We start from the raw sequence: 57,671 nt of genomic DNA on the forward strand, positions 1-57,671 counted from the left end.
AAGAACAGGTCTCGATCAGCAACTGTTAAGCACGATTTTAAAAATCAAACCGAAAAAACTTGTATATGTTTCGTGTAACCCATCTACTTTGGCAAAAGATATTGATGTTCTGGCTAAAAAGTACAAGCTTGAATATATACAGCCTGTTGATATGTTCCCGCATACAAGCAATGTGGAGTGCTGTTCTTTACTAATATTGAAATAATAAATGTAAGCATGTGTCTAATATAAGGGGTTCATTAATTTAAGCTGTGTTAAACAATCATCATTAACACAGCTTAAATTAAAAGAATATCGTAAAAGAAGGAGATTGAATCGTTTGAAAAATACAGAAGCAAAAAGTGTGTTACCGGAAAACTATGAAGAGTTAAAAAAACAGGCTAATCGAACGTCTAGTTGGAGAGACCGTTTAGATGCAGTCGAAGAGTTAGGACAGTGGAAGAACCCACAAGTAATCGATATCCTCATGCGAATCATGAATAATGATGCGGTGTATAAAGTTCAAGAAGCTGCATTCCGTCAACTGAAAAAGTTTGGTGAAGATGTTCAATCACCGTCAAGGAAAAAAGGTGACTTGATTAAAGGTGTTACGAAGATCTTGTTAAGAGTGAAGAAGAGCTTGCCAGAAGACCATAGCTATAAAGAATTCAAAGAGAAGTTAAAGAAGATGCGGCTTGATGTGTATGATGCATACGAAGGTGATAAGGGCACTGATTTTGATAAGTGGCTTGAAAATATGTGGGTCTCGGTATCGAAAAGGTAAATTTAAACTATAAAAGATAGAGAGTGGAAGCCGTTAATCTATAAAGGTTTCCACTCTTTTTTATGGAACAGATTGTTGGTGCATTTTTAGGATTCAAAATTAAATCCGCTTTTGCAGTTCAACCTTTTCTACCTTCCTAGTATACGATAGTAAATATTAAAAAGGATACGTTGGACTTCGGCTGAGCGATAGAAATAAAATCATTCAACTTTTAAATTAATTTTTGAAACGGCATTATATCCATAGCCTTTCCGATTCCAAAACGCAGTTAGTGGTTGAATTCGACCATTTGAATCCTTTGCTCTTGAATAGATCGTATATTCTCCTGCTTTCTCCACTTTCCAGTTAAAAGACCAATTCGACCAAGCGTATGATTCATAAGGTAACTTTTCCAATTTTGCATTTTTCCATGTTTGACCTTTATCAAAGCTTAATTGGACTTCTGTTATACTTCCTTGACCGGTCCAAGCAATGCCTTCAATTTTGTGAATTCCTGTACTAAGAATCGATAAATTTAATGGTTGCTGAATCGTAGAATTCACATTTACTACTGTGACAGGCGTTTTATCCTCATCATCATGTTTATTTGGATAGTATATATAATCCACTGTTTGGAAGGGTCCTTGGAAGTTGTGTTCAATGATTTTAATTTTACGTAGCCATTTGACAGAAGCCATACCATACCAGTTTGGAACGATTAATCTTAAAGGATACCCGTGCTTAAAGCTCAGTGGTTTATCGTTATATTGATAAGCAATGATGGTATCTGGATGCAAGGCTTTATCTAATGGCAGACTTCTTTCAAAATGCACAAGATCCTCCATATCTGTTCTTTTTCCAAAATCTGCTCCTTCAAAAATGATTTCTTGAGTATTTTTAGAAATTCCTACTTTTTCTAGAAGATAACCCAATGGAACTCCTGTCCATTTTCCTTGACTGATGGCTCCTTCCTCCCACTGCTCTCCATATACCTTTGGTGTGAAATTTGCTCTTTTATTGCCAGCACATTCAATTGGAACGAAAAGGAATTGAGCAGGCATGGATAATAACTCTAAATAATGGAAAAAACTTGGTTGGTCTACATGACCAGTAATCTGTAACCAATAGTTAGAGTGGGTTAGGAATGGATAAGAAAAATGGTTTCTACGATAAAAATATTGAGTTGGAATTTTCCATTTAGTTAGAAAGTGAATAGGTGATTCTTGATTCTCAGGATTTAAACTTTTCGTTATTAAATAAGGGGTTATTCTTTTCTTCTCCATTAAGGCACCTCCTTTATACTATCTATGATATTGCTAATCGAGCCCTATAGAACAGTTAGAAGGATTTCAGTAAAATGAAGGGAAAATACTTGGAAATAATAGAGGGTGAATATGTCTTTAAGGGGTTTATCCAAAATATAGTGTATTTTAAGAATCTCAATAGATTGGTAAATGTCTTTCTGTTGTTTAGACGTTAATTCAATTGAAGAAACTAGTAAGAAAGGAATCATCTGCTTAGGGAAAAGCAGATGATCCTTTAATGAGGGATACATTTGGGAAAATATCTTATTGAGTTTATGAACATCAAAAGCATAATTGGATAGTGCCTGGTACTTGGTATCGTTGAAACTAATATAAAAAGTTTAGTGCCTAATGCGTGACAGTTTTCAAAGATGTATTTAATTTGTTAGCTTTTTCAATTTCATGAAAGTCACATTCTTTTTGATATGTACATTCTGAACAATTATTATGACCATTTTTTTTGAAATAACGATCTAGCTTTTCAATGTGGGTTTTCACAAATTTAAGGTACATGAATCCTTTTGCAACATCATGTTCAGCTGGATAAATCAAATGGCGTTTGCCATCAATTACGGATAACAATTCAATTTTATCAGGTAGTACACCGAAAGCTTTTTGTGAAAAAATGATGATTAAATACTTGTATAATTTAATCAGGCTTTCATCCGCATCAAGCAAATATTTCTTTACACTAAAAGTATTTTTGGACCATTCCCCCACATCTATTGTTAGGGAAATTTTTGTACCGATTTCATCAACGGAAGTTTGGATCCTTTCGTATAGAAACAGAGGTGGTTGATCCGACTTTTCAGATGTTAAAAATAAAAGCAAATGATCCGTCACTTTGGCTAAAATCATATAATAGTGAATTTTGTTTTCAAATAAGCTAGGATGGATCGATTCCCAATATTGATCAATAAGTTTTAATAAATTCAATTTATTTTGTTCATTTAATGGTAATCGATAATAGTCACTTATGATTTTGTTAACTGAGAACTGAACCATCTGTCTCCATTTAACCTCATCACTATTTTTCCTTAAAATATATTGATGGTAAAATTTATAAGGGCATCTTATAAAGGATTCTAAATGGTAATCAGTTAGGGTTTTGATAGAGATCAGATGGTTCTTTGTTTTCATCGAAGGTCCTCCTATTTATTTAAATGTCTAGCAAACTCTTTTCCGAATTCTTTACAATTTTCAATATCATCTGGAGATGGGCTTGTATCAACCTTTAATCCTTCAAGGACGATTTCTGCTCCTCGTTCTTTTAATTTTTCGATTAAAATATCAACCGCACCGGCATACTGATCGTAAGCAGTATCACCAGAACCAAATACGACAGCCTTTTTTCCTGATAAATTAATTTCATCCATTTCTTCATATAAATCTAAAAATTCATCAGGTAGATCTCCCTCTCCCCATGTATAGGAACCTAGTAAAATTCCATCAAACTTTTCGAGCCTAGAGGCTGATGGACTCTCAATAATATCATTAATTTCTAAATCATTTCCAGTTTGTCGTATTCCTTCCGCAATCGCATTGGCCATTTCCTCGGTATTTCCAGTCATTGATGCAAAAACCATAATCATTTCAGACATTATTTTTTCCCCCTTAAGTAAGTGAGTAAACTCTCTTCTGTAAATTTTACAAACAGTGATGTATATGGTTCTATTTTAATAACTGATAACAATTATCAGTTATTAATAATAATGATAATCATTATCAGTTAAAAAAGCAACAATAAATTGAAAATTTTATAATATTAAATATAAAAAAGACGTTGGATATGAAACTCCACGTCCTTATTTTCCTTCTTTTTCACTTAATCTAAAATTCTTGTAAAGTAAAAACATCGAAAAAATGGATATATTCTTATGAGCTTAGAATTAAATCACCTTCTTTTGGGCATATTACATATTAGATAAAAAGGAGGTGTTTAATATGGCGAAAGATGTAAAATGCGAAGTGAATAGCTGTAATTATTGGGCAGCAGGAAACCAATGTAATGCAACTTCTATTTATGTTGTAAATCGTACAAAAGCGCATGCTTCTACTTCTGAAGAAACAGATTGCAAAACTTTTGAACCTAAGATTTAATTCACCTGAAGGCAACTTCTTTGGTTGCCTTCTCTTTTATCAGTATAACCAATAATGAGAATTATTATCAAGGAGTTTGAAAAAATAAGAGAAGTTAATGGATTAACTGATATTAATACCATAATTCAGAATGAACGGGTGCTTATCGACAATGAAAGAAATATAATTGATCTTCTACAATCTGGAGCGTGCGAAAAGTTCTGTTATAAACGCTTTGTAGCGTGAAAGACAGGAGATAAGGAGGATAGGAACGATGCAACCATGTTTCTTGAAACTATCCTGTCAATACTCCTGCATGTGTTATGATTGACAGGTGATGGGGTGCGAAGCACAGGTAGATTTGGCAGAACGAAGGCTGAAGACATACTTATCGAAATGGTATGCCGACGGATATGCCGCACGGCTGAAAAACTAGATATGGTGAGAATAGTTCCGTTTTCATCGCATCCTTTGAAAACGGAATATTCCAAATATTAAGAACTATTTTCTATTAAAACATATCTTTTCATGCTAAAATAGGTTTAACGACTCCAATAAATGGATATAAATTGAGTAGTCAATAATTAAGGGGGAGGGATATGTGTGGAAGTGACTTTTACGGAAATGGATTCCATTTTTAACCGAACGAAAAATGCATTAGTGGAGTTTATGGGGATCATTACACCCATCATTGAAAATGCGAAAGATGACCATGAGCGACTTTATTGGCATCATATTTATGAAGAAGAAGAGCATCGTTCCGATCGTTTGGATATTTTGCTGCCAAAGATTCAAGCATTGCTTAAAAGTGGAGCGGACATCTCTAGTAATCAGCTTGAGTTTGTACACCTTTTACAAGACATCAGCTTAGAGAAGTTTGGCTTACATAACTTTTTAGAACATTTAGATTTGTCCCTTTTCCAATTCAAAGAAACAGAATTCGAAGAGGAAATTCAAACATTAAGAGATGTTACCTATAAGGATTATCAACAAATGAAAGTGGTTTTGGAAAAATTAAATCAAGAATTTCAAGGTGGCATTGAATTTAATACGTCCATTCCAACCGATGAAAAAGAAGGAAACGGCTCGAATGTAAAAGTGGATGCTTATTCACATGATCATTTACCTGAGCCATCTCCATCAAAACAAAGCCTGAGAAAAACGTTAACAGTCGGCAGTCTGAAACAAAGATAAAGGGAGAAGTGATAGGTATGGATAAATCGACTCAATTTCCTGAGTCTTCTTTAACAAGAGGAGAATGGCAGGAACTTGAACAAACCGTGTTTGAAAGTGTTAAAAAGCAGTTAGTTGGAAGAAGAGTGATTGATATTTATGGACCTCTTGGGGAGGGTGTTCAATCGGTAACAAATGATATTTATGAAACGGCCGAACGAGGAGCGATCAGTTTTCATGGCGAGGACTCGGGGCTATCTGTTCCATCTAGGAGGATTACCCTTACCATTCCCTTATTATATAAAGACTTCATTTTATATTGGCGGGATATTCAGCAGGCCAAAACGATTGGAAGCCCAATTGATTTCTCTGCTTCAGCCAACGCTGCACAGCAGTGTGCACTACTTGAAGATGACCTGATTTTTAATGGGTCAAAGGAATTTGATATCCAGGGAATTATGAATGTGAAAGGGAAATTATCTCACATTCGCAGTGATTGGATGGAATCTGGAAATGCTTTTAGTGATGTTGTTGAAGCTAGAAATAAATTGCTAAGAATGGGCCATACAGGACCATATGCTCTCATTCTCTCTCCTGAATTGTATGCACTCGTACACCGTGTTCATCAAGGAACGCATGTACTGGAGATTGAGCACATTCGGGAATTGATGCCAGCAGGAGTTTTTCAATCTCCAATGGTGAAAAGCGGTACAGGAGTTGTTCTGGATGCAGGCAAACAAAACATTGACTTAGCCGTAGCCAGTGACTTTGACACGGTGTTTTTAGATCAAGAGAATATGAATTATTATTTTCGTGTATACGAAGCCATTGTTCCGAGAATTAAGCGCCCGACAGCTATATGCACATTAGAAGATTTCTCTGAATGATTTGTTGCTGAATTGAAACAGCAGAATGATATCATCCTGCTGTTTCAATCTAGGCAATAGAATAAACTTTATTTTCTGAATAAATGATACTAGTGTTTATTTCTTTTTTAACGGCAGGCAGTCCGATATCTTCAATTATCATTCTTGCTTCTTCAAGGAAAATAGGATTCAGGCTGTCTTTATTGATTTCAAATAATCTCTTTAAGTATTTTATTTTTTCTTTTGTTTTGGTTGTTTTGTATGCTTGATTATTTAATTCAACTATTTTTTTATGTTTAGGTTCTTGCAGCAAACTAAGTTCAGTGATATTAACAATGATGTTTTGATGATCTTCCGTCATAAACCCAATTGAATAGATGGCAGATCCGAGTAAATCGATATGGGTGATTACGGCGTGCGGATAGACTTCACCAGTCCGAAGTCGAAGCGTGTTTACTTCAATCACACCGCCAATTTTTCTTTCATTGATTAACAATTTATGAATATCTTTCAGACCGTTAATTTGGTAGACCATGTTGTCATCTCCTTTTTTATTTAGAAGGAAATATATTCATTGATAATAATTATCATTATCATCATTATATAAAAAAACTAGTAAACGGTCAATAGAATATTTGATGAAAGATTTGTAAAATTAAAATACTTTTTTGAAAGGGGATACAATGGGTGAAAAAATTAACAATAGGCTCCTTGAGGTATGATCGCATGAACAGCAACGTTTCGATTGATCAACCTGTTTATATGGAGAAGCCGAATGTCAACGAAACAAATAGGGTAATGGAACTGGAACAAAACCAACGTTATTTTCAAGTAGAAGTAAAAAAAGACCAATCTATTTTGGATGCAGCCCTTGAGCAAAATTTATCTCTAGATTATCATTGTAAAAAGGGTACTTGCGGTAAATGTAAAGTGAAGTTATTGAATGGGAGCACTGATCTCCAACCGGCAAATAGCCTTGAGGAGAAGAAATTACACGATTTAATTCAAAGTGGTTTCCGTCTTGCTTGCCAGGCAAAAGCTAGGTGACGATGTGTTGTTCTATCCTAGTTGGCAGGGATTCGGGCTTCATGCGAATCAGACGATAAAAAGGCAAGGAATAAAACAATTTAAAATCGGCCTCTTTTTTACAGAAAGAACATGAATCACCTATACGATGATGTATCCTCTTTACATGAGGTACATCCATTTTTTTTAATCCGTTGGTTACATGCAACTTACAAGTGAATAGCATAAATGATCTCCCCCAAAGTCAATATTTCTTTACATATTATTTATGGAAAGAGAAAAACATGTCAATTATTACTAAGTCAATATTCGTCCATTTGTTTTCTTCCTAAACTCCTTGTAGTCATCACTAGTAATAATGGAATAGCTTATTGTGTATAATCATTAAAATGTGCCAATGTTAGTTTTAAACATCGCAATATAGGTGACTTTATTCCCATTTTTAGACCTGCAATCTATTACACGGGTAGTGTTTTTTTTTGCTGCTGTTTGCGGCTATTGGGATATATGCAATAGATCCAGTTACTAGAGAAGGGCTAACCCGGATAAAGCTCACTTTAGCTTGAGCTGCGATGTCGCCTCTATGAAAAATATCGCAGAAAAATCCTACAGGTTACTCTCTTCAGCTATGATACTATTCGTGATGAACCCGACAATTTTTCTATGAGTATTCCTTTATTGAAGCTGCTAGATTTTTACTATTTGACCGTTCAACTAAAAAATAAAACTGGCGAAACTATATAGTTTCGCCAGTTTTATTTGCATCTTTTAAAATTTCAATTTTCTTAACTCTTTTGTTAAGAGCAAAGATAAGGTTTTCTAACTCTTTTGTACTCATTTAACTTCAAATTCTAGACCACATCAATTAAGGTGTTTCTTTGAAAAGTGTAAAAATAGGTTGGTGTATGAATGATTTGTATAAAGTGGTTATGAATTGATGGAATAGGCATAATTTCATATTTTTCAGAATTATCATTGACAATGATAATCATTATCGCTTATGATTCTAACTGTTAATGAAAATCATTATCAATTAAAAGCTTTTATAGGAGGAATGATATGTCTACTTTAATCAAACAATCTATTTCCAATGAAACATTGCTTTCCATGCAAAATATTCGTGAGTCAAATGCAAGGTCTTATCCGAGACGTTTACCAATAGCGATTAAAAAAGCAGAAGGTGTCGTCATAACGGATATGGACGGAAAAGAATATATTGATTGTTTAGCAGGAGCAGGTACGTTAGCTCTTGGTCATAATCATGCTGTTGTTCATGAGGCGATTCAAGAAGTGCTAGCGAATTCCACTCCTTTACATACATTAGATTTTACGACGCCTGTAAAAGAAGCATTTGTCGATGAAGTATTTTCGATTTTACCAGAGTCATTTGCACGGAAAGCCAAAATTCAATTTTGTGGACCAACAGGTGGAGATGCAATTGAAGCTGCACTTAAACTTGTAAAAACAGCGACAGGTAATCGAACAATTTTATCCTTTCAAGGAGGTTATCATGGCTCTACACACGGCACGTTAAGTATTAGCGGAACAACGAGTCCGAAAAAGCATATTCATGCACTCGTGCCAGATACGCATTTTTTTCCTTATCCATATGAATATCGCTGCCCGTTTGGAATTGGTGAAAAAGGACACGAGTTTATTAGTACCTATCTTGAGAACACTTTAGATGATCCTGAAAGTGGAATCGTCACACCAGCAGGAATTGTCGTTGAAATTGTTCAAGGTGAAGGTGGATCTGTACCGGCTCCGATTGAATGGTTAAAACAATTGCGACGCATTACAAAAGAAAGAAACATTCCCCTTATTATCGATGAAGTACAAACAGGCATCGGTCGTACAGGAAAGATGTTTGCATTTGAACATGCTGATATTGAGCCAGACGTGCTCGTATTATCAAAAGCAATTGGCGGAAGTCTACCCCTATCTGTTGTTATTTACGATAAACGTCTGGATCAATGGGAAGCAGGAGCTCATATCGGAACATTCCGAGGCAATCAACTAGCAATGGCAACAGGGAGAGCAACGCTACAATTTATCAAAGAACATCATTTACCCGAACAGGCTCATAAGCTTGGGCAATATATGCAAACACAATTAAAGAACCTTCAGCAACGAGTAAAGTCGATTGGTCATGTACGCGGTCGTGGTCTTATGCTTGGTGTTGAAATAGTCGATAAGACAAAGACCCCTAATTCAATTGGAAGTTACCCAGCGGACGGAGAACTGGCAAAAGCTATTCAAAAAGAATGCTTTGATCGCGGTGTTATTTTAGAAGTAGGTGGACGGCACGGGGCAGTTATTCGCTTATTGCCGCCGTTAATTGTGACAAAGCAACAAATAGACGAAGCTCTTGCTCGTTTTGAAGACGCGATAAAAGCTGCTGAAAAGAAACGGGTGAAATAAACCATGAACTCGTTTGATAAATGGTTTTTATCACCGGATTCAAATGGATTAGAGAATTATCATCAGTTTATGACAGAAGTAGTAAAAATAGTTGAGACTCACTATCAAAGTCTTGAAAAACCATATGAACATATTGGTACTGAAGATATCGAAAAGAATATTGAGAGGTATGTAAAATTTGAATACGAAGGGAAATCATCGGATGCTGTTTTAACATCGTTGCAGCATCTGGTGATGGATCATTCACTGCATATTTCGCATCCGGCCGCAATGGCTCACTTACATTGCCCACCTATGATACCGGCACTTGCTGCTGAAGTAATCATTTCTGCTTTAAATCAATCGATGGACTCATGGGATCAAAGTCCAGTAGCTACGTATATAGAAGACGGTGTCATTCAAGAGATGATGAAAGAAATCAATTATCCTCATTCTGCTTCAGGTGTGTTTACAAGTGGTGGAACGCAATCAAACTATATGGCGTTGTTGTTAGCACGAAATGAATATTGCGCCAAGCATTTTTCTATAAATGTAAGCAAACAAGGATTACCAATAGAAGCTAAAAAACTACGAATCTTTTGTTCAGAAAAAGCTCATTTTACGGTACAGCAATCAGCCGCTCAATTAGGGCTTGGTATGGATTCTGTTATAAGTATAAAAACGAACGAACGCTATGAAATATGCACAGATGCTTTATATGAAGAAATTACAAAAGTGAAACAGCAAGGAAATCTCCCTTTTGCAGTGGTAGCAACGATTGGAACGACTGATTTTGGGAGTATAGATCCACTTGGTGAAATCTGTAAATTAACTGATAGGGAGAATATATGGTTACATGCAGATGCTGCGTACGGAGGAGCTTTACTATTTTCAAATCAATATAGTCATCTATTATCTCATCTGAAAAAAGCAGATTCAATTACGATGGATTTTCATAAGTGGTTTTATCAGCCGGTTAGCTGTGGCGCATTTTTTGTGAAAAACTCTTCTATGTTTGAACACATCCAGTTGCACGCTGACTATTTAAATCCAGAAGAAGATACACATCTTCATTTAGTTGATCGCAGCATTCAAACGACGAAGCGATTCGATGCATTAAAAGTATGGTTAACGTTTCAAGCAGTTGGTAAACATGAGTTTGGTGACATGATTGATCATACGATAAAAACGGCTAAACAAACGGCCAATTATTTACAGAAAAGAACGGATATTGAAGCACTGAATAACCCTGTTATGAACGCGATTGTATTTCGCTATCAACCGAAGGTTATTTACATGGATGATCAAAAACAACGATTATATGAAAATAACATAAATCAGTATATTCAACAGTTGCTCTATGAGCAAGGGAAGTTGATTATGGCGAAAACAAAGTTTGAAGGAAAGTCCTATTTGAAACTAACGATGTTAAATCCGCTGATTACATTTGATGAAACTGTCAAACGATTAGATGAAGTAATCAATCTTGGAAAAGAACTAGAAAAAAAGGAGGAGCGATTACGTGAACGATCAGTTATCGGCTAATTTTATTACGATGCAAAATATGATCAATTGCTATATTCGTGAAACAGGACAAGGCGTATGGCAAACGGTAAAAGAGAAAACTAATGAAGAAGTGTTAGTGATTGAATTGAAAAAGCAACCAGTCACACTATATTTTCCCGTAAAATATCGCTCAGTAACAGGGCGTCACTTATTTAAGCGAGAGTTAAGTTATCAAATTCATTATCATGAGATGCAAATGCTTGATATTGTGACCCTGTTATCATTGTTAATGAAAGAAATAACAGATGATTTATTACAAGTAAATGATTTAATTGTACGTGTTCTTTTAAGTTATGAAAATATGAATCTATTTATTGAAAGAAGAAAGCAAGAGTTAGAAGAGTGCTACAAGTGGGATAAAACATTTTTACAGTCAGAGCAATCTTTATTAATCGGTCATCAGCTTCATCCAACGCCAAAAAGTCGTCAAGGAATTTTGCCTGAAGAAGAATCCGTATTTGCACCTGAATTAAAGGGAGAATTTCAGCTTCATTACTTTAGAGCACATCGTTCGCTCGTTAGGGAACAATCGGCTTACAATCAGTCTGCTACAAATAAAATTAAGATGCAATTAAAGCAAGATGATACGGTACCAAAAGAGTTTATCGTGCAATATTGTCAAAATGATGAGTATACGCTTATTCCGATGCATCCACTGCAAGCGCGTTTTTTACTAGGAAAAGAAGAGGTGGGCAATTGGTTTCAAAAAGGACACCTCTCATACTTAGGTCCGCAAGGTGAACTTTTTTATCCAACATCATCTGTTCGTACGGTTTATAGTCCTCGTGCTGATGTCATGTATAAGTTCTCGATTCCCGTTAAAATCACAAACTCTTTACGAGTAAATAAAATGAAAGAATTGAAACGCGGTGTGGAAGTAACGAGACTACTACAGGCAAGTATAGAAAGTGAGCTACATGCTCATCATCCTGCTTTTCAAATTATTAAAGACCCGGCATATGTTACGTTAGGTGATGAAGAGCTTGGGTTTGAAGTGATGATTCGTGATAATCCGTTTAAAGAAACAGATGGAAACAATACAACGCTTTTAGCAAGCTTATGTCAAGACCACGTATACGGTGAAGCATCGCAGCTAGCAAACATCATCAATAGGATTTCTAAAAGTGAAAATCTTACAACTGAACAAGTGAGTGAAATTTGGTTTAAGCGTTACATTGATATTACGTTAAAACCAATGATGTGGCTATATACGCAAAAAGGAATTGCATTAGAAGCTCATCAACAAAATTCAATCATTAAACTAGATCAAGAGGGATATCCATTAACTTTTTATTATCGTGATAATCAAGGCTACTATTTTATGAAATCAAAAGAGGCGGAGTTGCGTGAACTGTTGTCTACATTAAATGGAGAAAGTGATACCGTATGTGAAGATGCTTTAGCTGAAGAGCGGTTCCGTTATTATGTATTCTTTAATCATTTATTTGGGCTAGTTAATGCTTTTGGTGTGAGTGAACTTATAGATGAAAAGAAGCTTTTAACACTTTTAAGAGAAGAACTTGAACCGTATCTTTCTCAAGATCATACGAAGCTTGTTTCTTCGCTGCTTGGAAATCAAGAACTTCCATGCAAAGCGAATTTATTAACCCGTGTTCATGACATGGATGAATTAGTTGGGTCTTTAGAAACGCAATCGGTTTATGTGAATGTAGATAATCCATTGTATAAGGTAGTTGGTGTGAAACAATGACAGAAATGTTACAAACCAATTATCGATTTACAATAGAAGACGTTCAATTGAAACAGGACATTACGTTTCGTCCTGTTTCATTACAAGAAGATTTTGAACGATTATACACTTGGATGCATGAACCGCACGTAATTCCTTATTGGAAATTGAACATTGGTAGAGATGCCTATAAACAGCATCTGCAAACATTTTTAAATGATCCTCATCAACAATTATTAATTGGTGAAATCGAAGGGGTGCCGATGAGCTATTGGGAGTCTTATACGGTTGAAGGTGATGTGATTAGCGAGTACTACTCATACGATCAACACGATCAAGGGATTCATTTATTAATTGGAGAAACGGGATATCTAGGTAAGGGATATATTTATCCACTGTTGTTGACCATTCTAAAGCGGAAATTTGAAATAAAAGATACGAAAAGAGTAGTGGCAGAACCGGATATTCGAAATGAAAAAATGATTGCGGTCTTTAAGAAATGCGGTTTTCAGCCTATAAAAGAAGTGAATTTACCTGATAAAACAGGATTACTGCTTAGTTGTGAAAGAAATGTGTTTGAAAGAAGGTGGAGTGAATGGAACAACGGAACATTTTAGATGTTATTGGCGTAGGGATTGGTCCATTTAATTTAGGATTAGCAGCATTGCTTGAAAAAACAGATTGTACATATATTTGCTTTGAACAGAGGCCAAAGTTTGATTGGCATCCCGGTATGCTCCTTGAAGGGACGACCTTGCAAGTGCCGTTTATGGCGGATCTTGTCACAATGGTCGACCCCACGAGCCCCTATAGTTTTTTAAATTATTTGCATGAGCATGAACGGTTGTATCAATTTTACTTTTTTGAGAAATTTCAAATTCCTCGTAAAGAGTACAATCACTATTGTCAGTGGGTAGCTAACCGTTTAAGCGGTTTGCAGTTTAACAGTGAAGTGAAGAACATTACGCTTCGTACAGGGGAAGACACGTACTATGAAGTAACGGTTCAACAAGGAGATGTCGAAAACACTTATTATAGTCGCCATATTGTGATGGGAGTTGGAACGAAACCAGTTATCCCAAAAGACTTTCAATCGATGCAAAGCGAACAATTTTATCATTCTGCAGACTTTAAAATGAAGCGAGAGCAAACATTGCAAGCAAAAAGTATTACGGTTATCGGTTCGGGCCAAAGTGCAGCTGAGATTGTGTACGATTTATTGCAGCAGCAAAGTGAGCGGAAATATGAGTTGAACTGGTACACACGTTCCAAAGGTTTTTATCCGATGGAATATTCAAAACTTGGTTTAGAGCATTTTTCACCGGACTATACGCACTACTTTTATCATCTAGAACACGAGAAAAAACAGCATGTGTTAAAAAACCAATCCTTGCTGTATAAAGGCATTAGTTTTGAAACGATTAGTGATATTTATGAACTATTATATGAACGCACAATTGGTGGAAGAAACACACCCATCACGATGCAAGCACTAACTGAATTAACGAATATCGAACAAAAAGAAGACCGTCATGTCTTAACCTTGTACCAATATGAACAAGAGGCTTTTCAAAAAATAGAGAGTGATGTAGTGATTTTGGCAACCGGCTATCAGGAAAGGTTACCTTTCTTTTTGGGTGGTCTGAAAGATCATTTGCATGTTGATGATCATGGTCAGTTAGAAATTGATGAGCAATATAAAGTCAAGTCAAAGAGTGAAGAGGCTTCTTTGTTTATTCAAAATGGTGAACTTCATACGCATGGAGTAGGGGCACCTGATTTAGGACTGGGCGCTCGGCGAAATGCGGTTATTATTAACCAAATTGCCGGAGAAGAAGTTTATAAATTGTATCAGCGAACGGTTTTTCAGCGATTTGGGTTTTAACAAGACATGATCCGAACTCCATTTGTTTTTATATGTTTATTTCTAACAATGACGTCTGAAGTGTTATTATCCCCATTTTACCCACAGTATTTCTCAGAAGCATTCGGCATAGAAAGAATTGAGATGACTTCTGTTTTTATCATTTGCTGCAGGCTCGTTGTGATTGTCATGACTCCAGTTTGGGGAATTTTGTTAAAAAGATGGGCAATGAGGCGTGTCGTGGGATGTTCACTTTTGATGACCGCTATTTTAAAGGTGATTCTGAGTGAAAGTACAACCTTTTCAAGCTTTTTAACAACATCGCTTTTATTATTAGTGTTTCAAAGTAGTCTTTACCTACTGTATCCCTATTTAGTAGGAAGTATTGAAAAGCAAGAAGAGAAGGCAAGAAAAACGACTATATATATTATGGTTGTACATACGGCGATTATTGTTTCCAGTTTATTTGGAAGTGTTGTTATATCATGGGAAATGCCACTTAAAGTGTATCAGTTATTTGCTTTTATGGATCTTTGTTTATTAGCTGTTTTACTTTGGACAAAACAATCGTTTTCCGTTGGGCCTAAGAAAAATACCGAACCAACGCCTGTAAAGGCTGTAGCAGAGCCGATTTTCTTTTATATGGTAGCTATTTTCTTTTTTTATCTTGGTCATAATGCGATTCGCCCATATTTCACTCTGTTTGTGGATGGAAGATATGAGGTGAGTCATCAAGTGAATGCTCTATTCTATGTTATGCCAAGTGTTATGGCGATTGTATTAAAGTTATGCGTTCCAATCCGTGTATTTAGTGGTCAAGTTATTCCACTGTTTTATATGGTAACCATACTCAGTGCCTTTACTTTACTAATACAAGCGTCGATTGATAGCCTAGGTATCTTTATTATAAGTCGAATTTTATATGGAGCAGGTTTTTATCTCAGTATGGTTGTGTTAGATATCTATTTATTTCGCCAAAGTCAGGAAGCTGCTACTTATTATTACAGTTGGTTAATTGCTGTACAAAATGTGGCACTGCTGATTGCTCCATTAGTAGCGTTAACCTCGAGTAAAACTAATTTTTATGGACCTTTACTGAGCGGTGCTGTGTTATTAGCCGTATCAGTAGTTGCAATGACGATACGTAATAAACCATTAGAACTTTATAAACAAGTAAAGGAGAATGAAGGATGAATATTGTCAAAACTGATCTTTCTATGTTTACAAAACAGTCGTGGGAAAAAGCAAATCAACAGCTGCTTGCGAAAATGCTCCAAGAGTTTATGTATGAACAAATTATTGAACCAAAGGAAATAAAAAAACAATCGGATGTGACGACGTATCAATGGGAAGATCAAAAAGGAGTGACATACACGTATCAAGCAAAAGATAAGTTATTTGATAGCTTTTATGTTCTTTCTGACACGATACAAGTAACGTCTGAAGGTCAAGAGGTTGGACTTTCCAAAGCACTACAGCTATTGATTGGATTGTCAGAAGAAAAGGGAATGACCCATTCGACAGCAGGACATTTAGCTAAAGAGTATTTTCATACATTAGTTGCCGATTTACATTTGCAGAACAGAAAATCCGCAGATGAACTGGCTGAAATGGATTATGCCGAGTTGGAAGGGGAAATGACGGGGCATCCATGGATTACATATAATAAGGGAAGAATTGGTTTTGGCTATGGCGACTATGTTCGATTTGCTCCAGAACAGAAGAATCATATTCGACTGTCATGGATTGCTGTTGCCAAACAAGTAAGTTCATTTCAATCGTTAGCCACGTTATCATTTGAAAAAATGATCAGACAAGAACTAAGTGAAAATACACTGAAATCATTTGCTAATCAACTGAATGAACGTCAATTAACATTGAGTGATTACTATTATATACCTGTTCATGAATGGCAATGGATGAATGTCATCGTTCCACTTTATGCAGAGTATATTTCCAATGACCTCATTGTACCACTTGGAGAAAGTGAGGACAGTTATTTACCTCAACAGTCAATCCGAACATTTGTAAATACGACTCACCGGGAAAAATATCATGTGAAGCTGCCGATGAGTATTTTGAATACGCTTGTTTATCGCGGGTTGCCAAGTGAACGTACCGTTATTGCGCCTCAAGTAACGGAACACATTCAAGGAATTCGAGATCAAGATGCATTTTTAAAAGATACGTGCAAGATAGGATTGCTTGGTGAAGTAGCAACGTTAAATGTAAGTCATCCAACGTTTACAAAAATTCAAAATGCACCTTATCAATATTTAGAAATGCTGGGTGTTGTGTGGAGAGAAAGTGTCTATGAAGAGTTAGGAGAAGGAGAGCAGGCGATTACGTTAGCGGCTCTATTACATGTCGATCATTTAGGGAATGCGCTTGTGTCAACATACATTCAAAAATCTGGTTTGACACCAAAAGAGTGGATAGAAGCCTTGATGAATGCAGTATTGCCGCCACTGCTGCATTATTTATATCAATACGGTACTGTCTTTTCACCGCATGGCCAAAATACAGTGCTTGTGTTAAAGAATTTTAAACCAGTTCGGATTATTATGAAAGATTTTGTAGATGACGTGAATATTAGCGACCAGCCATTTGATGAGTTACGTTCTTTATCTGAAGAGTTGAAAGCTGTATTAAGAAGTGAGGAACCAGAAGGATTAACGCAGTTTATTTTAACGGGTCTATTTATTTGTCATTTTCGCTACTTAGCGACGATTTTAGAAGAGCATGAAGGCGTAACCGAACAAAAATTTTGGAGCAGTGTTCGGAACGAGATTTTACGCTATCAATCACAATTTCCACAGTTACACGCACGATTTGAGTTATTTGATTTACTTCGTCCTACAGTGACAAAATTAACACTGAACCGAAATCGAATGTTTGACTATGGGTACGAAGATGACGGAGATCGTCCTCATGCAAGTGAATACGGCAAGGTGCGTAATGCGTTACATGAAGTTAGTATATTGGTGAAATAATTTTAATGTTAAATTTCAAAAAGAGACTGTCCCAAAAGGTATTAAATTGGGACAGTCTTATTTGTTAGACCCATTATGTGGCTAGAAAAGTCCCCTTTTAACAGATCTTTACTTCATCTCCCACTTTGAACTTGATTTTTTTCCTCCTTGTTTAGCATTTGAAGATATTTTTTTAGAATCTCAATCTTCATTTCTTGCTCTCTTATCACATAGTCTTTATCCAATTGAGGATTACATTGGGCAACCAAGAATAAGAAACTACAGCATAATCTAATGAATGGAATTTAAGGTTTAACTTCATTCAGCAAATGCTTTTTGTACCGAAAGCTTGCGACAGGTACAGAAGTCCTCCACTTCTGTAAGTGGGGGATGAATGCAAAAAGCTCTCTGATTCAGTGGGGGTTCAAACCCCGGCTGAATGAAGTTAAGCCTCCGGCGGATGCCTCGGATTTTTTAAAGGTCATTTATCGAGCGAGCTCGATAAAAATCCGGGCGCAAATTCGGCGGGGCGAATTTGATAATCGGCCAATGAAGATTTCGAAAAAAACATGTGGCTGACTGAAGATGAATTTGCGGATTTGCTTTATATATTCTTTATAAATTAATGAAGAAACCCGTCAAAAGTCGAGAAAAAAATCCAAAAGAAGTTATCTATTCCGCAACTAAATTATGCAATTTAATGGGCAGAAAGGAATATTCGAGATTGGGAAAACAGAGAAGATGTTTCTGATCATGGCGGTTTAGTGAAAATAGCTGAATTTTTCAATGTGAGTCAGGAATACTGGCTGGGAACAGAAGGAGAGTCATTTGAAAAATTGTCGTTGTTCAAATGACTAGGGTGAATGAAAATAGCAGATAATAAAATGGATTAACTTCAAGGAGGGGTATTATGCCTGAAGGAAAAAATCCAAGAGATGTAAATACAAAGCCTAACGGTAAGACAGTTAAAAAACCTGTAGAGGTTACTGGTGATTTTTACAGTAAAGCTGAAAAGAAGAAGTAAAAAAGAGGCAGCCGATATTGGCTGCCTCTTTTTCGATGTCATATTTGACTTTGAGAAAGCAAAAGTATTTTATAATTTATTTTAGAAATGTATTTTCAATATCATCTAACATTAAGTTAGCAGCTTTTACACCACCAGCTGTATTCCAAATTACATCATCTACTTTGTGTACTTCACCTTTTTTCGCTACTTCAAGGTTTTGGAATAGTGGATCTTCAATCCATTCCTTTTCAAGCTCGGAAGCTGCATTATCCCCAGTTTCGTAAGTAAAGTAGAAGAGGATATCGCCATCCATTAGAGGCATTTGTTCTTTCGTAGCTCCTTTAATCGCAAAATCATCTACATCTTGACTTTCTGGTCTAGCAAATCCAAGTTGGTCTAAAATAACACCAGAGAAAGAGTTCTTTTGATAAATACGAACATCTCCAGCCATAAAGCGAACCATAGAGACTTTCATATCCAACTTGTCCCCAAGCTGTTCTTTTAGATTAGCAATACGAGTATCATACGCTTCAAGGACTTCTTTTCCTTTTTCCTCTTTATTAAGGGCTTTAGCATAAAGTTCAAAGTTCTTTTTCCAATTACCACGTAAGTCTTCTGCAAAAACAGTAGGAGCAATTTTACTTAGCTGCTCGTAAATACCTTCTTGGCGCATTTTATTTCCAATGATTAAGTCTGGTTGTAAAGCAGCAATCGCTTCTACATTTACTTCACTTTCTAATCCAACTACTTCAGCATCTTTCATTTCATCGGCGATATGATCATACCAAGGATCTCCTGTCCATGATTGAACAGCACCAACAGGTGTTACACCAAGATCTAAAAGGGCCTCAGTACCTTCATTTGTTAAAATAACGACTTTCTCAGGTGCTTTTTCTAATGTGGTTGATCCCATTGCATGCTCGACTGTATAGCTAGTATCTTCCGTTTTGGGGCTGTCATCTTTCTTTTCGGCATTGTTTTCTTCTTCGTTGCCGCTGCCGCAAGCAGCTAAGAAGAAGACCATCATGATCGAAAGGAAAGATAGAATAGATCGAATAGATTTCATTTCTTTGTTCCTCCTCTAAATATTAATGATAATCATTTTCATTTATAAGACTATATTAAAGCGTTTTCGTGTTTGTTGTCAATAGATAATTGAAAATGATTATCAAAGTCGTTGACAGAATAATAGTCTTTCAATAGACTTAATTTATGATTTATTTTTTAAAAAAATAATTTTGAAAGGTTAATAGATATGCTTTTAAAGAAAAATGAACAGAGGTTAATAGGACTTTTCATTGCAATTATTTTATTATTATTGTTAATGTGTGCCAGCATTGTGTATGGCTATACAGATACAACCTGGAAAATGGCTTGGGATGCTTTTCAAAGTCATAATGGATCAAATGAACATCTTGTCATTACAACTGTTCGATTGCCTAGAGCATTAATTGCTGCAGCGGTAGGTAGCAGTTTAGCCATCGCTGGTGTACTTTTGCAAACATTAACGAAAAATCCCCTTGCTTCGCCCGAAATATTTGGGATAAACTCAGGAGCTGGTTTTGCTGTCGTAATAGGGGTGACTCTATTCTCAATGGGAAACCTGCAAGCCTTTGCTTGGGTAGCGTTTTTAGGTGCAACAGTAGCGGTTGTTGGAATTTACTCGATTGGATCAATTGGTAGAGAGGGACTGACTCCAATAAAGCTCACATTAGCGGGAGCTGCATTGACGGCGATGTTTTCTTCCTTGACCCAGGGGTTTCTTGTTATAAATGAATCAGCTTTAGAGCAAGTTTTGTTTTGGTTAGCGGGGTCTGTTCAGGGAAGAAAGCTTGAAATATTAACTGCTCTATTACCTTATTTGTTAATTGGCTGGTTAGGATCCCTCTTCATTGCATCGAAAATGAATATATTATCAATGGGAGATGATGTTGCGAAAGGCCTAGGACTTAATACAGTTTTATTAAAAGTTGGAGCAGCTGTTATCATCATTCTATTGTCAGGTAGTTCGGTTGCCATTGCTGGACCGATTGCATTTATTGGAATTGTCACTCCCCATTTAACTCGTGCAATTGTAGGTATCGATCATCGCTGGGTGATTCCATTCTCAGGTCTACTCGGAGGTATTCTGTTGCTTGCCGCAGATATTTTGGCACGTTATGTAATGATGCCAGCGGAAGTTCCTGTTGGGGTTATGACGGCTATCATTGGAACGCCGTTCTTTATCTATATTGCAAGAAAGGGGTTTAACTCAAAATGAGTTCTTATAAAAGTGTTAGATGGTTTAAGGGAAAAATCTCCTTTCTTTTAGATAAACGAGCGGCAAAAGTTTTTACGATAATGGCTATTGCTACTTTGCTCACCTTTATTGTCAGTACGGGAATTGGCGAGATGAAAATTAACCCTCTCACAGTTATACAAGTGTTTTTTGGCGGGGGTACGGAGATGGAACAACTCGTTGTTACGTCTTTTCGTTTGCCAAGAATTATTGTAGCGCTTATGGTAGGGATTTCATTAGCGGTGGCTGGTGGAATCCTCCAAGGGATGGTTAGAAATCCATTAGCATCTCCAGATATGTTAGGAATTACAGGAGGAGCAGCTGTTGCGGTTGTAGGGTTTTTAGCCTTTTTTAGTGATGATAATAACGCTTTAACCGTAAGTATTAAGTGGATGCCTTTAGCTGCTTTTGTAGGGGCTGGAATTATAGCGATTACAATTTATAGACTAGCATGGAAAAATGGAATTTCACCGATTCGCCTTGTATTAATAGGAATTGGAATTTCAGCTCTTATGAAGGCTTTAACCACTTTAATGATGATATTAGGTCCTATTTATCGAGCTAGTCAAGCGAATATTTGGATTACGGGAACTGTAAACGGTTCGACTTGGGCTAATGTTCATATATTGGTTCCTTTGACTGTATTCCTTATTATAGTGGCATTGATGCTAGCACGAAACATGAATGTTCAAGAACTTGGTGATGAGATTGCGACTGGAGTAGGAAGTCATGTTCAACGGCAGCGTTTTTTTCTCATGATGATTAGTACGGCACTCATCGGAAGCTCTGTTGCTTTTGCCGGTGGAATCGGGTTCGTTGGATTAATGGCACCACATATGGCAAGAAGACTAGTTGGTTCTTCTTTTGGTGCATTATTACCTGTATCAGCACTAATTGGAGGGATTCTAGTCATGGTAGCGGATTTGATTGGAAGGACTTTATTTTCTCCATTAGAGATTCCAGCAGGTGTATTCACTGCGGGAATAGGAGCACCCTATTTTATATACTTGTTGTTTAAAACCCGGAATTCATAGAAAAACGGAAGCACCTCGAGCGGCTAGACGCTGAAGCTAGCTAAATAGAAAAGTACGATTATATAGGATATAAAAATAAAAGTTTGAAAATAAAAGTTGTAAAAGGAGCGGGCAAAATGGTGCAAGCAATTGAAACGAAGAATTTAACCCTTTCATATGGAGATACCATCATTATTGACGAGTTAGATCTTAACATTCCAAAAGGAGAGATTACCGTTTTTATTGGAGGGAATGGTTGTGGGAAGTCTACACTTCTTCGCTCAATAGCACGCTTATTAAAGCCGAAAACAGGAGTTGTTTTATTAGAAGGAGAAGCGATTGCAAAAATGTCAACAAAAGATGTAGCTAAGCAAATGGCGATCCTTCCACAATCACCTGTAGCTCCTGAAGGTCTAACTGTCTTACAGCTTGTTAAGCAAGGACGCTACCCATATCAAACATGGCTCAAGCAGTGGACTGAAGAAGATGAGGAGAAGGTGAACAACGCTTTAGCCGCTACAGGTATTGAAAATTTAAAAGACCGACTTGTAGATGCCTTATCTGGTGGACAACGTCAAAGAGCATGGATTGCGATGACCTTAGCTCAGGACACGGATATTATTCTTCTTGATGAACCAACTACTTATCTTGACATGACACATCAAATTGAGATTCTGGACCTTCTATTTGAACTGAATGAAAAGGAAAAAAGAACGATTGTCATGGTGTTGCATGACTTGAACTTAGCCTGTCGCTATGCTCATAATATTGTCGCGATAAATGAAGGGGGAATTTTTGCACAAGGGAAACCTGAATATGTGATAAATTCTAATTTGGTGAAAAAGGTGTTTGGAATGGAATGCGAAATTACAATTGATCCTCTATTTGGGACCCCATTGTGTATTCCTTACGGGAAGGGAAGAAATATTCTAAAGCAAGTAGGAATTTCTCATGCTTGATGTCCTTAATAAAGACGAAATAGAACAATTAAGACCGTTGCGTTTATCAACGGAGGAAAAGTTATCAGAGCTATCCATTCCATTAAATGCGTTAGTAGATGAAAATGTTTTGTTGTGGTATATGGAGAAAGTAGGTGCCCATATTGGGTCTCCTAATTTGCAGGTGACTGCTTCCATTTTCGTCAAAAGATACGCTTTTTTAGCGGTGATCTATTTATATGGAATCACCGCATGGAATAAAAAATTAAATGCTTCTTTAAATAATATAAGCATTCAAACAGAAGAAGCAGAAGATCTGTGGTTACCGAAATTTTATTTTCACAATATTAAAATAGAAATAGCTGAGGAAAACAGATATCAATGGAGGGAAGAAGCGCTAAAGGATTTTTTTTCTGAAAATGTTCATGTCCTTATTGATCAATTAGCAAAAGTGACAAAGCAGTCGAAGCTTATTCTTTGGGAGAATATTGCTATTTATCTATTCTGGTTATATGAATCAGTGTTGCAAAAATTAGATAATGAAGAATTACGAAATCGAGCAAAAGAAGATTTCCATTATCTCGTTTATGAAGCACCTGGAAGTCTCTTTGGAAACGATCATGAAAATCTGATTAAAAGATATTACCATAACAAAAGGTATAAAGCGCATTTGCAAGAAGAAGTTCGTGTGAGAACTACCTGTTGTTTTTCCTATCTACTAGAAGGAGCAACTAATCGTTGTAAAACATGTCCACAAACATGTAATGTGAAAAGAAGGAAGGAATAAATTGAATGATTCATTTCTCGAACAATTCGATGCGTTATTATAAAACACACTGAACTACTTATTAGAAAGGCAATTCCTGAGCCAACGGAAAAATAAAAATTTGGCTCTGTATACTTATATCAGTAAGTCTACGTCAACCCGGTCGAAACAATGGAATGGACTTTATCCCCTATAGAACTACTAAAAATTTAAAGGAGAATCACTTCTTATCTAGAAAGTAATTATGGAAGGATCAAAATAAGGTTTCATAATACATAGGGGGTTGCGGCATGGATTTGCAGTTATCTGGTAAAAAAGCGCTCATTACAGGAGGGAGTAAGGGAATTGGTAAAGCGATTGCTCGCCAATTGGCTTTAGAAGGTGTCGATTGTACAATATGTTCTAGAAATGAATTAGCGTTGAAGGAAACGGCGGCAGAATTAGCTGAGGAAACAGGTAGAAGTATCTATCCAATAGTGGCGGATACCGGTAACCCGGATTCTATAATAAATTTAGTGGAACAAGCGGCAGCTGTAATGGGTGGTATTGATATCTTGGTGAATAATGGGGCACGTGTAAGTGGAGGAGAGCCTGAAGATTTCAATCATGTAAAAGATGAGCTCATTTTAAAAGATTTTGAAGAAAAGTTTATGGGCTATTTTCGTTGTACAAGAGCCGTTGCTCCTCATATGATTAAGAATAATTGGGGACGTATTATTAATGTGAGTGGTATGGCTGCCAGGAATGCTGGAAGTATTAGTGCTGGTGCTCGTAATGTATCTGTTGTTCATTTAACTAAATCTTCTTCAGTCGAGTTAGGGAAACATGGGATTACTGTTAATGCTGTTTATCCAGGTATTACAGAAACAGAAACAACTAGAGAACGATTTCCGAATGAGGAAGATTTACGCAAAGTAGCTGAAATGAATTCAATTGGTCGCTTAGTTAAAGCTGAGGATATAGCGAACGTGATTACATTCTTAGCCTCGCCGTTGTCAGTTTCTATTACTGGTGACGTCATTTCCGTAACTGGAGGAACAGGCAGTGCTGTTCATTATTAAAACACCGATCCTTTTGAAGTAGAGTGGAGAATAATTGGTAAAAAAACGATTCCTTCTTCAGATAGCGTGTATTTCTCGATAGGAGTTTTAATAGTTAAGAGAAATAATTTAAAGATAGTGATGATAATGTTTTAAAGTCAGGAGCCAATTCCTATAAACGGAGTGGCTCCTTTAGCTATTATTTTGTATTATTTCATGCACGGGAGAAATGTCACATCAATACAAAAGCATTCTAAAGCAGCTTAAAATATAAAGCCGATAGCATGATGGCTATCGGCTTTATATTTTAATTGGAGGAACAAGGAAAGTAGAAAATTTGTCCTATTGTAAAGGTTATTGTAAAATCAGGACAAGATAAGTGAAAGAGCCTAATCGCTTAAATGGTTTAGGCCCTTTCACTTATCTAATTTTTTGTATAGCATTCAAGTAAAATAAGAATTTTCTTGCGTGTCAATAGACCATGATTTGAAAAAACCCCAATTATTTGTATGGTACTTGGCACCTAAAATACATAAAAGGAGAGTCACATGAAAACGGTTAGTCAAGATCAGCTTCGTGCATTTAAAGAAAATCGAAAAAATAGAGGGCGCTTACTAATCAATTGTCCGGATCAACCGGGTATTGTAGCGGCTGTATCAAAGTTTCTTTTCGAAAATAATGCAAACATTATTGAATCTAGTCAATATACAACCAATCCAGAAGGCGGAAACTTTTTCATGCGAGTTGAATTTGAATGTCCTGGATTATTAGGGAAAAAAGAAGAGATGAAGAGTCAATTTCAAATCATAGCCGATACATTCTCGATGGAATGGAAAATAGCATTTGTACATGATTTGAAGAAGACCGCTATTTTTGTATCAAAAGAGCTTCATTGCTTACGTGAGCTTTTGTGGGAATGGCAGAATGGTGATTTACTTACTGACATTGCTCTTGTCGTAAGCAATCATGAGGTCGCAAGAGATATTGTAGAATCCATGGATATTCATTTCTTTTATATACCAGCAAGTAAAGAAAATAGAAAAGAAGTAGAAGAAAAACAATTACAGGTTTTAAAGGAATTTGATGTCGACTTAACGATATTAGCAAGGTATATGCAAATTTTGACACCTTCTTTTGTAGAGGCTCAACCATTTAAGGTTATTAATATTCATCATTCTTTCCTACCGGCTTTTGTTGGTGCAAGACCTTATGATCGTGCCTATCAACGGGGGGTAAAAATAATTGGTGCAACGTCCCATTATGTAACGAATGATCTTGATGAAGGACCGATTATTGAGCAAGATATTATGCGCGTTGATCACCGAGACAACATTGACGATCTAAAAAAGATTGGACGCTCTATTGAACGAAGTGTCTTAGCAAGAGCCGTTAAATGGCATCTAGAAGATCGAATTATTGTTCATGAAAATAAAACAATTGTTTTTTAAATAATGGTTTATATTGAAGAAGGGTGCTGTCCAGTGAAACCTGGATAGTGCCTTATTTTCGATTTTATGGAATTATGAGGTGAGGGGTATGGAAAAACAGAGATTTAAATTAAGCTATATCATAGTCTTTTTTGTTTGTTTAGTGGTGATAATTTCTCTAGTCATGACCGATTTAATGTATTTGCCATCGTGTTTGCTAGCGTACTTGATCGAGTAGGAAAAAAGTTCCCATCTTTGACAGGAAACGGTCAGTTGATCTCAGGTTTGAAATATGAGAAGCCAGAATCAAAATACGATATTGGCAACATGGGTGCTGGTTTATTAGCTGCCTTGACATTCTTCACAGTTGGTTCGCTTTTAGGTGATTTCCTACCGCTACATCGTCTTGTTACCGATTGAGGGCATGCTAGCAAAGGTTTTGATTGTTTTGGCTGCCATGCTTACTGCAGCAAATACCACGATATTCTCGCTCCAATTCAATACGGAACCTGACCTTGTATCCTACAGTACATTAATTACCACGTTGATGAGTATTGTGACGATTCCTTTGCTACTGTCGATACTATAGTCTATAGTAATGGGCAATTGGAAGACTCATTTCACTTCTTTCTTGATAAACTCTATATTTAATATGTCTTTCTTTATCGTTATTAAACATTAATTGCGAATTTCGATGAAAAGGTATGATCCTTTCTGCTTTATTAATTGGAAGCGCACTTCAATTTATGGTGTTTCAAATATTAGGAAAATACACCTATTTTTTTCATTGACACGCTTCCTTTTCTCAGATACATTAACATAGGTATATTTTTTTAGGAGGGTATAATGGAGACTCAGAATTACACACAAGTAAAAATAACAACAGCAGATCCATCTGCGCTAGGCTTATTTGGTCTCGCGATGGTGACTTTTGTGGCGTCGTCACAAAAACTAGGTTTAACAGAGGGACTTTCTTTTATCTTGCCGTGGGCATTTTTCTTAGGTGGCCTAGCACAGTTATTTGCTTCGTTTCTAGACGCAAAGCATAACAATACATTTGGGACCACTGCATTTGGAGCATTCGGACTATTTTGGTTCGGTGTCGGAACAACCTGGTTGATTCAGTTAGGGTATTTCGGTGAAAACCTGGCTGCAGATGGAGATGTTAAACAGCTTGGATTTGCGTTTATTGGATATTTAATTTTTAGTATCTTTATGACGGTTGGAGCTATGGAAACACATAAAGTTTTATTCTTCATTTTTGTCTTGATTGATTTTTTATTTATTGGATTATCTTTGAGTTCTTTTGGCATTATGCATGATGCAACGCATATGTTCGCTGCAATAGCAGAAATGGGTATTGCCCTGCTATCTTTCTATGGCTCAGCGGCGGCCGTTTTAAATACACACTTCGGACAAGTTGTATTACCAGTAGGGAAACCATTTGGGATTTTTAAGAAATAATATTGTTTGAAATGGTATTTGAATTCTATTGATGAATTCACTTTTAATATAAGAATTAATAGGAAGAAGGCACTCGATATTTCGAGTGCCTTTTTTCTAGTTTTTGCAGTATCCAAATGAAAATACGTTCATTATTTTTAACTTCATTCAGCAGAAGTCCTCCACTTCTGTTAGTGGGGGATGAATGCAAAAAGCTCTCTGATTCAGTGGGGGTTCAAACCCCGACTGAATGAAGTTAAGCCTCCGGCGGATGCCTCGGATTTTTTAAAGGTAATTTATCGAGCGAGCTCGATAAAAATCCGGGCGCAAATTCGGCGGGGCGAATTTGATCCTGCTTTGAAGGCCTATGGGAAGGTTTGTCTCTTTATTAAGTCATTAAAATTTTGATTTTTCTTTCAAAATAAACGTTACATAATCTGACATAAACAAGGACGTAAATGTTACTTTATGTAACAATAATTAAAATATGTATTTTGGAGGTGCGTTTTAAATGAAAGTTGCTAATTTATTTCATTTTAAAAGTGAGCGTATTAAAGTTTTGCATTTTACATGGTTTGCTTTTTTTGTATCTTTCTTCACTTGGTTTAATATGGCGCCTTTAGCGACAACCATGATGGAGGACATGGGCTGGTTAACGGCTCAACATATTGCAGCTTTAGGGATTTGTAACGTTGTTCTGACAATTCCTGCGCGGATTGTTATCGGTTCTTTATTGGATAAATATGGGCCAAGAATGGTGTATTCTGGATTATTGGTCCTGATGTCCATTCCGGCGATTACATTTGCATTTGGTGATACATGGACACAATTGATGATTTCACGTCTTATCCTTGGTAGTATCGGTGCCAGTTTTGTGATTGGGATTCGCATGGTAGCTGAATGGTTCCCTCCTAAAGATGTTGGTTTTGCTGAAGGGTTCTATGGTGGATGGGGAAACTTTGGTTCTGCAGCTGTCGCTATGATCTTACCATGGATTGCCCTTTCAGTAATTGGAGGAGACAATGGTTGGAGATATGCGATTGCTTTCACTGGCGTTTTCTGTTTTGTTTATGGAATTATTTATTATATTTGTGTGAGGGATACTCCGAAAGGAAAAATATTAATTAAACCAAAAAAAGCAGCTGCTCTTGAAGTTAGTAGTTGGGGTGATCTCGTTCAACTTATCCTATGGACTATTCCTCTTGGTGGGGCGCTTGTCATTAGTTCATGGAGATTAGAAGGAATGGGCTTTATCTCAAATGAAGTATTGTATATGATCTGGGGAGTTATAGGACTTATTGTTATTTATCAAATTTATAACATTCTTAAAGTGAATGTTCCACAACTGAAAAAAGGGATTCCAGAGGATGACCGGTATAAGTTTAAAAACGTCGTTGCATTAAACAGCACATACTTTGCGAACTTCGGTGCTGAACTCGCAATTGTTTCTATGTTGCCTATGTTTTTCCAAATGACCTTTTCGCTTTCTCCAACAACTGCTGGACTGATTGCTGCTTCTTTTGCTTTTGTTAATCTTGTAGCTCGCCCATTAGGTGGGATTCTTTCGGATCGAATGGGAAGTCGTCGGAATGTTATGTTGATTTATATGTTAGGGATTGCGATTGGTCTCGTCTTAATGGGTTTAATGAACTCTAGTTGGCCGATCATAATAGCTGTTGCTATCACTGTTTTAACTTCCGTGTTTATTCAAGGTGCGGAGGGTGCAACATTTGCTATTATCCCAATGATTAAAAAACGTGTAACAGGACAAATTGCTGGAATGGCTGGTGCTTACGGGAATGTCGGTTCAACCATTTATTTAACATTATTAACCTTTGTTACTCCTCAACAGTTTTTCTTTATTCTTGCAGGCGGCGCATTCGTTAGTTTAGCTATTTGCTTCTTTACTCTAGAAGAGCCTAAAAACTCATTTGGAGACGAATACTATTTATCGTCAGAGGAAATAAATACGATGAATAATCAACACGTCCCTCAAGGGGTCGTACAGGCAAGAGGAACAAATCTAAATTAAAGTTTTATTCCACTCTTAACGGGCAGTAAGATCCCCACCTCGAGGTTCAGAGTATAACAAATGAAGATAGGTAGGGGCAACTGCCAGTAAAGGTTCGATAAGCGCTACTAACCATCAGTGGGGGATGAAAAAAACCTCACTGATGGAAGTCTTCTTTATAAGAACCATTCCTTAATGGAGAATGACATTATTTTGTAAATGACGATGCCTTTTGATACCAAGGGGCATCTACGTCATTTTATACACTCGTTTTAAGTTTTTGAAAAAGTCTAAGGGCTGCATAAAGAAGGAATATTAATGCAAAACTTTTAGAGACAAATAAGACGTATTTTCCTAATACTTGTACATATTAAAAACAATCACATTTGAAAGGAGATGATAGGTTATGTCAAATCAAGGGATACAGAATAAGAATCAAACAAGAGCACAAATCGAGAAACAGGATAAAAGAAACGATGTTGAATTAGGTAATGAATTTCAAATTGGGAACTCAAGTTCACAAAGTCAAAAAAAGAGTGGACGTCAAGCAAATAAAAAATAACCTGAATTTTTCGAAGGGCTAAGTGTGTTGTCCCAATTGTATATGTAATAGTATAAACAGAAACTAATCCTCATTCCGTTTTGATCGATGGGGATTAGTCGTCGTTAGAAAAAGTATATCTTCATACATTCTATCAAACGAATATTTGAAATGGTTACTTCCATCGTTTAACTTCATTCAGCAGAAGTCCTCCACTTCTGTAAGTGGGGGATGAATGCAAAAAGCTCTCTGATTCAGTGGGGGTTCAAACCCCGGCTGAATGAAGTTAAGCCTCCGGCGGATGCCTCGGATTTTTTAAAGGTCATTTATCGAGCGAGCTCGATAAAAATCCGGGCGCAAATTCGGCGGGGCGAATTTGATATACGAAAGTGCTAATTGGAAAGAATGTTTAGTGTCAGAGATCCACTGAACTTTCTTTCCAGTTAGTAATGGTCCATGTTCTTGTGATTATCCGGATTAGACTGCTACATTATTATTTAAAAAAAGCTTATAAATGGTAGAAATAAAAATGAATTCGACCCTCTATTGCTATTTAGATCAAGCCCAGCAATTCTTAAGAACATCCTGCTCCTATCCCTTTCAATTCGTTTTACTGTGATCTATATTATAGTGACAAAATTTGCAACTTTGTTATAATAAGAATAGGAACTATGGCTTGGATGGTGAAATTTCTTGAAGAAAAGAAAAATAAAAAGTGAATTAAAACAAACGATTAAATTACTCAAAGATATTGAATTTGCATTGAATGAATCATCCATCGTGGCAATTACCGATAAGAAAGGAATCATTCAATTTGCAAATGATAAATTTTGCGAATTATCCAAATATAGTCGTGAAGAACTTGTCGGTCAAGACCATAGAATTATAAAGTCAGGTCATCATTCTAAAGATTTCTTCAAAGAAATGTGGAAGACGATCGGTAATGGAAAGGTATGGAAAGGCGAAATTAAAAATAAAGCGAAAGATGGTTCCTATTATTGGGTTGATACGACAATTGTTCCTTACTTAAATGGACAAGGGGTACCGTATCAATATATTGCGATTCGAAATGATATTACTCAGAGAAAACAGATCGAGGAAAGAATAAAAGAAATGGCTTTTTATGATCCTTTGACTAAGTTACCTAATAGAAATTTTTTAAATAAATATCTTGAAGAATTGCTAATATCTCACAATAATGAGGAAGAACTTATCGCTATGTTCTTTTTAGACTTGGATCGATTTAAAACAATTAATGATACTTTAGGACATAATATAGGGGATGCTTTGTTAAAGCAAATTGGTAATCGCTTACAAGGTTCCCTTCGTAAAAGTGGCTTTATCTCTCGACAAGGCGGAGATGAATTCGTCATCGTGTTAGCTAATATAAGCGATGAGGAAGAAGCAACAACAGCTTCAAAGGAAATCGTTGAATTGTTTTCTCTACCGTTTAACATAAATAATGAAAAACTATATATATCAGCAAGTATTGGGGTAAGTTTGCATGCTATTTCTCAAATCAAAAGGACGAACAAAACGATTGAAGAGTGCATTGATATGTTGATTAAGCAATCTGATATTGCTATGTATCAAGCAAAAGAATTGGGTGGAAAGAATTATCAGTTCTGCTCATCAGAACTTAATAAAAAAGTGATAAGAAAATCAAATTTAGAAAAACAGTTATGCCAAGCACTAGAGAATAAGGAGTTTTCAATTGTCTATCAACCTCAAGTAGATTTAGTTAGTGGAGATATGGTAGGAATGGAAGCGTTACTTAGATGGGAAAACCCTGAACTAGGTAAAGTAGGACCATTTGAATTTATCCCTATTTTAGAGGAAATGGGGTTAATTATTCCAGTTGGAAATTGGGTGCTAAAGCATGTCTGTGAACAGATGAAACAATGGCGAGAAGATGACGTTTATATATCAAATGTGGCGGTTAATGTATCACCAAGACAAATTCATAAGAGCATGTTCGTTGATACTGTTAGAAAAATTTTAGAAGATACAGAACTACCCCCTGACTCTTTAGAATTAGAGATAACAGAAAGCACGATACAAAATGTTGAAGAGTCTATTGAAATATTAAACCAATTAAGAAAATTAGGTGTGAAACTGTCTATAGATGATTTTGGTACTGGATTTTCTTCATTAAGTTATTTGAAAAAATTGCCTATTGATAATCTGAAAATAGATAAATCTTTTATAGATGAATTAGATAAAGACGGAGAAGTGATTGTGAAAACGATTATAGATATGGGGAAAAATCTTAACTTTAAGGTTGTGGCTGAAGGTGTGGAGACTGAAATGCAATTAAGTATTCTTAGAGGCCAAAGATGTACCCTAGCACAAGGTTATTACTTTAGTAAACCTATCTCTCCTGAACAAGTACCAGACATATTACAAAAATATAGAAGAGAATTTTCGCTTTTATAAAGGCTATGTCAATGATGATTGTTGATAAATGATCTTTGATGTATGCGGCTATGTGTTTGATTCAGTATGAATTACTTAATGAACGCGTCTACCAAAGGTCATTGGAGCATCAACACGATTGTTTAACAAAGCCTTTATAAAAAATATAATTCACTCTGTAAAACAAGGTTTTTCAGGCTGTTACTTTCTGTTATGAGGTGTTCAACTAGCAGAAAGGTGTTAGAAAATTGATACATGATTTTCTGACACCTTTCTGCTTTTATTTTCTTTTAAAACGACAAAATCTTTTTGTGAAATTTTGTATGATAAAAAAGAGGACAGATTGGGATTAGCAGGATGCTACTACATTTTGAAAAGGGGAAATTAGCTAGGGTGGGATGCTTAATAAGGAATGCTTCGCATACGCATAGGTATAACAACTGTTTAATGGGGAAAGGAAGATAGAAAATGACTTTAACCAATGTGAACTATAAAAAAGTAGAACTATCAAATGGAGAAACCATCGCTTATCAGGAAAGAGAAGGTGGAGAGAAAAAGGTCTTGCTTATCCATGGGAATATGACCTCTTCAAAACATTGGGATCTTGTACTAGAAAATATGGACTCGGGTTATAAGTTATTTGCCATTGATTTGAGGGGGTTTGGGCAGTCATCTTATCATCATGAAGTCCGTTCCATTAAGGATTTTTCGGAAGATGTTAAGGGATTTGTGGAAGAGCTTGGTTTAACCGACTTTTCCATTATTGGTTGGTCGACTGGTGGAGCAGTGGGGATGCAATTTGTGGCAGATTATCCTGGTTGCTGTGAAAAGCTAGTGCTGTTAGCATCGGCTTCAACGAGAGGCTATCCTTTCTATGGAAGCAATGTATTCGGGCGACCCGACCTTGAAAACCGCCTCACAACCTACGATGAAATTCGAGCGGACGCCGGTAAAACCATCCCCATGCAGTATGCCTATGATACAAAGTGTCAGCCTTTTTTAAAAACAGTGTGGAATACGCTTATTTACACGGATAATCAACCAAGTGAAGAGAGATATGATGAATATATTGATGATATGGTAAACCAAAAAAATCTGGCAGAAGTGTACCATGCTTTAAATATTTTTAACATTAGCGAGAAGCATAATGGCTTAAGTGAAGGAAATGGACTGGTGAAGAAGATTAAACTTCCTGTATTAGTTCTTCGAGGTGATCGTGATCAGGTCATTACGGAACAAATGGCAAAAGAAATTGTTGAAGACATAGGAGATGTGGCACGATTTATAGAATTAAAGGATTGTGGTCATTCACCATTAGTAGATGATCTTGACCAGTTGCTTCAAGTGGTCATGGAATTTTTGGGCCGATAGAGATTTTTTTAATAAGATTCGATAACGACAGCGTTTATTCGTGCCCGAAAATGAAGAAATGATCAAAAAACGGTAACGAAAGCGCCTACATGATACCAAAAGGAGTGATTCCAGTGAGGTGGGAGCTTGATTGGATTGAAAATAGAGCTCGATTAACACCGACTGCAGAAGCTATTGTTGATGTGGAACAGAAGAGAAGTTGGACCTTTTCTGAAGTGAATAAACGAAGTATGGCTACTGCAAGTTGGCTAAAGAAACAAGGAGTAAGTAAAGGGGATCGAGTAGCCTTACTATCTCCTAACCATATTAGTTATTTTGACTTACTTTTTGCATGTGTGAAATTGGGAGCTATATTTGTTCCTATTAATTGGAGGTTGGCTGCCGATGAAATGGACTATATTCTTCAGGATTGCACACCGAAGGTAATCGGCTATCATTCATGTTTTTCAGAAAAAATGAATGAGCTTGTTCTCTTCCCCTCTATGCGATTCAAAATCGATGATGAAGTGTACCTTGATCAAGTTAACTCCCTACATGTTGAAACAGAATTAACGGAACAGGATCCCCTTGCCATCATTTATACAGGTGGAACGACCGGAAAACCGAAGGGGGTGGTATTGTCACATCAATCGATTATGTCGAATGGGTTAAATACGATCTTAAGTTGGAATTTAACAAAGGAAGATACCACCCTTACGTATATGCCGTTGTTTCATACAGGTGGCTTAAATGCTTTATCGATTCCTCTTTTAATGATAGGCGGAAAGGTGATCATTGCTAGTATGTTTAAACCGGTCGAAGCGATCCGCTATTTAAATGATTACAAATGTACGATTGTCTTGTTTGTTCCGACGATGTATCACATGATTGTTCATGCAACAGAATTTAAAAAGCAAGCGTTTCCAACAGTGAAAACCTTTCTTTCTGGAGGAGCTCCCTGTCCTCTAGAAATCTATGAGGAGTTTCAGCGTAAAGGATTGGAATTTAAAGAGGGTTATGGTTTAACAGAGGCGGGTCCAAATAATTTTTATATGGATCAGAGTAAAGTGAACGAAAAAAGAGGCTCTGTTGGAAAACCTATGCTGTTTAATGATGTAAGAATAATGAGAGAAGATGGAACAGAGGCAGGTTCTGATGAAGTGGGAGAGTTATGGATTAAGGGAAAGCATACTTTTAAGTGTTATTGGAATAACCGAGAAGCTACAGCGGAAACAATGTCTGATGGATGGCTTCGAACAGGCGATTTAGCAAAAAAGGATACGGATGGCTACTATTATATCGTTGGTCGAAAAAAAGATCTCATTATCACAGGTGGAGAAAATGTTTATCCGTTAGAAGTGGAGCATTGGATTTCAAACCTTCCGCAAGTTGACGAAGTAGCTGTTGTTGGAATACCTGATCGGAAGTGGGGAGAAACGGTTACGGCATTCATTGTTTTAAAAGAAAATGGAAGTTTAACATTATCAGATCTAATGCAGCATTGTTCTATAAAACTTGGAAATTATAAGATTCCAAAAGAAATCATTTTCTTAGAGGAACTTCCGAAAACACATGTAGGAAAAATTAATAAAGAAGAATTAAAGAAGCTAGGAGCGAAATGCTTTTGATTTCAAATCTTAGATTGTAGTTCTGTTACAAGTGAGGATGAGGCAGAGTAAGCATGTCTTATTCTGTCGCAACGTCTGCACAGGCGAAGTCTTCTTTATTCCCAAAAAAACTCATTCACTGTCTACTGGTGGATGAGTTTTTTTGGGAATAAAGAGAAACAGAAAAGGTTGATTACTTATGTTTTCCTCTTCTAACAGATGATCAAATATTCATTACTAGTATGGGGAATGGTGTTCAACAGCTATTTAAGTGAAAGACAAAGGTAGTAAATGAGTTTGAAGAATTCTCAGAGTGGAAGTTCTAGAATGGGCTACTCCATAAGGTGTCTGACACTTTATGGGGCAGCTTATTTATTGCTTAGAATCCCAACTAGAGGTGTTTTTTGTTATGATGGTAATAGAATGGATTCAGGAGGGGAATTATGTACGTTCATCGGGAATATCCAGAGTTTTCATGGTCCAATTCAAGGCATAAAACATTTCTAGAATGCAAACGTAAATATTATCATCATTATTATGAATCACATAATGGGTGGTCGTTTGATGCATCTGAAGAAAAGAGAACGGCCTATCGATTAAAAAATATAAGTAACCTCCCGATCGTATTAGGAGAAGAAATTCATAAAGCTATTGATAAACAGCTAAAAAACTTTTTAAAAGGGAAAAGATTATTGACTGAAGAAGAAATGGTCAAGTTAGTATCCCAAGGTCTTAATAAGGCTTATATTGATTCCACTAAATGTTTGCCGTCTTGGTTAGATAGACCAAAGAAGTATAAAATGTTGCATGAAATCTATTATGAAAAAGGCATTCGTTCAGAAGATATTGAGGCGACAAAGGATAAACTAAGAAAGTGTATTCATCATTTCTTTCAGAGTCAAACATATCAAGATATCCTAACAAAATTAGAGGTACAAGTGCTAGAATCTGAGGAATTCCGGATTTTTGAAGTGAATGGCGTTGACGTATTTGTTGTACTTGATTTTGTTTATAGTGACGTAAATCAGGAAAAATGGGTCGTTATTGATTGGAAAAGTGGGAAAGAGTCTGAAGATGATCGAAACCAATTAGCGTTTTATGCACTCTATTTATCAAAAGAACATAAGATTCCAGTGGAAGACATTGTAGTGAGCAATGAATATTTGTTAACTGGAACGAGTCGTGAACATAAATTAACACAGTTTGATCTTGATTCGTCTCAAGAAATCATGAATAATAGTATCTTTTTGATGCAGCAATATTTGGAGGACCGTGTTCAAAATAAACCAGTAGAGAAAGAACATTTTGAGATGAATCCATCTAGAAAATGCAACAACTGCAACTTTAAGGAACTATGTCTCCCTGCATCGAATCAATAAACACAAAGGTGAGCAAACTTAACGAGATGTAAATAAAAAAACGTAAGGATGCCTGGTAATGCATCCTTACGTTTTTTAAGAAATAAGTTGTTTTTCTAAAAATCGGTAAATGTTTTCCACTAATTGTTCAGGCGTTTTCCCTGTTACAACCTTACCATCTACGAGAGCATAGGGGGAACGGTCGCATGTCCCGCAATAACGGATACATCCATATCCAACAACATTTAAATTAGGATCTTTCTCTAAAATTTCTCTAGCCTCTCGCGCACCATTTTCTAAATTGATCACACAAAATCCAACGGTTGGTTTAATCATTATTATTCACCTCATAACTATAACTTGTCTTGTAGATAGCAGCTTTGCTATCTTTTTTTATTCCTCAAACATTTATTATTAAAATGATCATCAATTTGACCTATAACGGTTGTTGGTATTATCAAAGTTTAGATATATTTTTTTGTGTTCATCACCAATTTTAAGTCATTTAGTGATTTTTCACAATGTTTTTATATAAAAGCTTTATTTCATAAATAATTTAATATATGAAATGAAGCTCTTTGTTTATTTTAATATAAATTTCCTAATATTTATGTGTAAGATAATGTGACATGATTCGTTTTTTTAAATCAGTTTTGTGCAAGAATAAAGATACATGTTTCATAACCATCTTTTTTTACTTGCTGGAGGTTTTAGAATGAATAAAGAAAAATTAGTAATCATAGGGAACGGAATGGCGGGTATACGTTGTGTTGAGGAGATTTTAGAGAATGCTGCCGACTTATTTATCATAACTGTATTTGGAAGCGAACCACATGTAAATTATAATCGAATTTTATTATCTACCGTACTGCAAGGTGGTACAGCGTTTGAAGATATTACAATAAATGATCGCCAATGGTATGAAGAAAACAATATTCAACTGTTTGCAGGTGAAACAGTTGTGCAGATTGACACAGAGAACAAAATGATAAAAACAGATAAAACTAGAGAAGTACCATATGACAAACTGATTATAGCAACAGGCTCTGTTCCGTTTGTTCTTCCGCTTCCTGGTAGTGATAAAGAAGGGGTTATCACCTTTCGAACCATTGAAGATTGCCGAAAAATGATTGAAGTATCGAAACAATATAAAAAAGCAGTCGTAATCGGTGGTGGCTTACTAGGTCTAGAAGCGGCCAGAGGGTTATTAAATCTTGGAATGGACGTGAATGTTGTCCATCTTTCCGATCGTTTGATGGAAAGGCAGCTGGATTACACAGCAGCAAAAATGTTGAAAAAAGAATTAAAAGGTCAAGGAATGAATTTCTTTTTAGGAAAAGAAACAGAACAGATTATTGGAAATAACCGTGTAGAAGGGTTGCGTTTTAAGGACGGAACGGAAATAGAGGCAGACCTTGTGGTTATGGCTGTAGGAGTTAGACCTAATGTACAGCTAGCCAAGGAAAATGGTATAGATACGAACCGTGCCATTCTTGTAAACGACTATTTAGAAACAAATGTGCCAGATATTTATGCCGTTGGGGAATGTGTTGAACATCAAGGAATGGTTTATGGGCTTGTGAAGCCACTTTATGAACAGGGAAAAGTATTGGCTAAACATATAAGCGGTCAAGAATGTCAGGGCTACCAAGGCTCCATTCTCTCAACACAGTTGAAAATATCTGGTGTTGATGTTTTCTCAGGTGGTGAATTTGTTGGTGATGAAACCACAAAAGCCATCACTGTTCATGATGAGTTTAATGGAGTTTATAAAAGAATCGTCTTTCAAGAAGACAAAATGATTGGGGCTGTTTTATTTGGAGATACAAGTGCAGGCTCAAAATTATTGAATCTGATTATGGAAAAGAAAGACATACCTGATAGTGAAAAAAACGTGCTGTTCCAATTATCTGAAGATGGTGAAGGTTCAGTTGCTTCTATGGCTCACAGTGATATTGTTTGTAACTGTAATGCGGTGACAAAGGGAGCTATTCTCGAAGCGGTTCAAGAGAAAGATTTAACAACGGTTGAACAAGTGAAAAAGTGTACAAAAGCTTCTGATTCTTGTGGTGGATGTAAGCCATTAGTTGCTGACCTGTTAACGTATATTCAAAGTGATTCATTTGATGAAGTCATTGAAAAGAAGACTATGTGTACTTGTACAACTTTGACAGAAGATGAAGTTGTCCGGGAAATACAATTGAGAAATCTTTCATCTGTACAAGAAGTGATGGATGTATTGAACTGGAAAAAACCAGGGGGGTGCTCTGCATGTCTTGGTGCACTAAATTATTATTTAGGCATGATTCATCCGGATTTTGAAAGTGAGCAAGAATCTCTTTTGGTCAATGAGCACATGAATGTAATGATGCAAAGTGACGGTACGTATACAATTGTTCCACAAATGTATGGGGGGATGACAGACGCTGGGCAACTAAGAATAATTGCTGATGTTGTAGAGAAATACCATATACCGAACGTGATTGTAACGAGCGAACAAAGGATTCATTTAATGGGAGTAAATAAGCAAAGCCTTCCAAATGTATGGGAAGAATTAAATATGCCATTAAGTCCTGCTAGTCCTTATGCGATTCAATCCATAAAAACCTATATTGGTGAAGATATTTGCTGGTGTGATAAGCGTCCATCTCTTCAATTAGCTGTTCATTTAGAAAAGCAGTTGGAATGTTTAAAAACCCCAGAGCGTGTCCAAATGGGTATCACTGCTTGTCTGCATAATGGGGAAGAGGTCCTAACAAAAGATATTGGATTCATTCGTATGAATAGAGGATGGGAGATTCACGTAGGTGGGCGCAGCGGACGCGACGCGCAAGTTGGAGAATTATTATATGTTGCTGAGACTAGTGAGGACGCATTGGATATCGTTACGGCTTTGATTCAATATTACCGTGAGACAGCCAACTATTTAGAACGTATAAGCGGGTGGATTGAGCGAATTGGTTTAATACACATACGAGAAATTCTTTTTGAAACAGAATTGCGCAACCAACTAATTGAACGACTAGAAGAAGAAGTTTATAAGTATAAGAAAATGGTAGAAGGAAGATACAGTAAATCAGTTTGATAGAAAGGATGAAGTGCTATGACTGAAATGTTATTGAAGTATTTTCGTGAAAAGGAAAAACAGGTACAGTCGGAAAAGGTCTATGATACACAATGTCCATATTGTAGTATGCAATGTAAAATGCAACTAATTGAGCAAACGGTTGTTAAACGGAAAAGATATTTAACTGTTGGAAAAGAGAACCCTACTTCACATGGGCGTTTATGTATTAAAGGGATGAATGCACATCAGCATGCATTGCATAATGATCGAATTAAATATCCATTATTGAAAGTAAACGGGGAATTCACCCCTATTTCTTGGGAGCAGGCTTTAGGACATATCAAAGAAAACTTTGCCAAAATTCAAACCGAAGATGGAACGGATGCGCTAGCTGTTTATGGAAGTGCGTCCGTTACAAACGAAGAAGCCTATTTATTGGGTAAATTTGCACGTGTCGCTTTAAAAACAAAACACATTGATTACAATGGTCGTTTATGTATGTCAGCAGCTGCTTCAGCTGCAAGTCAGACTTTTGGAATGGATAGAGGTTTCACAAATAGTTTGTCAGAAGTTCCATTTGCACAATGTATTATTTTAGTGGGTACAAATATTGCTGAATGTCAGCCGACCATCATGCCTTATTTTGAAAAAGCAAAAGAAAACGGATCGTTTATTATTGCTATCGACCCTCGCGAAACGGCAACAACAAAAATGGCAGACTTGCATTTAAAGGTCAAACCAGGAATGGATGCTGCACTAGCCAACGGATTATTAAAAGTCATTATTGAAAAAGACTATATTGATGAGGGCTTTATTCAAGAACGAGCAAAAGGGTTTGAAGAAGTGAAAGAGTATGTTTCTTCCCTAAATATAAAAGAAATTGCTGAATTGACAGGGGTTCCTGCTGACCAAATTGAAAGAGCGGCCACTGTGTTTGGGCAGAAGGAAACGGGAATGATTTTTACAGCAAGGGGAGTTGAACAACAAACAGATGGTTCTGTTGCTGTTCGTAATTTGCTAAATATTTTGATTGCAACAGGCAAGATTGGAAAATTAAATTGTGGTTATGGAGCCATTACCGGGCAAGGAAATGGTCAAGGGGCAAGGGAACATGGCCAAAAGGCAGATCAACTTCCGGGGTATCGTTCCATTGAGAATGAAGAACATCGAGCATATGTGGCAAATGTATGGGGAGTGGATAAAGACGATCTACCGAGAAAAGGTGTTTCTGCTTATGAAATGATTGAGAAAATGGATCAGGGTGAAATCACAGGTTTGTTTTTAATGTGTTCTAATCCGGTTGTCTCCAATCCAAATGCTCATTTTGTTAAAAAGGCATTAAAAAAGCTAAAGTTTCTTGTTGCAGTTGATTTATTTATTTCAGAAACGGCTAGTTTGGCAGATTTAATTTTACCTGCTACCTCTTATTTAGAAGATAAAGGAACCATGACAAACTTAGAGGGGAGAGTCACTTTGCGAGAATCAAGCTTTCCTAGTCCGGGAGAAGCAAAACATGATTGGCAAATTCTTTGCGACATTGCTCGTGTTCTTGGAAAAGGAGAATACTTTTCATTTTCATCTGCTGAAGAGATTTTTAATGAATTAAGAATGGCTAGTCGCGGAGGAATTGCAGATTATTATGGAATCACATATGACCGTCTGAAAGAGGAAAAGGGGATCTTATGGCCTTGTCCAACCCTTGATCATAAAGGGACGGAACGGTTATTCCAACAATCCTTTGCACACAAGGATGGAAAGGCAATGATGGTTGCGGTTTCCAATACTCCAGTTGTTCCAAAGGAGCAACCGAGTGAAGAGTTTCCGCTGTATTTAACTACAGGAAGAGTCATGTCTCACTATTTAACAGGTGTACAAACGAGAAAAAGCTCTTCATTGGCAGCAAGAAATTTTGAATCTTTTATGGAAATCCATCCGGCTACGGCAAAGAAGTTTGGTATTCAAGATCAAGTGCTAGTCAAAATTGAATCGAAAAGAGGAAGCATTGTCGTTAGAAGTAACTGGTCAGAAACGATACGTCAAGATACAGTTTTTGTCCCTTTCCACTGGGCAGACTCGCAAAATGTGAATCGACTTGTTTCAGGAGATTTGGATCCAATTTGTAAAATGCCAGGATTTAAAGTTAGTACTGTAAAGATTGGTCCCTATGTTGATTTGATTGAAACACATGAAAAAACACATCCAATGTATAGATAATCCTTTATTTAACTTCATTCAGCAAATGCTTTTTGTACCGAAAGCTTGCGACAGGTACAGAAGTTCTCCACTTCTGTAAGTGAGGGATGAATGCAAAAAGCTCTCTGATTCAGTGGGGGTTCAAACCCCGGCTGAATCAAGTTAAGCCTCCGGTGGATGCCTCGGATTTTTTAAAGGTCATTTATCGAGCGAGCTCGACGACGGACAGGACGTCCTAGTCAGGCGAAAGCCACAGGATGTGGCTTTCTGAAGCGTGATAAAAATCCGGGCGCAAATTCGGCGGGGCGAATTTGATAATACTAATTTTTTCTCAGCAAGAGAAATACAAGGTGGGCTGATACAGTGAAATCAAAAAATCAAACATCGATATTAATGTTATCAACTATAGCCATGATTGTTTCCTTTACAGTCTGGTCGGTCTTTGCACCGGTTGCTACGGAAATTCAAAAAGTGTACCAATTAAGTGACCTCGAAAAAAGTATTCTTATCGCTACACCCGTTTTATTAGGTTCTGTGATGCGTATTCCGATGGGGATCTTAACAGATCGATATGGTGGTAGAAAAATCTACGCTGTGACAATGCTCTTGCTTATCATACCGATGGTTGGAGCAGGGTTTGCTGATTCTTATTCCATGCTCTTATTCTGGGCGCTCTTTATTGGGATGGCAGGAACAACGTTTGCTATTTCCATTGCCTATGTATCTAGATGGTTTCCGTCAGAAAAGCAAGGCTTAGTTCTAGGAATTGCCGGTATGGGGAATTTAGGATCTGCGGTGGCTAATTTCCTCATTCCTACCATTTATAGTTCATATGGTTTGGAGTGGGTTTTTTGGAGTTTCGCTTTTGCGATGGGGATTATGACCATTATTTTTTGGATAGGTACAAAAGAGGTGCAAAAAATAAGTGAAACCAAAACGTTAAAGGAAGCATTGTCGGTATTAAAATATAAAGCAACATGGATATTATCTGTTTTTTATTGCCTTACTTTTGGAGGCTTTGTTACTTTTAGTATCTATTTACCTACTTTGTTGTATGATTTATTTCAAATGACGGCGGTATCCGCTGGGATCATAACAGCCCTCTTTGTCGTAATCGCAACGTTTGTACGTCCGGTAGGTGGGTATTTATCTGATCACTTTGGTGCAAAAAGAGTGTTAACCTTTGTTTTTAGTGGTGTATTGTTAGGTGGATTATCTATCGCTTTGACATTGGGAAATCTTACTTTCTTCAGTATAAGTTGTATGATTATTGGGATTATGCTGGGTATCGGAAATGGAGCAGTTTTCAAGATGGTACCTGAAGTTTCATCAGAGAATATAGGGTCGGTAACAGGTATTGTTGGCGCAGTTGGAGGTATTGGAGGTTTCCTTCCACCTATTATCATTGGATTTACGAAAGATATGACGGGTGATTATTTTCTGAGTTTTACTTTGTTATCTATGTTCTCCCTCGTTTGTCTAATCATTCATTATATGGGAAGTGATAAAACGAAGGTTAATTTGAGTACAAGAAGTAGTGCATAAAAGTGGTTGGCTCACTTACTTTGAGAAAGAGGATGTTCCAAAAGTTTTTTTACTTTTGGAACATCCTCTTTCTTTTTATCCAGAATAAAATCGTATGTTAACTTTTATTAAAAAACAATGTTAGATTATCTAACAGATATATGGAATATATCTTTTGTTACCTATAGAATATAAATATATTAAATAATGAAATATACGAACCAGATCTATGGTTCTTACGATATTGATTGGAGGACTATACATGACGAAACAAAAATTGGTGCTAATTGGAAATGGAATGGCTGGGGTTCGGTGCTTAGATGAAATATTAAAATTGGAGCCAAACCGTTTTGAAGTAACTGTTTTTGGGAGTGAGAATCACCCGAATTATGATCGAATTCAATTATCAAAGGTGTTGCAAGGTGACACTGAGATTGCTGATATTACATTAAATGATTGGGACTGGTACAAGAAAAATAATATTCTTCTATACACTGGAGAAACAGTTGTAAGTATTGATACAGAAAAGCAAGTGATTTATTCAGATAAAAATCGTGAGGTTGAATATGATAAGTTGATTATGGCTACAGGATCAGTTCCTTTTATCCTCCCGATTCCAGGATCAGATAAAAAAGGAGTTACTGCTTTCCGAAATATAGAAGATTGTGAACAAATGATTGAATACTCAAAGGAGTATAAAAGAGCAGCTGTTATTGGAGGAGGTCTATTAGGACTTGAAGCTGCGAGAGGGCTATTAAATTTAGGGATGGAAGTAGATGTCATTCATCTTGCTGATTATCTAATGGAAAGACAGCTAGACGAAGCAGCTGCTAACTTGCTTCAAAAGGAACTTGAAGAGCAAGGAATGAACTTTTTATTAAGAAAACAAACACAAGAAATTATTGGTGAGAATCGGGTTGAAGGGTTGCGCTTTAGTGATGGAGATGAGATTAAGGCAGATTTAGTTGTAATGGCTGTTGGGATTAAGGCTAACACCAAGCTTGCTGTCGAAAGTGGTATTCCTGTAAACCGTGGAATTATTGTGAACGACTATATGGAAACTGAAATTCCAAATGTGTATGCAGTCGGCGAATGTGCAGAGCATCGTGAAGTCGTGTACGGGTTAGTTGCGCCGCTTTATGAACAAGGGAAAGCATTAGCTGGGAAAATTTGCGAGGTAGAAGTTAAGCCGTATGAGGGAACGATCCTATCTACTAAATTAAAAGTTTCCGGTGTTGACGTATTTTCAGCTGGTGAAATCAACGAGGATGACAATACGAAAGCCATTAAAGAATTTAATGAGTGGGAAGGAACATATAAAAAGGTCCTTATTCGGGATGAGAAGATCTCAGGGGCTGTGTTATTCGGCAATACAAAAGAAGGAAATAAATTGTTGAGTCTAATTAATCAAAGTGCACCAATTTCTGAGTATCTTGATACGGAAAATGGTGAAGATTCGGGTCTTAGCTTTGTGGCTTCACTACCTAATGAGGAAATTATTTGCGGATGTAATGGTGTAACAAAAGGTGACATTGTAAACGCGATTGAAACGCAAGGATTAACGAATATAGAAGAAGTAAAAGGCTGTACTAGCGCATCAAGATCATGTGGAGGGTGTAAACCTTTAGTAGCTGACCTTTTAGAACTAACACTGGGTGATGAATTTAGCAAATCTAATCAGAAGGAAGCTATTTGTAGCTGTACTACTTTATCCAGAGATGAGGTTGTAGAATCAATTCGAGAAATGAACTTAACGAGTACAAAAGAAGTGATGAATGTTCTCGGTTGGAATACGGTTGGTGGATGTTCAAAATGTAAACCTGCATTGAATTATTATTTAGGAATGATTAATCCACTTGAATATGAGGATGAAAAAGAATCTCGTTTTGTGAATGAGCGGTTACATGGAAATATTCAAAAAGATGGGACATTTTCAGTTGTACCAAGGATGTATGGTGGAGTTACGAATCCTGATCAATTACGGAAAATCGCTGATGTTGCTGACAAATACAACGTCCCATTACTTAAAGTGACAGGTGGACAACGGATTGATATGTTCGGAATAGAAAAAGATGATCTTCCAAAAGTCTGGGCTGACCTGGATATGCCATCGGGTTATGCTTACGGAAAAACGCTTCGAACAGTCAAAACCTGTGTCGGTGAAAGTTTTTGCCGCTTTGGTACTCAAGATTCGATAGGACTAGGAGTTACATTAGAGAAGAAATTGGAACGTATAAATACTCCACATAAATTTAAGATGGCGGTTTCTGCTTGCCCTCGTAACTGTGCTGAATCAGGTATTAAAGATCTTGGTGTTGTCGGTGTAGATGGTGGATGGCAAATTTATGTCGGTGGTAATGGTGGAACAGATTTAAGAGCTGCTGACCTATTGTGTAAAGTAAAAACAGATGAAGAAGTCATTGAGATAACAGGTGCTTATTTCCAATATTACCGTGAAACAGGTATCTATATGGAAAGAACGTCTAAATGGGTCGAACGGATGGGACTCGATACAATTAAAGCAGTGATTGAAAATGAGGAAAATAGAAGTGAGTTAAATCAACGTTTAGATGAAGCGATATCTATAACACAAGAACCATGGAAAGCAGTTAGAGAGAGTGAAACGATTCAAAACGAGTTATATCAAAAGGTTAAAATTCCAGCAATAGTAAAATAAACAAATATGGAGGAATGGATGATGGAAAAAATTCTTCAACGATTCAAGGTAGCAACGGTGAGTGAAATGCCAAAAAATATCGGGAAAACGGTTAGCATTGGCTCACACGAAATTGCTCTTTTCCACTTAGCCAATGGTGAATTTCGAGCAATCGAAAATCGCTGTCCACATAAAGGTGGAGTTCTTGTAGAAGGTATGGTAAGCGGTGAACATGTCTTTTGTCCGATGCATGATTGGAAAATTAATACTGCAGATGGGCAAGTCCAAAAACCAGATAATGGTTGCGTAAAAACGTTCACAGTGGAAGTAGAAAATGATGATGTTTATATCGTTCTATAAAAATGAAGTGAAAAGAATAAAATAGAATCAATAATGATATAGGGTGTTCCCATCTAGGGACCATCCTATATCATAAAAAATAAGGGTTTATTAATGATGGATGTTGACATATTGTCTTTGGAGTATGTGGGCATGCGTTTTATTAGAATGAATAACGTCATGCACACGTACTCCAAAGGTAATAAAGGCAGCAACAATGCTATTTAGCAAAGCCAAAAATAAAAAACAGCTAATAAGTATAGTGATGGGATATAAAGAGGGGGATCAACGGATGGATCGACAGATGGGAAAAGTATACTTAGTTGGAGCAGGTCCTGGAGACCCCGATTTGATTACGATTAAAGCTCTAAAGTGTATACAAAAGGCTGATATTATTTTATATGATCGATTAGTGAATAAGAAATTATTAGATTCAGCAAAGAAAGATGCAACATTCGTTTATTGCGGGAAGCTTCCAAAATGCCATACGATGAAACAGGAAACGATTAATCATCTTTTAGTGAAATTTGCTAAACAAGGGAAAGTTGTTACTCGTTTGAAGGGTGGAGATCCTTTAGTATTTGGTAGAGGTGCTGAGGAAGCAGAAGTATTGGTTCAACATGGAATTCTATTTGAGATTGTACCAGGTATTACATCAGGGATTGCAGCCCCAGCCTATGCTGGAATTCCTGTTACACATCGTGATTTAGGCAGTTCGTTTGCTGTTGTGACGGGACATGGTCCTAAGGGGATGCCTACTAATATTAACTGGAGTAGTCTAACAGGTATCGATACATTACTAGTTTATATGGGGATCGGACATCTATCTGAGATTTGTCATCAATTAATTCTTCATGGAAAAAGTGCCGATACACCTATTGCTTTGGTTAATTGGGGAACCACGACTAAACAAAGAACAGTGACAGGGACACTAGCGTCTATTGTAGAAAAGGCAAAAATAGAAGGAATTGAAAATCCTAGCATGATTGTTATAGGTGAAGTCGTTCGCTTAAGAGACAAGCTTGCCTGGTTCGAGGAGTCGAACTCAGTGGAGAATGATTTGGTATTAGCGAGAGAAAGTGTATGAAAGCTGTCTTTTACTTATAAGAAGATGATGTCAAGCGGTAAGCTCCAGTGCATTTTGACTGGAGCTTTTACCATTTTCCTTAGTAAAAAGTGGAAAGGGGTATTGGTTTGCTTGTTTCGGCTAAGTTAAGTAGAATAGATAGGATAACTTTAATGTTTTGAAATGAGGGTACTAAATGAATAAAGAATCCATATATGGTTTAACATTTGATCAACTGACAGCATGGCTTTTGGAACATGGACATAAAAAATTTCGGGCCACCCAGATCTGGGATTGGTTATATATTAAACGTGTAACGGACTTTTCTCACATGCGTAATATTAGTAAAGAGTGCATTCAATTATTGGATGATCACTTTTACATCCAGACCTTAAGCTTGAACACGAAGCAGGAATCAGAGGATGGAACGATTAAGTTTTTGTTTAATTTAAAAGATGGCAATCTAATTGAAACGGTATTAATGAGACATAAATACGGATTGTCGGTTTGTGTTACTACTCAAGTAGGTTGTAATATTGGCTGTAGTTTTTGTGCTAGTGGGATCTTAGCGAAAACACGCGACCTAAGCAGTGGAGAAATTGTGGAACAGATTATGAATGTTCAACATCATTTGGATGAAAAGGGACAAGATGAAAGAGTAAGTCATATTGTGGTCATGGGGATTGGTGAACCATTTGATAACTTTGATAACTTGATTGACTTTTTACAAGTGGTTAAGGATCAAAAAGGCCTTGCTATTGGTGCAAGACATATTACGGTATCGACAAGTGGTCTTTCAGATAAAATCTATGATTTTGCGGACCTTAATACGCAAATCAACCTAGCGATTTCCTTGCATGCTCCAAATAATGAACTTCGGTCTCGCATTATGAAAATAAATCGTGCTATTCCGATAGAGAAATTAATGGAAGCCGTTGATTATTATTTAGAGAAGACAAATCGAAGAATTACGATCGAATATATACTCTTGAAGGACGTTAATGATCATAAAGAAGAAGCCCTTCAACTGGCTAACTTGCTAAGCAACAAAAGACATCTTGCATATGTGAACTTAATTCCTTATAATCCTGTGAATGAACATATTCAATATGAAAGAAGCGAAAAAGAGTCGATCCTCTCCTTCTATGATACATTGAAAAAGAGAGGGATTAATTGTGGAGTCCGTCATGAGCAAGGGACAGATATTGATGCAGCTTGTGGACAGTTAAGAAGTAAACAAATGAAAAAAGTAAAATCTAAATAACTTTATTGCAGATAATATCATTTGAAGGAGCCCAATCCCCATAAAGGCGGATTAGGCTCCTTTATTTTGTTTCATTATTTATGAAAGCTACGTATGCATCAAGCAAGCTCAATAGTTTCACAAAAATAACATATTTGTCATATTTATGTCGATTGGAGGTGCATCCATAATAGTATAATAAAATTAGATTAAAGAGAGAAATGTATGTTTAGTTAGCAAAACTTCCCGTAAATGAAACATTCCTATTTAAAAGCTAGCAATTTTTGTTAGTTTTAAGTGAGAAGATATATTAAATTAAAATAATTATTAAAAAGGTTTGACTTTCATTTGATATCTATATTATAATTAATTTAAAGAAATAATTATTATCAGGAGGTTGGGAGAATGTCCAAACATGAAGTGATTGTTTATAGTAGTACGGGTTGCCACTATTGTGCAAAGGTAAAAGAATTTCTAACAGATCATGGAATTGAATTTGAAGAGCGTAATGCTTCTGTTCATAAGGAGTACTTTGACGAATTAAAAGAACGGAAAGTAATGGGTACTCCAGCCACTTATATTAATGGGAAACTTGTATTAGGCTTTCAAGAGAAAAAATTCAATAAGCTCCTAGGTCTTTCAGAAGAAAGCGCCGTTGCTACTTCAGCTTCTCAGGAAGAAAACAAAGTAGAAAATCCTGATGCGATTTTTAAGGTAGTATCAGATAAAGACTTTGAAGAAGTATATGATTTGGTCACAATTGGTGGTGGACCTGCCGGAGCTTCAGCTGCTGTTTACGCTGCCCGTGGAAAGTTAAAAACACTTGTTATCGATAAAGCTCCTAAAGCTGGTACACTCGCAATTACTCATAAAATAGCCAACTATCCTGGTGTTCGTGAAGAATTAACTGGACTTGAACTACTAACGAGAATGCAAGCTCAAGCAAAAGACTTTGGAGCAGAATTTATTCGCTCAACTGTTCTTTCTGTTGACTTTTCAGATGAAATCAAAAAGATTGAAATTGCTGAAGGAACGATTCAAGCGAAAAGTGTCTTTGTTGCTGTTGGTGCAAAAGCCGCATCTAATAAGATTAAAGGGGAAGAGGAATTTACCGGTCGTGGCGTGAGCTATTGTTCAACATGTGATGCTGCTTTCTATCAAGATCAAGTAGTTGCCGTAGTGGGTGATAATGATGAAGCGATTCATGAAGCAGAAACATTAGCTAAATATTGCAAAACGGTAAAATTATTAATCCCAGTTGAAAAGCTAAAAGGCGATACCGACCTTTCTTCACTAGAAAATAATCCGAAGGTTGAAATTTACAAACGTCACCGCGTAAGAGAAATCATTGGTACTGACGGTGTTGAGAAAATTGTTATCCTAAATGATAAAAAGAAAGAACAAGTATGGGATATTGATGGTGTTTTCCTTTATCTTGGAGGAATGAAGCCAGGAACAGATTTCTTAAAAGATGCTGTTGAAAGGGACGAAGAAGGGTACGTCGTGGTTGATCAAAATCTTCATACAAATGTTGAAGGAGTCTTTGCCGGTGGTGATGCGAGAAGAACACCAATCAAACAAGCGGTTATTTCAGCAGCTGATGGAGCCATTGCCGCATTATTTGCCGACCAGCATGTCAATAAACGGAAACAACTCAGACCACAATATAGCTAAACCAACATGATATAACAAGAAAAGAGCCAAATCTATTAAACGGATTTGGTTTTCTTCTTGTTTAAATAAGCAGTTCGAGATTCTCAAATAAGTTATTCCATGGAATAAAACACATGGCCGCATACACCAAAGGCAAATTTTCAACATTAATCATTAACATAGTCTTACTATAAAAATATTGTGGAATGATTATGATAGAATAAGATGACTTGATTGATAAAGGAATACAAACTCTAGATAAAATTTATGGATAGGTTTGAGATGAATAAAAATCGATAATAAATAGTAGGAAGGAGTTGAGTAGAGTGGATAATGATCATGGAAAGCAGATGACTTATATTTATAATTATTCATATCGAGAAGATGAACGCTCCTTGTGTGCTTTAGAGATGCGTTCCTTTTTTGGCGTGGATTCAAAGTCTAATATCTTAGAAAGCACCTTGAAAATTGATCCAAGTAGAAGCCCCTTTATAAAGGAAAGAATAGATGTTATCTGTGAAGGTCAAAATTTACAGGATATTGTAGAGCAGGTAAAAGGCTTACCCCCATTAGAATCGACTTTCAAAGTTATTTTTGTTAAAAAGAGTGATCAGGATGAATCTGAAAAAGTGAGATTTAAGGAACGGCGTATAATTGAGCGGGAAATTGGTTTACATATCCCTGGTGAGGCGGATCTACTTAATCCTGAGCAAATATTTGGTGTTATGATCGTGAATGGACGATGGGTATTCGGAAAATACTTTAAGAATGAGGCGATATGGTTACAACATCAAAAGAAGCCGCATAGTTATTCGACTGCACTTAGCACACGTGTCGCACGTTCAGTAGCGAATATTGCTGTTCCGAATCCAACTGGAATAAAAGCCATTGATCCTTGTTGCGGAATTGGTACGGTATTGGTGGAAGCTCTATCGATGGGAATTGACATTGTGGGGAGTGATATTAATCCGCTTATCCTTCCTGGAGTACGAGAAAACATAGCCTATTTTGGATTAGAAGGAGACGTATCACTAATGGACATTCGACATGTCACAGACAGTTATGATGTGGCCATTATTGATATGCCCTACAATTTATGTTCTGTGATAACACCTGAAGAGCAATTGGAGATGCTTCAAAGTGCCCGTAAATTTGCCCATAAACTGGTTATAATAACGATTGAACCAATCGATTCCATTATTATTCGTGCGGGATTTGTGATTGTAGACCGTTGTATTGTCAAAAAAGGGATGTTTGTTCGTCAAATAATTGTTTGTGAGTAAAAATACAATAAAATGAGGTTACTACATGAGTAAAAGCTTTAAAGATTATAAACTAAGTGAGGAGATCGTAAGAGCACTCTCTAGTTTGAACTATGAAAGTCCGACCGAGGTTCAAAGTAAAGTTATACCTATTGCGTTAGAAAAAAAGGATCTTGTAGTCAAATCACAAACGGGAAGTGGAAAAACAGCTTCTTTTGGGATTCCGATTTGTGAAATGGTTGATTGGGAAGAAAATAAGCCGCAATGCTTAATCCTGACCCCGACTCGTGAACTTGCTGCTCAAGTGAAAGAGGATATAACGAATATCGGAAGATTTAAACGGATTAAAGCTGCGGCCGTATTTGGAAAGCAGCCATTTGCGAAGCAAAAAATAGAACTAAAGCAAAAAACACATGTTGTCGTAGGTACTCCTGGACGGGTGCTTGATCATATCGAAAAAGGTACGCTTGCATTAGAGCGAATACAATATCTTATTATTGATGAAGCGGATGAAATGTTGAATATGGGGTTCATTGATCAAGTCGAGGCGATTATAGAAAAGCTCCCTACAGATCGAATCACTTCTGTTTTTTCAGCTACCATGCCAGAGGATATCAAAAACCTCTGTCACAAGCATATGAAAGATCCAAGTGAAATTGAAATCAAGGCTACCGGCATCACGACGGCCAGTATTGAACATGCACTTGTGGAAGTAAGGGAAGAAAATAAGTTTTCTCTTCTGAAAGATATTACGACTGTGGAAAACCCAGATAGTTGTATCATTTTTTGCCGCACGCAAGAACAAGTAAATATTGTGTTCGAGCAATTGGATCGTGCCGACTATCCATGTGATAAAATTCATGGAGGGATGTATCAAGAGGATCGGTTTGCGGTTATGAATGAATTTAAACGAGGCGAATTCGGCTACTTAGTCGCGACAGATGTAGCGGCAAGAGGAATTGATATTGAGAATATCTCGCTGGTCATTAATTATGACATTCCATTAGAAAAGGAAAGCTATGTCCATCGAACAGGAAGAACAGGTCGTGCTGGTAAAACAGGAAAAGCGATTACCTTTATGACGCCTTATGAAGAAAAGTTCTTAGCAGTCATTGAAGACTATATCGGTTTTGAGATACCCAGAGTGGATGTTCCTTCAAAGGACGAAGTTGAAAGAGGGAAAGCAGCTTTTGAAGAAAAACTAAATGCTGAACCTATTTTGAAAGAAGATAAGAGTGCACAATTAAATAAAGGAATCATGAAGCTCTATTTTAATGGTGGAAAGAAAAAGAAGCTTCGAGCGGTAGATTTTGTTGGAACGATTGCGAAAATCGAAGGGGTCACAGCTAATGATATCGGAATTATTACGATACAAGAGAATGTGTCGTATGTTGAGATATTAAATGGCAAAGGCCCAATCGTCTTAAAAGCCATGAAGAAAACAACAGTAAAAGGAAAGCTGTTAAAAGTACACCCAGCACTCAAGTAGAGGTTGTAAGCACCACATTTAGGATTTATTTCTAAGGGTGTTCTTGAAATTTATGAAGTTTATATGAACATGTAGAGATGTACTATTAAAATAAGGTATAGTTATACTGTAATGATTTTTAGTGAATAAATAGGAGGAATGCATACAATGTTATCAAATATTGGTGTTCCAGGGTTAGTCTTAATTATTGTTTTGGCTCTTATTGTATTTGGACCAAAGAAGTTACCTGAACTTGGCCGTGCAGTTGGGCAAACATTAGGTGAATTCAAAAAGTCTGCACGTGAACTCACAGGTGATGTTGTCGAAGAAATCAATGAGGTAAAAAAAGAAGTAGTTAAATCTAAATAATAAGTGGGAGTTTTTGTTGTATCCCTTCCTTTTTAATTATATTAGAGGGCTGACCCCTAGAGCAAAGGGGTCAGTCTCTTTGTTTATTCTAAAAAGCTTATTTTTGGTACCTATATAGATGTGAATGACATGCGGGCTGTATCAAATTGGTCTAGCTATCATTTTAACCGTTTTCTCATGCGTCATTTTTTATTTATTATCCAAATATAATTATGGAAAAGGGAAGGATACCCAAATTTTAAAGGTAACTGTTCCTGAAAATTTAAATCCTGAAAATTTGTTTGATGATATACTTGAAAATCATACTGATCATCATGTGCTTCGACAAGTCGAAACGACGAATCTTGGAACAATGATCCGATATACATTCGCCATTAGAAGTAAAAATGAAACAAAGGATCAAGATCTATTAAACTTAATTAGAGAAAGGAATGCAAATTTGCAGGTGAGTCTTTCGTACTTACAGACGATGATGGATTAACTGACTTCTATATACTTGATCAAAATAAAAGAAGCAAGTAGCACCAAAAAGTGCCTTGCTTCTTTTATTTTGATCAAAAGTTCAGGAAATAAAGGTAGCTCTATTTTCTTTTAGGATGCAGGTGTCGGTTCATGTCCTTGACTTCTTTGTTTAGGGCTTTAAGTAAACTTACTGTCATTAAGATCATGATGGCTGAAAAGGGTAGGGCAGCGACAATCATCGCATTTTGAAGGGCTGCTAAACCTCCAGAATATAATAGCACTAAAGCTGTAGATGTCAGTAAAATACCCCAGATGACTTTAATTCTATTTGCCGGGTTAGGTGATCCATTCGTTGTCATCATCGCTAATACATATGTGCCCGAATCTGCTGATGTAATAAAGAAGGTGACGACAAGGATAATGGCTAAAATGGACATCGCCATGCCAAATGAAAGATGATCAAAGACACCAAATAACAATTCTTCCAATGCTAATTTGGATATAGAAGATGCTTCATTCGATTCAAGTGATATGGCTGTCCCCCCGAAAGTTGAAAACCAAAAAAAACCGATAATAGAAGGGATAAGTAACACAGAGAACACAAACTCTCTGATGCTGCGCCCTCTTGAGACCCTGGCAATAAAAATCCCGACAAATGGGGACCAAGCAATCCACCATGCCCAATAAAAAATAGTCCATGCATTAATCCAAGCTCGATTCTCTTCATTAAAAGGTGCCAGTCTAAAACTCATATTTGGCAAGAACTGCAGATAAGAGCCAATTGAATCTGTAAATAAATTTAATATGAATAAAGAAGGTCCAAACATGAACGTCAGTGCGAGAAGGAGAACTGCCAGAATCATATTCGTATTACTTAAAATTTTGATTCCTTTACCTAATCCAGATAAAGCAGATACAAGAAATAATGCGGTGACAATCACAATAATGATGAATTGAATCCAAAAATTGGAGGGAACCCCAAAAAGATAAGTAAGCCCGCCATTAATTTGGGCTGCTCCAAATCCAAGTGTGGTAGCAACACCAAAAACGGTTGAAAGAGTGGCAAGGATATCAATGAGTTTTCCCGCTGTGCCATTTACTCGATCTCCAATGATGGGTCTTAAAGTAGCGCTAATTAACCCTGGTTCACCTTTCCTAAAAGTGAAATAAGCGATGATTAAGGCAACGATTCCATAAATGGCCCAAGCGTGAAGTCCCCAATGAAAGAAAGTAAATCGCAGTGAGTCTTTTATGGCTTGTGAAGTTCCAGTTTCACCAGTTGGCGAACTAACAGCATAGTGACTAATAGGTTCAGCTGATCCATAAAATACAAGCCCAATGCCCATCCCAGCACTAAAAAGCATGGCGATCCATGTAGGTCTGGAAAATTCAGGAGTATCATCTGGCCTTCCCAGTTTAATGCGACCGGCAGGACTAATCAGCAAATACAAACACACGATTAGAAAGAGTGTCACAATAATTAAATAGTACCATCCAAAGCTGTCGGAAATGAATGACTGCACGCTAGCTGTTACATTTTCAAGTGCCTCGGGGGCAATAATTCCGAAGATAACAAGAAGCACTAGTACAGCAGCAGTATAGATAAATACGGAAGATAACTTATTTTCCATGATTTAATATAAACTCCTCTCTATATGAAAAATGAGCTACAAAGATTGCCGTTTGAGAGTGTCCTAAAGAATATAGGGGACTGTGAAATGATTATGATTCATCCCTTTGAGTAGCATTGAACTTTTATTATTATTACTTGTAATCCCAAAAATACACATGGAAAAAAGAATCGAATGGTACTAGATAAAAATGAATAAAAGGATGAGACTAGCTAGATTCTATGATTCATTCATTTTCTAGAAAATCTTTATGTAATTTGTCGTTTTAGGAGGAAAAAATAGTCTAAATTTTTTAACATATATGGTATAGTATATTAGACCTAAATAATGATTAGAGAATATTTAGATAATAACTTCAGGCTGCCTTCTACTATAAGTTGAAAAATAAAAAGTGAGACTTATGAAACTATTATAGGAAGAGAAGACTGGGGAGTAGATTGTTAGTGTATGAAACTATAATTCCAGCTACTATTTTAAATATTTTTATATAATAATACAAAGGAGAAAAGGGGATGAATGTTGTGGGGAGATTACTAAGAAAGTTTAGAAATTTAAAAGTAAAACTAATGCTTGCCTTTTCATTTATTTTAATTGTTCCTGCCGTCATTATTGGGTCACTTGCCTATTTAACGGCTAAAGATGCAGTTGAACATGAAATGTTGGATGGCTTTGCTGGGAATATTGATTTATTAAATGCATCGATTGATAATACGTTACAACTCAAAGTACAAGATGTGGAGTTCTTTTCCAATAGCATAACATCAGAACGATATATGGAGGAAGGTAGACTTGAATTACGCGGAATATTGGATGATTATGTAAAATTACATCCTGAAGCACAAAGTATCTTTGTTGGAACAGATACGGGATTATTCATACAAGAACCAAGAATTGTCAGCGATTCCGATTATGATCCTCGAGAAAGAGAATGGTATAAAGAAGCGGTGGCAAACAAAGGGGAAGTATCTTTTTCAGAACCGTATATGTCTGCCGGTAGTGATGACTTGGTCGTAACTGTATCGCGTGCCATGAATGATAGTTCAGGAGTTGTCGCCATTAATATAAGTTTAAGTTATATACAAGGATTAGTAGGACAGATAAAAATAGGTGATGAAGGTTACAGCGTACTGTTAGATGAAAATAGAAATTATATCTATCATCCTACTGAAACAGCAGGAAGTGAATTAAAAGGAGACTTTCAAGATAAAATTTATAATCAATCGAAAGGACAATTTGAATTTGTATTTAATGGTCAAGAAAGGATAATGGCTTTTCTAACTAACGATATGACTGGTTGGAAGTTAGTCGGATCTGTTGAAACGGCAGAAATAAATGAGGCTGCCGCACCTATTTTTCGAACTACAGGGCTAATCATTCTGATTGCTTTAATTGTGGGAGCAGTCACTGTTTTCTTTATTATAAAATCAATTATTCAGCCAATTAATTATTTAAAAGAAAAGGCTCTTACGGTCAGTGAAGGGGATCTAACTGAACAGATTACCATAAAATCGAATGATGAAATTGGCCAATTAGGAACGGCATTCAATAAAATGCAGGAAAGTCTTCGTGTTCTTGTTCAAAAAGTAGAATTAAGTACGGAGCAATTAGCTTCCTCAGCGCAAGAGTTATCAGCCAGTGCCGAGCAAACAAGTGTGGCTACGGAACAAGTGGCCACTGCGATACAAGAAGTGGCAGGTAGTGCTGAGAACCAAAAGCATGGTTTAGATAGAAACGCTCAATCATTAGATGAAGTTTCTGAAGGTGTATCTAGAATTGCCAATAATTCACTGAAAGTGTCAGGGTTATCTTATGAGACAACGACGCAAGCAGAAGAAGGCGGAAAAGCCGTTACAAACACAGTGA

At 36.6% G+C, this 57,671-nt stretch carries 46 protein-coding genes and 2 pseudogenes (2 of these 48 cut by a window edge); 41 read left to right on the forward strand and 7 right to left on the reverse strand.

Features of this window, described 5'->3' with window-relative positions; all coding sequences use genetic code 11:
• Together rlmD and JMM81_RS09685 are read left to right on the forward strand one after the other, a co-directional pair.
• On the forward strand, positions 1 to 205 hold the 3' portion of the coding sequence (gene rlmD / locus JMM81_RS09680; protein WP_256241369.1) for a 23S rRNA (uracil(1939)-C(5))-methyltransferase RlmD. 1,175 nt of this gene lie to the left of the window's left edge; the window shows 205 of its 1,380 coding nt (coding positions 1,176-1,380); its start codon lies off the left edge, out of view; the stop codon is at positions 203 to 205.
• A gap of 114 nt (positions 206 to 319) precedes the next feature.
• Positions 320 to 763: a HEAT repeat domain-containing protein gene (locus tag JMM81_RS09685; RefSeq protein ID WP_256241370.1), complete on the forward strand. Its 444-nt coding sequence runs from the start codon at positions 320 to 322 to the stop codon at positions 761 to 763.
• A 200-nt stretch (positions 764 to 963) separates the two neighbouring features.
• Here JMM81_RS09685 and JMM81_RS09690 read toward each other — a convergent pair whose 3' ends face one another.
• The 3 genes from JMM81_RS09690 to JMM81_RS09700 all read right to left on the reverse strand — a co-directional run bounded on the left by JMM81_RS09690 (position 964) and on the right by JMM81_RS09700 (position 3,647).
• Positions 964 to 2,025 (reverse strand): sulfite oxidase, encoded by a 1,062-nt coding sequence (locus tag JMM81_RS09690; protein ID WP_256241371.1) that lies wholly within the window; start codon positions 2,023 to 2,025, stop codon positions 964 to 966.
• 369 nt (positions 2,026 to 2,394) lie between these two features.
• Positions 2,395 to 3,186: a PD-(D/E)XK nuclease family protein gene (locus tag JMM81_RS09695; RefSeq protein ID WP_256241372.1), complete on the reverse strand. Its 792-nt coding sequence runs from the start codon at positions 3,184 to 3,186 to the stop codon at positions 2,395 to 2,397.
• An 11-nt stretch (positions 3,187 to 3,197) separates the two neighbouring features.
• Positions 3,198 to 3,647, reverse strand: coding sequence for a flavodoxin (locus JMM81_RS09700; protein ID WP_256241373.1), 450 nt, complete (start codon positions 3,645 to 3,647; stop codon positions 3,198 to 3,200).
• 343 nt (positions 3,648 to 3,990) lie between these two features.
• On the opposite strand from JMM81_RS09700, the gene JMM81_RS09705 reads away from it, so the two are divergent.
• From JMM81_RS09705 to JMM81_RS09715, 3 genes are all read left to right on the forward strand, one after another.
• Positions 3,991 to 4,146 carry a DUF1540 domain-containing protein gene (locus tag JMM81_RS09705; RefSeq protein WP_256241374.1) on the forward strand — a complete coding sequence of 52 codons (156 nt, stop codon included), beginning with the start codon at positions 3,991 to 3,993 and terminating at the stop codon, positions 4,144 to 4,146.
• A 582-nt stretch (positions 4,147 to 4,728) separates the two neighbouring features.
• Positions 4,729 to 5,319, forward strand: coding sequence for an IMEF encapsulin system ferritin-like cargo protein (locus JMM81_RS09710; protein WP_256241375.1), 591 nt, complete (start codon positions 4,729 to 4,731; stop codon positions 5,317 to 5,319).
• 17 nt (positions 5,320 to 5,336) lie between these two features.
• Positions 5,337 to 6,185: a family 1 encapsulin nanocompartment shell protein gene (locus JMM81_RS09715; RefSeq protein ID WP_256241376.1), complete on the forward strand. Its 849-nt coding sequence runs from the start codon at positions 5,337 to 5,339 to the stop codon at positions 6,183 to 6,185.
• 49 nt (positions 6,186 to 6,234) lie between these two features.
• Here JMM81_RS09715 and JMM81_RS09720 read toward each other — a convergent pair whose 3' ends face one another.
• Complete coding sequence (locus JMM81_RS09720) at positions 6,235 to 6,699, reverse strand: hypothetical protein (protein ID WP_256241377.1); 465 nt, start codon at positions 6,697 to 6,699, stop codon at positions 6,235 to 6,237.
• A 152-nt stretch (positions 6,700 to 6,851) separates the two neighbouring features.
• On the opposite strand from JMM81_RS09720, the gene JMM81_RS09725 reads away from it, so the two are divergent.
• The 8 genes from JMM81_RS09725 (at position 6,852) to JMM81_RS09760 (ending at position 17,703) form a co-directional block, all read left to right on the forward strand.
• Positions 6,852 to 7,211 carry a 2Fe-2S iron-sulfur cluster-binding protein gene (locus tag JMM81_RS09725; RefSeq protein WP_256241378.1) on the forward strand — a complete coding sequence of 120 codons (360 nt, stop codon included), beginning with the start codon at positions 6,852 to 6,854 and terminating at the stop codon, positions 7,209 to 7,211.
• Positions 7,212 to 8,249: 1,038 nt separating this feature from the next.
• Positions 8,250 to 9,611: an aspartate aminotransferase family protein gene (locus JMM81_RS09730; RefSeq protein WP_256241379.1), complete on the forward strand. Its 1,362-nt coding sequence runs from the start codon at positions 8,250 to 8,252 to the stop codon at positions 9,609 to 9,611.
• A gap of 3 nt (positions 9,612 to 9,614) precedes the next feature.
• A complete protein-coding gene (locus JMM81_RS09735) occupies positions 9,615 to 11,135 on the forward strand; it encodes a pyridoxal phosphate-dependent decarboxylase family protein (RefSeq protein ID WP_256241380.1) in 1,521 nt (506 codons plus the stop codon).
• Positions 11,113 to 12,867 (forward strand): IucA/IucC family protein, encoded by a 1,755-nt coding sequence (locus tag JMM81_RS09740; RefSeq protein ID WP_256241381.1) that lies wholly within the window; start codon positions 11,113 to 11,115, stop codon positions 12,865 to 12,867. The genes JMM81_RS09735 and JMM81_RS09740 overlap by 23 nt, the downstream gene beginning before the upstream one ends.
• The gene (locus JMM81_RS09745) at positions 12,864 to 13,463 is read left to right on the forward strand and encodes a GNAT family N-acetyltransferase (RefSeq protein WP_256241382.1); all 600 of its coding nucleotides are present in this window, start codon (positions 12,864 to 12,866) and stop codon (positions 13,461 to 13,463) included. Before JMM81_RS09740 ends, JMM81_RS09745 begins: the two co-directional genes overlap by 4 nt.
• A complete protein-coding gene (locus JMM81_RS09750; RefSeq protein WP_256241383.1) occupies positions 13,442 to 14,731 on the forward strand; it encodes a lysine N(6)-hydroxylase/L-ornithine N(5)-oxygenase family protein in 1,290 nt (429 codons plus the stop codon). Before JMM81_RS09745 ends, JMM81_RS09750 begins: the two co-directional genes overlap by 22 nt.
• 6 nt (positions 14,732 to 14,737) lie before the next feature.
• A complete protein-coding gene (locus JMM81_RS09755) occupies positions 14,738 to 15,904 on the forward strand; it encodes an MFS transporter (RefSeq protein ID WP_256241384.1) in 1,167 nt (388 codons plus the stop codon).
• Entirely contained in the window at positions 15,901 to 17,703 is a 1,803-nt protein-coding gene (locus tag JMM81_RS09760) for an IucA/IucC family protein (protein ID WP_256241385.1), read from the forward strand. Before JMM81_RS09755 ends, JMM81_RS09760 begins: the two co-directional genes overlap by 4 nt.
• A 1,079-nt stretch (positions 17,704 to 18,782) precedes the next feature.
• Here the strand turns inward: JMM81_RS09760 and JMM81_RS09765 are convergent.
• Entirely contained in the window at positions 18,783 to 19,754 is a 972-nt protein-coding gene (locus JMM81_RS09765; protein WP_256241386.1) for an ABC transporter substrate-binding protein, read from the reverse strand.
• A gap of 189 nt (positions 19,755 to 19,943) precedes the next feature.
• Between JMM81_RS09765 and JMM81_RS09770 the strand changes: the two genes are divergently transcribed.
• The 14 genes from JMM81_RS09770 (at position 19,944) to JMM81_RS09835 (ending at position 36,896) form a co-directional block, all read left to right on the forward strand.
• Positions 19,944 to 20,948 (forward strand): FecCD family ABC transporter permease, encoded by a 1,005-nt coding sequence (locus JMM81_RS09770; protein ID WP_256241387.1) that lies wholly within the window; start codon positions 19,944 to 19,946, stop codon positions 20,946 to 20,948.
• Positions 20,945 to 22,000 carry a FecCD family ABC transporter permease gene (locus JMM81_RS09775; protein WP_256241388.1) on the forward strand — a complete coding sequence of 352 codons (1,056 nt, stop codon included), beginning with the start codon at positions 20,945 to 20,947 and terminating at the stop codon, positions 21,998 to 22,000. Before JMM81_RS09770 ends, JMM81_RS09775 begins: the two co-directional genes overlap by 4 nt.
• 116 nt (positions 22,001 to 22,116) lie before the next feature.
• A complete protein-coding gene (locus JMM81_RS09780) occupies positions 22,117 to 22,938 on the forward strand; it encodes an ABC transporter ATP-binding protein (protein ID WP_256241389.1) in 822 nt (273 codons plus the stop codon).
• Positions 22,931 to 23,704, forward strand: a complete 774-nt coding sequence (locus tag JMM81_RS09785) for a (2Fe-2S)-binding protein (protein WP_256241390.1) — start codon at positions 22,931 to 22,933, stop codon at positions 23,702 to 23,704. The genes JMM81_RS09780 and JMM81_RS09785 overlap by 8 nt, the downstream gene beginning before the upstream one ends.
• Before the next feature lie 269 nt (positions 23,705 to 23,973).
• Positions 23,974 to 24,744, forward strand: a complete 771-nt coding sequence (locus tag JMM81_RS09790) for an SDR family NAD(P)-dependent oxidoreductase (protein WP_256241391.1) — start codon at positions 23,974 to 23,976, stop codon at positions 24,742 to 24,744.
• Between the two features lie 527 nt (positions 24,745 to 25,271).
• Positions 25,272 to 26,171, forward strand: a complete 900-nt coding sequence (purU, locus tag JMM81_RS09795) for a formyltetrahydrofolate deformylase (RefSeq protein ID WP_256241392.1) — start codon at positions 25,272 to 25,274, stop codon at positions 26,169 to 26,171.
• Positions 26,172 to 26,306: 135 nt separating this feature from the next.
• A complete protein-coding gene (locus JMM81_RS09800; RefSeq protein WP_256241393.1) occupies positions 26,307 to 26,570 on the forward strand; it encodes a 2-hydroxycarboxylate transporter family protein in 264 nt (87 codons plus the stop codon).
• Between the two features lie 426 nt (positions 26,571 to 26,996).
• Entirely contained in the window at positions 26,997 to 27,614 is a 618-nt protein-coding gene (locus tag JMM81_RS09805) for an acetate uptake transporter (RefSeq protein WP_256241394.1), read from the forward strand.
• Between the two features lie 490 nt (positions 27,615 to 28,104).
• Positions 28,105 to 29,625, forward strand: a complete 1,521-nt coding sequence (locus JMM81_RS09810; protein WP_256241395.1) for a NarK family nitrate/nitrite MFS transporter — start codon at positions 28,105 to 28,107, stop codon at positions 29,623 to 29,625.
• 385 nt (positions 29,626 to 30,010) lie between these two features.
• On the forward strand, positions 30,011 to 30,166 hold the full coding sequence (locus tag JMM81_RS09815; protein ID WP_256241396.1) for a hypothetical protein: 156 nt from the start codon (positions 30,011 to 30,013) through the stop codon (positions 30,164 to 30,166).
• Positions 30,167 to 30,838: 672 nt separating this feature from the next.
• Positions 30,839 to 32,581 (forward strand): sensor domain-containing protein, encoded by a 1,743-nt coding sequence (locus tag JMM81_RS09820; RefSeq protein ID WP_256241397.1) that lies wholly within the window; start codon positions 30,839 to 30,841, stop codon positions 32,579 to 32,581.
• 447 nt (positions 32,582 to 33,028) lie between these two features.
• Positions 33,029 to 33,931 (forward strand): intracellular short-chain-length polyhydroxyalkanoate depolymerase, encoded by a 903-nt coding sequence (gene phaZ / locus JMM81_RS09825; RefSeq protein ID WP_256241398.1) that lies wholly within the window; start codon positions 33,029 to 33,031, stop codon positions 33,929 to 33,931.
• A gap of 113 nt (positions 33,932 to 34,044) precedes the next feature.
• Positions 34,045 to 35,538: an acyl-CoA synthetase gene (locus JMM81_RS09830; protein WP_256241399.1), complete on the forward strand. Its 1,494-nt coding sequence runs from the start codon at positions 34,045 to 34,047 to the stop codon at positions 35,536 to 35,538.
• Positions 35,539 to 35,960: 422 nt separating this feature from the next.
• Entirely contained in the window at positions 35,961 to 36,896 is a 936-nt protein-coding gene (locus JMM81_RS09835) for a PD-(D/E)XK nuclease family protein (RefSeq protein WP_256241400.1), read from the forward strand.
• A 75-nt stretch (positions 36,897 to 36,971) separates the two neighbouring features.
• Here JMM81_RS09835 and JMM81_RS09840 read toward each other — a convergent pair whose 3' ends face one another.
• Entirely contained in the window at positions 36,972 to 37,211 is a 240-nt protein-coding gene (locus tag JMM81_RS09840) for a DUF1450 domain-containing protein (RefSeq protein ID WP_256241401.1), read from the reverse strand.
• A gap of 379 nt (positions 37,212 to 37,590) precedes the next feature.
• On the opposite strand from JMM81_RS09840, the gene nirB (JMM81_RS09845) reads away from it, so the two are divergent.
• The 12 genes and pseudogenes from nirB (JMM81_RS09845) (at position 37,591) to JMM81_RS09900 (ending at position 54,196) form a co-directional block, all read left to right on the forward strand.
• On the forward strand, positions 37,591 to 39,960 hold the full coding sequence (gene nirB, locus JMM81_RS09845) for a nitrite reductase large subunit NirB (protein ID WP_256241402.1): 2,370 nt from the start codon (positions 37,591 to 37,593) through the stop codon (positions 39,958 to 39,960).
• Between the two features lie 18 nt (positions 39,961 to 39,978).
• On the forward strand, positions 39,979 to 42,156 hold the full coding sequence (nasC, locus tag JMM81_RS09850) for an assimilatory nitrate reductase catalytic subunit NasC (protein ID WP_256241403.1): 2,178 nt from the start codon (positions 39,979 to 39,981) through the stop codon (positions 42,154 to 42,156).
• 333 nt (positions 42,157 to 42,489) lie between these two features.
• Positions 42,490 to 43,680 (forward strand): annotated as a pseudogene (locus JMM81_RS09855) (MFS transporter); the annotation flags it as partial.
• Between the two features lie 241 nt (positions 43,681 to 43,921).
• A complete protein-coding gene (nirB, locus tag JMM81_RS09860; RefSeq protein ID WP_256241404.1) occupies positions 43,922 to 46,336 on the forward strand; it encodes a nitrite reductase large subunit NirB in 2,415 nt (804 codons plus the stop codon).
• A gap of 18 nt (positions 46,337 to 46,354) precedes the next feature.
• Complete coding sequence (nirD, locus tag JMM81_RS09865) at positions 46,355 to 46,675, forward strand: nitrite reductase small subunit NirD (protein WP_256241405.1); 321 nt, start codon at positions 46,355 to 46,357, stop codon at positions 46,673 to 46,675.
• 283 nt (positions 46,676 to 46,958) lie between these two features.
• Positions 46,959 to 47,741, forward strand: a complete 783-nt coding sequence (gene cobA / locus JMM81_RS09870) for a uroporphyrinogen-III C-methyltransferase (RefSeq protein ID WP_256241459.1) — start codon at positions 46,959 to 46,961, stop codon at positions 47,739 to 47,741.
• A gap of 175 nt (positions 47,742 to 47,916) precedes the next feature.
• Positions 47,917 to 48,984 (forward strand): dual-specificity RNA methyltransferase RlmN, encoded by a 1,068-nt coding sequence (gene rlmN / locus JMM81_RS09875; RefSeq protein WP_256241406.1) that lies wholly within the window; start codon positions 47,917 to 47,919, stop codon positions 48,982 to 48,984.
• Between the two features lie 384 nt (positions 48,985 to 49,368).
• The gene (locus tag JMM81_RS09880) at positions 49,369 to 50,637 is read left to right on the forward strand and encodes an FAD-dependent oxidoreductase (protein ID WP_256241407.1); all 1,269 of its coding nucleotides are present in this window, start codon (positions 49,369 to 49,371) and stop codon (positions 50,635 to 50,637) included.
• Between the two features lie 329 nt (positions 50,638 to 50,966).
• The gene (locus JMM81_RS09885; RefSeq protein ID WP_256241460.1) at positions 50,967 to 51,899 is read left to right on the forward strand and encodes a TRM11 family SAM-dependent methyltransferase; all 933 of its coding nucleotides are present in this window, start codon (positions 50,967 to 50,969) and stop codon (positions 51,897 to 51,899) included.
• Between the two features lie 25 nt (positions 51,900 to 51,924).
• Positions 51,925 to 53,367: a DEAD/DEAH box helicase gene (locus JMM81_RS09890; RefSeq protein WP_256241408.1), complete on the forward strand. Its 1,443-nt coding sequence runs from the start codon at positions 51,925 to 51,927 to the stop codon at positions 53,365 to 53,367.
• 147 nt (positions 53,368 to 53,514) lie between these two features.
• Entirely contained in the window at positions 53,515 to 53,715 is a 201-nt protein-coding gene (locus tag JMM81_RS09895) for a twin-arginine translocase TatA/TatE family subunit (RefSeq protein WP_256241409.1), read from the forward strand.
• A 124-nt stretch (positions 53,716 to 53,839) separates the two neighbouring features.
• Positions 53,840 to 54,196 (forward strand): hypothetical protein, encoded by a 357-nt coding sequence (locus JMM81_RS09900; protein WP_256241410.1) that lies wholly within the window; start codon positions 53,840 to 53,842, stop codon positions 54,194 to 54,196.
• A gap of 100 nt (positions 54,197 to 54,296) precedes the next feature.
• Here the strand turns inward: JMM81_RS09900 and JMM81_RS09905 are convergent, their stop codons facing one another.
• Positions 54,297 to 55,808, reverse strand: coding sequence for a glycine betaine uptake BCCT transporter (locus JMM81_RS09905; RefSeq protein ID WP_256241411.1), 1,512 nt, complete (start codon positions 55,806 to 55,808; stop codon positions 54,297 to 54,299).
• A gap of 656 nt (positions 55,809 to 56,464) precedes the next feature.
• Here JMM81_RS09905 and JMM81_RS23035 point away from each other — a divergent pair.
• A pseudogene (locus tag JMM81_RS23035) lies at positions 56,465 to 57,364 on the forward strand (HAMP domain-containing protein); the annotation flags it as partial.
• Positions 57,359 to 57,671: the start of a methyl-accepting chemotaxis protein gene (locus JMM81_RS23040; RefSeq protein ID WP_375162366.1), read on the forward strand. 635 nt of this gene lie beyond the right edge of the window; only the first 313 of its 948 coding nucleotides appear in the window; it begins with the start codon at positions 57,359 to 57,361; its stop codon lies off the right edge, out of view. The pseudogene JMM81_RS23035 and the gene JMM81_RS23040, both read left to right, overlap by 6 nt.

It is taken from the genome of Bacillus sp. V3B (genome assembly GCF_024494465.1).
GTDB lineage: Bacteria > Bacillota > Bacilli > Bacillales > Cytobacillaceae > Bacillus_BD.

Bases quoted from the DNA above. Each gene is read 5' to 3' on its own strand.
- JMM81_RS09690 (WP_256241371.1), bottom strand. From the start codon at position 2,025: ATGGAGAAGAAAAGAATAACCCCTTATTTAATAACGAAAAGTTTAAAT.
- JMM81_RS09695 (WP_256241372.1), bottom strand. From the start codon at position 3,186: ATGAAAACAAAGAACCATCTGATCTCTATCAAAACCCTAACTGATTAC.
- JMM81_RS09700 (WP_256241373.1), bottom strand. From the start codon at position 3,647: ATGTCTGAAATGATTATGGTTTTTGCATCAATGACTGGAAATACCGAG.
- JMM81_RS09705 (WP_256241374.1), top strand. From the start codon at position 3,991: ATGGCGAAAGATGTAAAATGCGAAGTGAATAGCTGTAATTATTGGGCA.
- JMM81_RS09715 (WP_256241376.1), top strand. From the start codon at position 5,337: ATGGATAAATCGACTCAATTTCCTGAGTCTTCTTTAACAAGAGGAGAA.
- JMM81_RS09720 (WP_256241377.1), bottom strand. From the start codon at position 6,699: ATGGTCTACCAAATTAACGGTCTGAAAGATATTCATAAATTGTTAATC.
- JMM81_RS09730 (WP_256241379.1), top strand. From the start codon at position 8,250: ATGTCTACTTTAATCAAACAATCTATTTCCAATGAAACATTGCTTTCC.
- JMM81_RS09735 (WP_256241380.1), top strand. From the start codon at position 9,615: ATGAACTCGTTTGATAAATGGTTTTTATCACCGGATTCAAATGGATTA.
- JMM81_RS09745 (WP_256241382.1), top strand. From the start codon at position 12,864: ATGACAGAAATGTTACAAACCAATTATCGATTTACAATAGAAGACGTT.
- JMM81_RS09750 (WP_256241383.1), top strand. From the start codon at position 13,442: ATGGAACAACGGAACATTTTAGATGTTATTGGCGTAGGGATTGGTCCA.
- JMM81_RS09755 (WP_256241384.1), top strand. From the start codon at position 14,738: ATGATCCGAACTCCATTTGTTTTTATATGTTTATTTCTAACAATGACG.
- JMM81_RS09760 (WP_256241385.1), top strand. From the start codon at position 15,901: ATGAATATTGTCAAAACTGATCTTTCTATGTTTACAAAACAGTCGTGG.
- JMM81_RS09765 (WP_256241386.1), bottom strand. From the start codon at position 19,754: ATGAAATCTATTCGATCTATTCTATCTTTCCTTTCGATCATGATGGTC.
- JMM81_RS09770 (WP_256241387.1), top strand. From the start codon at position 19,944: ATGCTTTTAAAGAAAAATGAACAGAGGTTAATAGGACTTTTCATTGCA.
- JMM81_RS09775 (WP_256241388.1), top strand. From the start codon at position 20,945: ATGAGTTCTTATAAAAGTGTTAGATGGTTTAAGGGAAAAATCTCCTTT.
- JMM81_RS09780 (WP_256241389.1), top strand. From the start codon at position 22,117: ATGGTGCAAGCAATTGAAACGAAGAATTTAACCCTTTCATATGGAGAT.
- JMM81_RS09785 (WP_256241390.1), top strand. From the start codon at position 22,931: ATGCTTGATGTCCTTAATAAAGACGAAATAGAACAATTAAGACCGTTG.
- JMM81_RS09790 (WP_256241391.1), top strand. From the start codon at position 23,974: ATGGATTTGCAGTTATCTGGTAAAAAAGCGCTCATTACAGGAGGGAGT.
- purU (WP_256241392.1), top strand. From the start codon at position 25,272: ATGAAAACGGTTAGTCAAGATCAGCTTCGTGCATTTAAAGAAAATCGA.
- JMM81_RS09805 (WP_256241394.1), top strand. From the start codon at position 26,997: ATGGAGACTCAGAATTACACACAAGTAAAAATAACAACAGCAGATCCA.
- JMM81_RS09810 (WP_256241395.1), top strand. From the start codon at position 28,105: ATGAAAGTTGCTAATTTATTTCATTTTAAAAGTGAGCGTATTAAAGTT.
- JMM81_RS09815 (WP_256241396.1), top strand. From the start codon at position 30,011: ATGTCAAATCAAGGGATACAGAATAAGAATCAAACAAGAGCACAAATC.
- phaZ (WP_256241398.1), top strand. From the start codon at position 33,029: ATGACTTTAACCAATGTGAACTATAAAAAAGTAGAACTATCAAATGGA.
- JMM81_RS09835 (WP_256241400.1), top strand. From the start codon at position 35,961: ATGTACGTTCATCGGGAATATCCAGAGTTTTCATGGTCCAATTCAAGG.
- JMM81_RS09840 (WP_256241401.1), bottom strand. From the start codon at position 37,211: ATGATTAAACCAACCGTTGGATTTTGTGTGATCAATTTAGAAAATGGT.
- nirB (WP_256241402.1), top strand. From the start codon at position 37,591: ATGAATAAAGAAAAATTAGTAATCATAGGGAACGGAATGGCGGGTATA.
- nasC (WP_256241403.1), top strand. From the start codon at position 39,979: ATGACTGAAATGTTATTGAAGTATTTTCGTGAAAAGGAAAAACAGGTA.
- nirB (WP_256241404.1), top strand. From the start codon at position 43,922: ATGACGAAACAAAAATTGGTGCTAATTGGAAATGGAATGGCTGGGGTT.
- nirD (WP_256241405.1), top strand. From the start codon at position 46,355: ATGATGGAAAAAATTCTTCAACGATTCAAGGTAGCAACGGTGAGTGAA.
- cobA (WP_256241459.1), top strand. From the start codon at position 46,959: ATGGGAAAAGTATACTTAGTTGGAGCAGGTCCTGGAGACCCCGATTTG.
- rlmN (WP_256241406.1), top strand. From the start codon at position 47,917: ATGAATAAAGAATCCATATATGGTTTAACATTTGATCAACTGACAGCA.
- JMM81_RS09880 (WP_256241407.1), top strand. From the start codon at position 49,369: ATGTCCAAACATGAAGTGATTGTTTATAGTAGTACGGGTTGCCACTAT.
- JMM81_RS09885 (WP_256241460.1), top strand. From the start codon at position 50,967: ATGACTTATATTTATAATTATTCATATCGAGAAGATGAACGCTCCTTG.
- JMM81_RS09890 (WP_256241408.1), top strand. From the start codon at position 51,925: ATGAGTAAAAGCTTTAAAGATTATAAACTAAGTGAGGAGATCGTAAGA.
- JMM81_RS09895 (WP_256241409.1), top strand. From the start codon at position 53,515: ATGTTATCAAATATTGGTGTTCCAGGGTTAGTCTTAATTATTGTTTTG.
- JMM81_RS09900 (WP_256241410.1), top strand. From the start codon at position 53,840: ATGACATGCGGGCTGTATCAAATTGGTCTAGCTATCATTTTAACCGTT.
- JMM81_RS09905 (WP_256241411.1), bottom strand. From the start codon at position 55,808: ATGGAAAATAAGTTATCTTCCGTATTTATCTATACTGCTGCTGTACTA.